At 63.5% G+C, this 54,377-nt stretch carries 55 protein-coding genes and 1 tRNA gene; 30 read left to right on the top strand and 26 right to left on the bottom strand.

Annotation, left to right across the window (positions count from 1 at the left end; genetic code table 11):
- Nucleotides 1-336 precede the first annotated feature (336 nt).
- Nucleotides 337-606 carry a 30S ribosomal protein S15 gene (gene rpsO / locus ACK4R0_RS15880; protein ID WP_054134136.1) on the bottom strand — a complete coding sequence of 90 codons (270 nt, stop codon included), beginning with the start codon at nt 604-606 and terminating at the stop codon, nt 337-339.
- Nucleotides 607-627: 21 nt separating this feature from the next.
- A complete protein-coding gene (truB, locus tag ACK4R0_RS15875) occupies nt 628-1,617 on the bottom strand; it encodes a tRNA pseudouridine(55) synthase TruB (RefSeq protein ID WP_409676211.1) in 990 nt (329 codons plus the stop codon).
- Between the two features lie 68 nt (nt 1,618-1,685).
- Between truB and ACK4R0_RS15870 the strand changes: the two genes are divergently transcribed.
- Nucleotides 1,686-3,104: a hypothetical protein gene (locus ACK4R0_RS15870; protein WP_409676208.1), complete on the top strand. Its 1,419-nt coding sequence runs from the start codon at nt 1,686-1,688 to the stop codon at nt 3,102-3,104.
- Here ACK4R0_RS15870 and ACK4R0_RS15865 read toward each other — a convergent pair.
- The 9 genes from ACK4R0_RS15865 to rimP all read right to left on the bottom strand — a co-directional run bounded on the left by ACK4R0_RS15865 (nt 3,101) and on the right by rimP (nt 11,002).
- On the bottom strand, nt 3,101-3,646 hold the full coding sequence (locus ACK4R0_RS15865) for a GNAT family N-acetyltransferase (RefSeq protein WP_409676205.1): 546 nt from the start codon (nt 3,644-3,646) through the stop codon (nt 3,101-3,103). The genes ACK4R0_RS15870 and ACK4R0_RS15865 overlap by 4 nt on opposite strands.
- Nucleotides 3,643-4,218 (bottom strand): thymidine kinase, encoded by a 576-nt coding sequence (locus ACK4R0_RS15860; protein ID WP_409676202.1) that lies wholly within the window; start codon nt 4,216-4,218, stop codon nt 3,643-3,645. The genes ACK4R0_RS15865 and ACK4R0_RS15860 overlap by 4 nt, the downstream gene beginning before the upstream one ends.
- On the bottom strand, nt 4,218-4,613 hold the full coding sequence (locus tag ACK4R0_RS15855) for a type II toxin-antitoxin system VapC family toxin (protein ID WP_409676199.1): 396 nt from the start codon (nt 4,611-4,613) through the stop codon (nt 4,218-4,220). Before ACK4R0_RS15855 ends, ACK4R0_RS15860 begins: the two co-directional genes overlap by 1 nt.
- Nucleotides 4,614-4,616: 3 nt before the next feature.
- Entirely contained in the window at nt 4,617-4,880 is a 264-nt protein-coding gene (locus ACK4R0_RS15850) for an AbrB/MazE/SpoVT family DNA-binding domain-containing protein (protein ID WP_409676196.1), read from the bottom strand.
- A gap of 31 nt (nt 4,881-4,911) precedes the next feature.
- Complete coding sequence (rbfA, locus tag ACK4R0_RS15845) at nt 4,912-5,322, bottom strand: 30S ribosome-binding factor RbfA (protein ID WP_409676193.1); 411 nt, start codon at nt 5,320-5,322, stop codon at nt 4,912-4,914.
- Nucleotides 5,323-5,388: 66 nt separating this feature from the next.
- The gene (infB, locus tag ACK4R0_RS15840; RefSeq protein ID WP_409676190.1) at nt 5,389-7,953 is read right to left on the bottom strand and encodes a translation initiation factor IF-2; all 2,565 of its coding nucleotides are present in this window, start codon (nt 7,951-7,953) and stop codon (nt 5,389-5,391) included.
- 94 nt (nt 7,954-8,047) lie between these two features.
- Nucleotides 8,048-8,755 carry a DUF448 domain-containing protein gene (locus ACK4R0_RS15835; RefSeq protein WP_409676187.1) on the bottom strand — a complete coding sequence of 236 codons (708 nt, stop codon included), beginning with the start codon at nt 8,753-8,755 and terminating at the stop codon, nt 8,048-8,050.
- Entirely contained in the window at nt 8,736-10,430 is a 1,695-nt protein-coding gene (nusA, locus tag ACK4R0_RS15830; RefSeq protein WP_409676184.1) for a transcription termination factor NusA, read from the bottom strand. The genes ACK4R0_RS15835 and nusA overlap by 20 nt, the downstream gene beginning before the upstream one ends.
- Before the next feature lie 2 nt (nt 10,431-10,432).
- Complete coding sequence (gene rimP / locus ACK4R0_RS15825) at nt 10,433-11,002, bottom strand: ribosome maturation protein RimP (RefSeq protein WP_409676181.1); 570 nt, start codon at nt 11,000-11,002, stop codon at nt 10,433-10,435.
- Between the two features lie 365 nt (nt 11,003-11,367).
- Between rimP and ACK4R0_RS15820 the strand changes: the two genes are divergently transcribed.
- The 3 genes from ACK4R0_RS15820 (at nt 11,368) to ACK4R0_RS15810 (ending at nt 13,706) form a co-directional block, all read left to right on the top strand.
- Nucleotides 11,368-12,024 carry a L,D-transpeptidase family protein gene (locus ACK4R0_RS15820; protein WP_409676178.1) on the top strand — a complete coding sequence of 219 codons (657 nt, stop codon included), beginning with the start codon at nt 11,368-11,370 and terminating at the stop codon, nt 12,022-12,024.
- Between the two features lie 64 nt (nt 12,025-12,088).
- On the top strand, nt 12,089-13,270 hold the full coding sequence (locus ACK4R0_RS15815) for an aspartyl/asparaginyl beta-hydroxylase domain-containing protein (RefSeq protein ID WP_409676175.1): 1,182 nt from the start codon (nt 12,089-12,091) through the stop codon (nt 13,268-13,270).
- An 88-nt stretch (nt 13,271-13,358) separates the two neighbouring features.
- Nucleotides 13,359-13,706: a GntR family transcriptional regulator gene (locus ACK4R0_RS15810; protein ID WP_409676172.1), complete on the top strand. Its 348-nt coding sequence runs from the start codon at nt 13,359-13,361 to the stop codon at nt 13,704-13,706.
- Here the strand turns inward: ACK4R0_RS15810 and ACK4R0_RS15805 are convergent.
- Entirely contained in the window at nt 13,703-15,043 is a 1,341-nt protein-coding gene (locus tag ACK4R0_RS15805) for a dicarboxylate/amino acid:cation symporter (protein ID WP_409676169.1), read from the bottom strand. The two genes, ACK4R0_RS15810 and ACK4R0_RS15805, sit on opposite strands and share 4 nt — an antisense overlap.
- A gap of 157 nt (nt 15,044-15,200) precedes the next feature.
- Here ACK4R0_RS15805 and ACK4R0_RS15800 point away from each other — a divergent pair, with 157 nt between their 5' ends.
- Nucleotides 15,201-15,764 (top strand): hypothetical protein, encoded by a 564-nt coding sequence (locus ACK4R0_RS15800; RefSeq protein ID WP_409676166.1) that lies wholly within the window; start codon nt 15,201-15,203, stop codon nt 15,762-15,764.
- A gap of 68 nt (nt 15,765-15,832) precedes the next feature.
- Here ACK4R0_RS15800 and ACK4R0_RS15795 read toward each other — a convergent pair whose 3' ends face one another.
- From ACK4R0_RS15795 to ACK4R0_RS15780, 4 genes are read right to left on the bottom strand one after another with little or no spacing between them, the layout of a single operon-like run.
- Nucleotides 15,833-16,123, bottom strand: coding sequence for an addiction module antidote protein (locus tag ACK4R0_RS15795; RefSeq protein ID WP_409676163.1), 291 nt, complete (start codon nt 16,121-16,123; stop codon nt 15,833-15,835).
- The gene (locus ACK4R0_RS15790; RefSeq protein WP_409676160.1) at nt 16,123-16,416 is read right to left on the bottom strand and encodes a type II toxin-antitoxin system RelE/ParE family toxin; all 294 of its coding nucleotides are present in this window, start codon (nt 16,414-16,416) and stop codon (nt 16,123-16,125) included. Before ACK4R0_RS15790 ends, ACK4R0_RS15795 begins: the two co-directional genes overlap by 1 nt.
- 57 nt (nt 16,417-16,473) lie before the next feature.
- Nucleotides 16,474-17,670, bottom strand: coding sequence for a M24 family metallopeptidase (locus ACK4R0_RS15785; protein ID WP_409676156.1), 1,197 nt, complete (start codon nt 17,668-17,670; stop codon nt 16,474-16,476).
- Nucleotides 17,667-18,935: an NAD(P)/FAD-dependent oxidoreductase gene (locus ACK4R0_RS15780; RefSeq protein WP_409676153.1), complete on the bottom strand. Its 1,269-nt coding sequence runs from the start codon at nt 18,933-18,935 to the stop codon at nt 17,667-17,669. The genes ACK4R0_RS15785 and ACK4R0_RS15780 overlap by 4 nt, the downstream gene beginning before the upstream one ends.
- Nucleotides 18,936-18,991: 56 nt before the next feature.
- Here ACK4R0_RS15780 and ACK4R0_RS15775 point away from each other — a divergent pair, with 56 nt between their 5' ends.
- The 8 genes from ACK4R0_RS15775 to ACK4R0_RS15740 all read left to right on the top strand — a co-directional run bounded on the left by ACK4R0_RS15775 (nt 18,992) and on the right by ACK4R0_RS15740 (nt 28,162).
- A complete protein-coding gene (locus tag ACK4R0_RS15775; protein WP_409676150.1) occupies nt 18,992-19,909 on the top strand; it encodes a dihydrodipicolinate synthase family protein in 918 nt (305 codons plus the stop codon).
- Nucleotides 19,909-20,907: a 4-hydroxyproline epimerase gene (locus tag ACK4R0_RS15770; protein WP_409676148.1), complete on the top strand. Its 999-nt coding sequence runs from the start codon at nt 19,909-19,911 to the stop codon at nt 20,905-20,907. The genes ACK4R0_RS15775 and ACK4R0_RS15770 overlap by 1 nt, the downstream gene beginning before the upstream one ends.
- 7 nt (nt 20,908-20,914) lie before the next feature.
- Nucleotides 20,915-21,568 (top strand): GntR family transcriptional regulator, encoded by a 654-nt coding sequence (locus ACK4R0_RS15765; protein ID WP_409676145.1) that lies wholly within the window; start codon nt 20,915-20,917, stop codon nt 21,566-21,568.
- Nucleotides 21,569-21,629: 61 nt separating this feature from the next.
- Nucleotides 21,630-23,057 (top strand): amino acid permease, encoded by a 1,428-nt coding sequence (locus ACK4R0_RS15760; RefSeq protein WP_409676142.1) that lies wholly within the window; start codon nt 21,630-21,632, stop codon nt 23,055-23,057.
- 34 nt (nt 23,058-23,091) lie between these two features.
- Nucleotides 23,092-24,741 (top strand): amidohydrolase family protein, encoded by a 1,650-nt coding sequence (locus ACK4R0_RS15755; protein WP_409676139.1) that lies wholly within the window; start codon nt 23,092-23,094, stop codon nt 24,739-24,741.
- Nucleotides 24,738-26,324 (top strand): aldehyde dehydrogenase (NADP(+)), encoded by a 1,587-nt coding sequence (locus tag ACK4R0_RS15750; RefSeq protein ID WP_409676136.1) that lies wholly within the window; start codon nt 24,738-24,740, stop codon nt 26,322-26,324. Before ACK4R0_RS15755 ends, ACK4R0_RS15750 begins: the two co-directional genes overlap by 4 nt.
- Entirely contained in the window at nt 26,312-26,509 is a 198-nt protein-coding gene (locus ACK4R0_RS15745; protein ID WP_409676133.1) for a hypothetical protein, read from the top strand. The genes ACK4R0_RS15750 and ACK4R0_RS15745 overlap by 13 nt, the downstream gene beginning before the upstream one ends.
- 123 nt (nt 26,510-26,632) lie before the next feature.
- Entirely contained in the window at nt 26,633-28,162 is a 1,530-nt protein-coding gene (locus tag ACK4R0_RS15740) for a flavin-containing monooxygenase (RefSeq protein WP_409676130.1), read from the top strand.
- 3 nt (nt 28,163-28,165) lie between these two features.
- Here the strand turns inward: ACK4R0_RS15740 and ACK4R0_RS15735 are convergent, their stop codons facing one another.
- Nucleotides 28,166-28,945: a DUF4163 domain-containing protein gene (locus ACK4R0_RS15735; RefSeq protein WP_409676127.1), complete on the bottom strand. Its 780-nt coding sequence runs from the start codon at nt 28,943-28,945 to the stop codon at nt 28,166-28,168.
- Nucleotides 28,946-29,016: 71 nt separating this feature from the next.
- Here ACK4R0_RS15735 and ACK4R0_RS15730 point away from each other — a divergent pair, with 71 nt between their 5' ends.
- From ACK4R0_RS15730 to argC, 3 genes are all read left to right on the top strand, one after another.
- Nucleotides 29,017-30,417 carry a leucyl aminopeptidase family protein gene (locus ACK4R0_RS15730; protein ID WP_409676124.1) on the top strand — a complete coding sequence of 467 codons (1,401 nt, stop codon included), beginning with the start codon at nt 29,017-29,019 and terminating at the stop codon, nt 30,415-30,417.
- Between the two features lie 169 nt (nt 30,418-30,586).
- Entirely contained in the window at nt 30,587-31,543 is a 957-nt protein-coding gene (locus tag ACK4R0_RS15725; protein ID WP_409676122.1) for an NlpC/P60 family protein, read from the top strand.
- On the top strand, nt 31,540-32,478 hold the full coding sequence (gene argC, locus ACK4R0_RS15720) for an N-acetyl-gamma-glutamyl-phosphate reductase (RefSeq protein ID WP_409676217.1): 939 nt from the start codon (nt 31,540-31,542) through the stop codon (nt 32,476-32,478). Before ACK4R0_RS15725 ends, argC begins: the two co-directional genes overlap by 4 nt.
- 36 nt (nt 32,479-32,514) lie before the next feature.
- On the opposite strand, the gene ACK4R0_RS15715 is transcribed toward argC, so the two are convergent.
- A complete protein-coding gene (locus ACK4R0_RS15715) occupies nt 32,515-33,444 on the bottom strand; it encodes a GGDEF domain-containing protein (protein ID WP_409676119.1) in 930 nt (309 codons plus the stop codon).
- A 97-nt stretch (nt 33,445-33,541) separates the two neighbouring features.
- Complete coding sequence (locus ACK4R0_RS15710; RefSeq protein WP_409676116.1) at nt 33,542-34,750, bottom strand: acyl-CoA dehydrogenase; 1,209 nt, start codon at nt 34,748-34,750, stop codon at nt 33,542-33,544.
- Between the two features lie 168 nt (nt 34,751-34,918).
- Here ACK4R0_RS15710 and ACK4R0_RS15705 point away from each other — a divergent pair, with 168 nt between their 5' ends.
- Entirely contained in the window at nt 34,919-35,122 is a 204-nt protein-coding gene (locus ACK4R0_RS15705) for a hypothetical protein (RefSeq protein ID WP_409676113.1), read from the top strand.
- On the opposite strand, the gene ACK4R0_RS15700 is transcribed toward ACK4R0_RS15705, so the two are convergent.
- Entirely contained in the window at nt 35,112-36,644 is a 1,533-nt protein-coding gene (locus tag ACK4R0_RS15700) for a cryptochrome/photolyase family protein (RefSeq protein ID WP_409676110.1), read from the bottom strand. The genes ACK4R0_RS15705 and ACK4R0_RS15700 overlap by 11 nt on opposite strands.
- 175 nt (nt 36,645-36,819) lie before the next feature.
- Here ACK4R0_RS15700 and ACK4R0_RS15695 point away from each other — a divergent pair, with 175 nt between their 5' ends.
- Nucleotides 36,820-37,251, top strand: a complete 432-nt coding sequence (locus tag ACK4R0_RS15695; protein WP_409676107.1) for a DUF983 domain-containing protein — start codon at nt 36,820-36,822, stop codon at nt 37,249-37,251.
- Nucleotides 37,252-37,254: 3 nt separating this feature from the next.
- Here the strand turns inward: ACK4R0_RS15695 and ACK4R0_RS15690 are convergent, their stop codons facing one another.
- On the bottom strand, nt 37,255-37,635 hold the full coding sequence (locus ACK4R0_RS15690) for a DUF2147 domain-containing protein (RefSeq protein WP_409676104.1): 381 nt from the start codon (nt 37,633-37,635) through the stop codon (nt 37,255-37,257).
- Nucleotides 37,636-37,886: 251 nt separating this feature from the next.
- Between ACK4R0_RS15690 and ACK4R0_RS15685 the strand changes: the two genes are divergently transcribed.
- The 5 genes from ACK4R0_RS15685 to ACK4R0_RS15665 all read left to right on the top strand — a co-directional run bounded on the left by ACK4R0_RS15685 (nt 37,887) and on the right by ACK4R0_RS15665 (nt 41,569).
- Complete coding sequence (locus ACK4R0_RS15685; protein ID WP_409676101.1) at nt 37,887-39,191, top strand: methyltransferase family protein; 1,305 nt, start codon at nt 37,887-37,889, stop codon at nt 39,189-39,191.
- Between the two features lie 89 nt (nt 39,192-39,280).
- The gene (locus ACK4R0_RS15680) at nt 39,281-39,685 is read left to right on the top strand and encodes a c-type cytochrome (protein ID WP_409676098.1); all 405 of its coding nucleotides are present in this window, start codon (nt 39,281-39,283) and stop codon (nt 39,683-39,685) included.
- 73 nt (nt 39,686-39,758) lie between these two features.
- Nucleotides 39,759-40,178 carry a Co2+/Mg2+ efflux protein ApaG gene (gene apaG, locus ACK4R0_RS15675; protein WP_409676096.1) on the top strand — a complete coding sequence of 140 codons (420 nt, stop codon included), beginning with the start codon at nt 39,759-39,761 and terminating at the stop codon, nt 40,176-40,178.
- A 12-nt stretch (nt 40,179-40,190) separates the two neighbouring features.
- Nucleotides 40,191-41,003 (top strand): LysR family transcriptional regulator, encoded by an 813-nt coding sequence (locus tag ACK4R0_RS15670; protein WP_409676093.1) that lies wholly within the window; start codon nt 40,191-40,193, stop codon nt 41,001-41,003.
- Entirely contained in the window at nt 41,000-41,569 is a 570-nt protein-coding gene (locus ACK4R0_RS15665) for a GNAT family N-acetyltransferase (RefSeq protein ID WP_409676090.1), read from the top strand. Before ACK4R0_RS15670 ends, ACK4R0_RS15665 begins: the two co-directional genes overlap by 4 nt.
- Here the strand turns inward: ACK4R0_RS15665 and ACK4R0_RS15660 are convergent.
- Both ACK4R0_RS15660 and parE read right to left on the bottom strand, forming a co-directional pair.
- A complete protein-coding gene (locus tag ACK4R0_RS15660; protein ID WP_409676087.1) occupies nt 41,505-42,743 on the bottom strand; it encodes a serine hydrolase in 1,239 nt (412 codons plus the stop codon). The genes ACK4R0_RS15665 and ACK4R0_RS15660 overlap by 65 nt on opposite strands.
- A 253-nt stretch (nt 42,744-42,996) precedes the next feature.
- Nucleotides 42,997-44,988, bottom strand: a complete 1,992-nt coding sequence (parE, locus tag ACK4R0_RS15655; RefSeq protein WP_409676084.1) for a DNA topoisomerase IV subunit B — start codon at nt 44,986-44,988, stop codon at nt 42,997-42,999.
- 213 nt (nt 44,989-45,201) lie between these two features.
- Between parE and ACK4R0_RS15650 the strand changes: the two genes are divergently transcribed.
- Nucleotides 45,202-45,822, top strand: a complete 621-nt coding sequence (locus tag ACK4R0_RS15650; RefSeq protein WP_409676081.1) for a hypothetical protein — start codon at nt 45,202-45,204, stop codon at nt 45,820-45,822.
- Nucleotides 45,823-45,828: 6 nt separating this feature from the next.
- On the opposite strand, the gene ACK4R0_RS15645 is transcribed toward ACK4R0_RS15650, so the two are convergent.
- Nucleotides 45,829-46,581: a GcrA family cell cycle regulator gene (locus ACK4R0_RS15645; protein ID WP_409676078.1), complete on the bottom strand. Its 753-nt coding sequence runs from the start codon at nt 46,579-46,581 to the stop codon at nt 45,829-45,831.
- Between the two features lie 68 nt (nt 46,582-46,649).
- On the opposite strand from ACK4R0_RS15645, the gene ACK4R0_RS15640 reads away from it, so the two are divergent.
- On the top strand, nt 46,650-47,528 hold the full coding sequence (locus ACK4R0_RS15640; protein ID WP_409676075.1) for an ABC transporter permease: 879 nt from the start codon (nt 46,650-46,652) through the stop codon (nt 47,526-47,528).
- Nucleotides 47,529-47,564: 36 nt separating this feature from the next.
- On the opposite strand, the gene hspQ is transcribed toward ACK4R0_RS15640, so the two are convergent.
- A complete protein-coding gene (hspQ, locus tag ACK4R0_RS15635) occupies nt 47,565-47,891 on the bottom strand; it encodes a heat shock protein HspQ (protein ID WP_409676214.1) in 327 nt (108 codons plus the stop codon).
- Between the two features lie 251 nt (nt 47,892-48,142).
- Here hspQ and ACK4R0_RS15630 point away from each other — a divergent pair.
- From ACK4R0_RS15630 to ACK4R0_RS15610, 5 genes are all read left to right on the top strand, one after another.
- Nucleotides 48,143-48,232 (top strand) — tRNA-Ser (locus ACK4R0_RS15630).
- Between the two features lie 143 nt (nt 48,233-48,375).
- A complete protein-coding gene (locus ACK4R0_RS15625; protein WP_409676072.1) occupies nt 48,376-49,527 on the top strand; it encodes a tyrosine-type recombinase/integrase in 1,152 nt (383 codons plus the stop codon).
- Nucleotides 49,528-50,127: 600 nt separating this feature from the next.
- A complete protein-coding gene (locus tag ACK4R0_RS15620; protein ID WP_409676069.1) occupies nt 50,128-50,271 on the top strand; it encodes a benenodin family lasso peptide in 144 nt (47 codons plus the stop codon).
- Between the two features lie 56 nt (nt 50,272-50,327).
- Entirely contained in the window at nt 50,328-50,972 is a 645-nt protein-coding gene (locus tag ACK4R0_RS15615; RefSeq protein WP_409676066.1) for a lasso peptide biosynthesis B2 protein, read from the top strand.
- Entirely contained in the window at nt 50,972-52,693 is a 1,722-nt protein-coding gene (locus ACK4R0_RS15610) for an asparagine synthase-related protein (RefSeq protein ID WP_409676063.1), read from the top strand. Before ACK4R0_RS15615 ends, ACK4R0_RS15610 begins: the two co-directional genes overlap by 1 nt.
- On the opposite strand, the gene ACK4R0_RS15605 is transcribed toward ACK4R0_RS15610, so the two are convergent.
- The gene (locus tag ACK4R0_RS15605; RefSeq protein WP_409676060.1) at nt 52,686-54,191 is read right to left on the bottom strand and encodes a prolyl oligopeptidase family serine peptidase; all 1,506 of its coding nucleotides are present in this window, start codon (nt 54,189-54,191) and stop codon (nt 52,686-52,688) included. The genes ACK4R0_RS15610 and ACK4R0_RS15605 overlap by 8 nt on opposite strands.
- Between the last annotated feature and the right edge of the window lie 186 nt (nt 54,192-54,377).

Genomic DNA, 54,377 nt, shown 5'->3' with positions numbered 1-54,377 from the left:
CGGGCAATACGGCCCGTTTCGAGCTTGAGGGTCTTTCCGCCCAACTCGATTTCTACAGTCTTTACGTCAAACATGGTATTTCCTTATCGAACCCGATGCGCCCTATTGCGGACCGGGGCCTATCTGGCGGGCTAAACCGGCCCGCAACGGTCTTGGAGCTTTCGTGCCCCACAGGTCCCTCGCCTTATTGCGAAGCAGCCTTGACGCTCCATTTGTTCTCCTGCGAAAGCAGGAGCCCAGGGCGGAACGGAATGCCCTAAACTCTGGTTCCCCGCCTTCGCGGGGATGGCCCAATACGTAAACGGCCCGCCGAAGCGGGCCGAACGATTGGGGCACTTACTTGCGAAGACCCAGCTTGGCGATCAGGTCGCTGTAGCGGGTGGCGTCCTTCTTCTTCAGATAGTCGAGCAGCGAGCGCCGCTTGTTCACCATCATCAGCAGGCCGCGACGCGAGTGGTTGTCCTTGTGGTGCGCCTTGAAGTGGTCGGTCAGGTTGTTGATGCGCTCGGTCAGGATCGCGACCTGTACCTCGGGCGAACCGGTATCACCGGCCTCGCGCGCATGTTCCTTGATAACTTCTTCTTTGCGTACTGCACTGATCGTCATGTTTCTTCGTCCTTCGAACATCTATCCAAGGTTGAAGCCGCGCACCACCCGGACCTCCTGGTCCTCAAGCGACACGAGTGCGAGTGGAGTGCCATCACTCCCCCGCGCCCAATATCGCCCATCGTGTGCGGCTATCCCAGTCACGACCTGCCCCATATGGAGCCGCCTTGCCTGATCGGGTGTGAGGTCAAGAGCCGGGATGTCGGCCAGCCCTGCCTCGAATGGCAAGATTACGTCTTCTACGGCCGCGCCATGGCGGATTTGGTCCAGATTGTCCAGCGAAATCGCCCCCGACAAGGTGAACGGCCCCGCCTGCGTGCGGCGCAGCATGGTGACGTGGCCGACGGTCCCCAGCGCCTGCGCGATGTCGCACGCGAGCGAGCGGATGTAGGTGCCTTTCGAGACGTGCGCGGTGAGGGTGATCTCATCAATCCACTCCTCACCTGGTCCCCCGCGAAGGCAGGGGTCCATCTCCTGACCGCTCGTGCCGGGTGCAAGGTTCGGAGATGGGCCCCCGCCTTCGCGGGGGAACGGGAACGGTTCGTGGATGGTGAGGCGATGCACCGTTACCGCCCTCGACGCCAACTCTACCTCTTCGCCCGCCCGCGCCAGATCATACGCGCGTTTGCCATCGACCTTGAGCGCCGAATACGCCGGCGGCACCTGCTCGATCGGACCGGTGAAACGCGCCAGTACCGCCTCGATCTGCTCCAGCGTCGGCCGCACATCGCTGTGCGCCACGGCCACGCCTTCGACATCAAGCGTGTCGGTCTGCACCCCAAAGCGAATCGTGAAGTCGTACGTCTTGTCGCCGTTGAGCATCTGCCCGGTGAGCTTGGTCGCCTCGCCGAGCGCGATCGGCAGCACACCGGTGGCGAGCGGGTCGAGCGTGCCGCCATGGCCGACCTTGACCTTGCCGTGTCCCCCGGCGCGAAACGCGCGCTTGACCGCGGTCACCGCGTCGGTCGATCCCATGCCATAAGGCTTGTCCAAGATGATCCATCCGTGCATCACCGGGCCGTTAGCAGCGTTGTGCGGCTTAACCAAATGCCAACAAGGCTTTGCTAATCCCCGATGCCATGACCAACCGTCCGATCCTGTCGCTCGAACTCAACGAACTGTGCGCGCCGCTGCTCGATCGCTGGATGGCGGACGGCTCGCTGCCCAATTTCCGCAGGCTGCACGGGCGCTCGCATGTGTTTGAGACGCTGGCGGATACCGAGAGCCCCGAACAGCTGGAGCCGTGGATCCAGTGGTATTCGATCCACACCGGGCTGGCGTTTGACCAGCACCGCGTCTTCCGGCTGACCGACGGTCGAGGGGCTGCGCATCGCGATATTTGGCAGACGGTGCGCGATACCGGTGCGCCGGTGATGAACTTCGCCAGCATGAACGCGCGGCCGTTCGCAACGCCGGGATCGCTCTATGTCGGCGATCCTTGGAGCGAGCAGGGCGATGCCTTTCCGCCCGAGCTCAACATCTACAACCGCTTCGTCGGCCACAATGTCCGCGAATATTCCAACGCCGCCAACAAGCTTTCGGCGGGCGACTATGCCGCATTCCTGCGCTTTGCGCTGACGCACGGGCTGTCTGCGGCCACGGTGCTGCGCATCACCTCGCAGCTTGCGGGCGAGAGACTGGGCAAGGCGGGCAGCCACGCCCGAGTCGCGATCCTCGATGCGCTGCAGTACGACGTGTTCGCGCATTATTACCGGCGCATCCGGCCCCGGTTCGCCAGCTTTTTCGCGAATTCGGTCGCGCATCTGCAGCACAGCTATTGGCGGCACATGGACCCGTCCGCCTTCACCGTGCAGCCGGACGCTGAGGAAACCGCGCGCTATGCCAGCGCGATCCGTGACGGCTATGTCGCGATGGATGCGATGGTCGGGCGGTTCCTCGACCTGGCGGCCAAGCACGATGCGCTGATCGTGTTCCAGACCGCGCTCAGCCAACAACCGTTTGCGCGGTATGAGAACCAGGGCGGCCAGCACTTCCTGCGGCTGCGTGATCACAAGGCGTTTCTGGCCAAGTGCGGCATCGTCTGCCGGTCGGCGGACCCGACGATGACACACCAGTACATGCTGCGCTTCGACAGAGAGGCGGACCGCGCCGCCGCCAAGGCGCGGCTCGAGGCGTTTACGCTCGCGGACGGCTATCAGGTCTTCGCCACCCGCGACGATGGCGATGCCGATGCGCTGTATTTCGGCTGCCAGATCAGCTGGCAAATCGATGCCGAGACGCAAATGACCGACACCACGACGGGCAGGGCGATGACGATCGGGTCACTGCTCTATGCGATGGAGGGCGTGAAAAGCGGCTGCCACAGCCCTTCGGGATCGCTGTGGATCGCGACCGGCGCGCACGTGAAGCACGCGGAGCCGGTGTCGATTCTCGATATCTATCCCACCATGCTCGAGCTGATGGGTCTTCCTGCGCCCGACACCGACCGGCGCGGACACAGCCTGGCCGGATTGCTCAGCTCCCGCGCCGCCGCTTAGCCCCGGGGGCTGGGCCATTCATCCTTGAGCAGCCCGAACACGTAAGTATCGCGGATATGCCCGGTCCATGTGATCCGGTTCTTGCGCAATATGCCCTCGTGCGTCGCGCCCAGCTTGAGCACCGCCGCGCGGCTGCGCAGGTTGCGCGCATCGACGCGAAACTCGATCCGGGTATAGCCACAGGCAAACGCATGATCGATCATCAGCCGCTTCATGCTGGTGTTGACCCCTGCAGGCCCGCGTGCCGAAGGCTGGATATAGGTTCCGCCGATCTCGACCGTGTGGTTGCGCTCGTCGGGGTGGATATAGCAGGTCATGCCGACCAGCTCGCCATGGTGCATCACCGCAAAGCGCACCCAGTCGGTGGTGCCGTGAAATTGCTCCATCGCGGTCTCGAAATGCTCGCCCAGCATCGAGAAAGGATAGATTTCCCAGATGTCAGCGTCGCGCGCGCACGCGGCGCGCAGCGGCTCGATATGGTGCGGTTCCAGCGGCTCGAGCCGGACATCGCCCTCGGTCAGCACCGTGCGCAACAGGCTCACGCCATCCTTGCCATGAAGTGCTTGCGGCACAGCGCGATATAGCGGTCGTTGCCGCCGATCTCGGTCTGCGCGCCGGTCTTGACCGCCTCGCCGGTTTCATCGACCCGCAGGTTCATCGTCGCCTTCGCCCCGCATTCGCACACCGCCTTGAGCTCGACGAGATGATCGGCAACCGCGAGCAATTGTGCGCTGCCTGGAAACAGCTCGGCCTGGAAGTCGGTACGCAAACCATAGCACAGCACCGGAATTCTGAGTTCGTCGCAGATGCGCGCGCACTGGAAGACTTGCGGCTTGGTGAGGAACTGTGCCTCGTCGATCAGCACGCAGTGCAGCGGCGCTTCGGCGAGATCAAGCGCGACGGCAGCGAAGATGTCGGTGTCGGCCTCAAACAGATGTGCAGGTGCGCTAAGGCCGATCCGCGAGGTGATCTGCCCGGTGCCGAACCGGTCATCATGCGCCGCGGTCCACAGCATGGCGCGCATCCCGCGCTCGGCGTAGTTGAACGCCGCCTGGAGCAGCGTCGAGGATTTCCCCGCGTTCATCGAGGCGTAGTAGAAATAGAGTTTGGCCATCAGGGAAGATCCATAACCTCGACCGGGCTGTCAGAGCCCGCAAGTCTCTTGAGGCGCGCATCGAACGTGGCAAAGCCCTGGCATTCTCTGCTCGCGACCACGTGCACGAAATCCGCAAACTCACCTGCTGCAGCATATCTGTCGATCGCCCAACCAATCTCCGACGCCTGTTCGACAAAGATGCCTTCCAGCATGATCAGCGCGGCAAAGGTGGTCGCAATGTCCGCCCGGCTCCATTGGAAGCGCGAGCGCAACACCCATTCGGTTTCGAGCAGCACCGTAAGGGGTACGAACAGCTCGTGCTCGCTCAGCAATTCGCCGATGCGGTCGAGCTGTTCGGCATCGTCTTCGACAACCAGCCGGATGATGATATTTGTATCGGCCCCCAGCAGCAACGATCAGACTTCCCAGTCTTTGAACAGGGTTCCGATCTTGCTGGTCATGTCATCAATCGCAACCGGCGGCCCGGCATAGCGCGGGATGCGGCGACGGAACTCGGCAAAGCTGATCTTGTCCTCGGCATGGGCAGCGGATTCAAGGATGATCTGCCGTCCCGAACGCCGCACCCGCATCGGTTCTCCCTCGTGCAAATCAAGCTCATCCCGAATGTCCTTCGGAATGACAATCTGCCCCTTGGACGAAAGCTTGACGATAGCGTTCATTGCGCCAACATACGTCTTACCCGGTAAGACGTCAATCTTGGGCGTCGTCCTTGCCCAGATCCTGCGCGACCTTGGGCGCGCTGAGCAGCTTGTCGATGTGGCTGCCGGTGTCGAAGCTGTCATCGGCGAGGAACTTGAGTTTTGCCGCATATTTGGTGCGGATGCGCGCGGCGACTTCCTTCTGGAAGAACGCGGTGTTGGTGCGCAGCGCTTTCAGCACCACTTCCTCGTCCTTGCCGAGCAGGGGCTTCACGAACACGGTCGCGTGGCGCAGGTCTGGCGACATGCGCACTTCGGTGATCGAGATCGTGGTCGCAGCCAGCACGTCATCGTGCACCTCGCCGCGCGCCAGCAGCTCGGAGAGCACGTGCCGCACCTGTTCGCCCACGCGCAGCACGCGGACGGAGCGCCCTTCGGGGCCGGTATCGTTATGCTTGGCCATAATGTCCTTTCACGACACCCCGCCGCCTGGTCCAATGCTGGGCCAATAAGCGGCGGGGGTCACGAATTACAAGGTCCGGTCGCGCATTTCGACGTCGAACGTCTCAAGGATATCGCCCGGCTTGATGTCGTTCGTATCCTGCAGCACGACGCCGCATTCCAGCCCGGTGCGGACCTCGGCGACATCGTCCTTGAACCGGCGCAGCGAGGCGATGACCGTCTTGCTGACGATGACATCGTCGCGCGTGATACGGGCATGCAGCCCCTTGCGCATGATGCCGTCGGTGACGAGCAGACCTGCTGCCTTGTCCTTCTTGCCCGCGGGGAAGATCTCCTTGATCTCGGCGCGGCCAACGACGGTTTCGATGCGCTCGGGGCCAAGAACCCCTGCCATCTCGCCGCGGATGTCGTCGAGCAGATCGTAGATGATGTCGAAGTACTTGAACCGCACGCCATCACGCGTCGCAAGCGCCCGTGCCTGCGCGTTGGCGCGGACATTGAAGCCGATGATCGGCGCGTTCGAGGCCTTGGCCAGCGTCACGTCTGACTCGGTGATGGCACCCACGCCAGCGTGCAGCACGCGGGCCTTGATGTCATCGGTCGAGATCTTGTTGAGCGCGGTGACGATCGCTTCGACCGAACCCTGCACATCGCCCTTGACCAGCACCGGATATTCCTTGGCGCGGTTGGCGGCGAGCGACGAGAACATCGTGTCGATGTTGGTCGGTGCCATCGTCGTGCGCTTTTCGAGCGCCTTCTGGCGGCGATAATCGGCGACTTCACGCGCCCGCTGCTCGTTCTCGACCACGGTCAGCTTGTCGCCCGCAGACGGCACGCCGGTGAGGCCGAGCACTTCGACGGGCTCGGACGGTCCCGCGCTTGGGACCTGCTTGCCCTTGTCGTTGATCAGCGCGCGGACCTTGCCCGACTGCTCGCCCACGACGAAGATGTCGCCCTTCTTGAGCGTGCCGCGTTGCACCAGAACGGTGGCAACGGGGCCACGGCCCTTGTCGAGCTTGGCCTCGATCACGACGGCTTCTGCTGCGCGATCGGGGTTGGCCTTGAGCTCGAGCAGTTCGGCCTGAAGCATGATCTTCTCGATCAGGCCATCAAGGTTGATCTTCTTGAGCGCCGAGACTTCCACGTCCTGCACGTCACCCGACATCGCTTCCACGATGACCTCGTGCTCGAGCAGGCGTTCGCGGATCTTCTGCGGGTTGGCGCCTTCCTTGTCGACCTTGTTGATCGCCACGATCATCGGCACGCCGGCCGCCTTGGTGTGGTTGATCGCCTCGATCGTCTGCGGCATCAGGCCGTCATCGGCCGCCACCACCAGGATGACGATGTCGGTGACATTGGCACCGCGTGCGCGCATCTCAGTAAAGGCCGAGTGGCCCGGGGTGTCGAGGAAGGTGATCTTGTCGCCCGAGGGGACCTGCACCTGATAGGCGCCGATATGCTGGGTGATGCCACCGGCCTCGCCAGCGACGACATCGGTGCCGCGCAGGGCATCGAGCAGGCTGGTCTTGCCGTGATCGACATGGCCCATGATCGTCACCACCGGCGCGCGGGGCGACTGGGTTTCGTCGGCATCGACATCGGCATCGTGATCGATTTCGATATCGGAATCAGAGACGCGCTTGATCCTGTGGCCGAACTCTTCGACCAGCAGTTCGGCGGTGTCCTGATCGATCGCTTCGTTGATGGTGACCATCATGCCCAGCTTGAACAGCGACTTGACGAGGTCCGAGCCCTTTTCCGCCATGCGGTTGGCCAGTTCCTGGATCGTGATGACCTCAGGGACGACGACGTCGCGGACCTGCTTGGGCTGAGCTTCGCGGCTCTGGCCCGACATGTGCGAGCGGCGTTCCTTGTCGCGAGCACGCTTCAATGCGGCGAGGCTGCGCGCACGCGCACCGCCATCACCTTCGTTCAGCGCCTTGCTGACGGTCAGCTTGCCCGACTGGCGACGATTGTCGACAACCTTGGCGCCGGTCGCCTTCTTGGGCTTGATCTCGGGACGCGGGGGCGATGCGACGGGCGTGAACCGGCGCGGGGGAGGGACCACCGCAGGCTTGGCTTCTTCGGGCGCAGCCGCTTCAGTCGCAGCCGGCTCGGCCTTGGCTTCGGCAGGCGCAGCTTCCGGCGGGGTGCTGGCAGCGGCGGGCGTAGCATCGGCTGCCGGGGCAGGCGCGGGGGCTGCAGCAGGCTCGCTCTCGGCCTTCTTGGCATCCTCTGCACGGCGGCGTGCTTCTTCGGCGGCGCGCTGCTTCTCTTCGGTTTCGCGGCGACGCGCTTCCTCGAGCGACGACAGGCGCGCTTCTTCGGCTTCGCGCAGCAGCTTTTCCTGCAGCTCGCGACGGCTCAGCATCGAAGACTGGGTGGGGCGCGGCGGCGGCGGCGGTGCAACCGGAGCGGGCGCAGGGGCAGGGGCGGGCGCAGGTGCGGCAGCGGGGGCGGCGGCAGGCGCTTCGCCCGGCTTGCCGACCAGCTTGCGCCGCTTCACTTCGACCACGACCTTGTTGGTGCGACCGTGGCTGAACGTCTGTTTGACTTCGCCAGCCTCGACAGAACGCTTCAGCCCCAAAGGCTTGCGACCCAGTGTCGGCTTGTTTTCGGTATCTTCACTCATCGAACAGACTCAATCCTCAATAAATACGTCACGTCGGGCGATGCGTGGGAACATCGCCGGTTCGCGTGGGGCGATCCACGCACGCCAATGCGCGCTAGATCGTCATTCCGGGGGCAGGTTCGGCCCCCTCCCCTTTGAAATGCAGCAATCGGCCAAGAAACTGGTCAATGCGCGCGGCGGCGCGATGATCGGTCAGCGCAACATGTACCGCGTTGTCGCGCCCCAATGCCACAGACAGGCGGGTGCGGTCTACAGGCAATACTATGCCGCGATCACCGCTTCCCTCGGTGTCACTGCCGACGCGCCAGGCCTGGTCGAGCTTGCCGTTGCCATCGGCGGATGCGTCGCTGGCGTGCAGCAGCATCGCCACTTTTCCGCGGCGGGCGGTCTCTCCGATGCGGTCCGAACCGGTGAGCAACGTGCCCGACCTGGCCTCCAGCCCCAGCCGGTCGAGCAGCGCGCGGGTCAGCGCCTCCTCGATGGCATCAGGCAGGTCTTCGGGAATGGTGATCGGCCCGGTCTTAAACGCGCGGGCGAGGGCGCCTTTGAGCTTGCCCTTGGCGATCGCCTCTTCAAGGCCGGCGCGATCCACGCCGATCCACGCGCCGCGTCCGGGCGCTTTGGCGCGGACATCGGGCGCGACGACGCCATCGGGGCTGATCGCCAGGCGAATCAGATGCGCGCGCTCGTCCCGCTCGCCGCTGAGGATACAGCGGCGAATGGGACCTTCTGCGGTGTCGGCAGAGGGGGTAGGCGCGTCGGCTGCTAGATCAGCAACCGTGTCATTGGGAGGTTTCCGCATTCGCGTCCTCCCCAGTTTCAGCCGTGGCTTCGGCTGCGACTTCTGGCTCAGCTTCGGCTGCCGGAGCAGCTTCTGCCTTGGCTTCAACCGAAGTATCTTCGTCTTCGAACCAGTGCGCACGCGCCGCCATGATGATCTCGTTGCCCTGCTCTTCGTTCAGGCCATAGGTCGCCAGCACGCCGCCCTTGTCTTCGGGACGCTTGTTGGTCGGCGCCGAATTGTCGCGGCGACGCTGCTCGACGCGCTTCTTGGCGATCAGCTCGTCGGTGGCGAGATCGGCCAGATCGTCGAGCGTCTTGATGCCCGCCTTGCCCAGAGTCACCAGCATGGCTTCGGTGAGGTGCGGCAGCTCGGCCAGCGCATCTTCGACGCCCAGAGCGCGACGCTCTTCGCGCGATGCTTCTTCGCGGCGATCGAGTGCTTCCTGCGCGCGGTTCTGCAGCTCGGCTGCCAGTTCCTCGTCAAAGCCTTCGATGCCCGAAAGCTCGTCGGGCGAGACATAAGCGACTTCCTCGAGCTCGCTGAAGCCTTCGGCGACCAGCAGCTGCGAGAGCGTCTCGTCGACGTCGAGTTCGTTCTGGAACAGCTCGGAGCGCTCGGTGAATTCCTTCTGGCGCTTCTCGCTCGATTCGGCCTCGGTCATGATGTCGATCGCCGAACCGGTGAGCTGGCTGGCCAGACGCACGTTCTGGCCGCGACGACCGATGGCGAGCGACAGCTGATCGTCGGGGACGACGACTTCGATGCGGCTTTCTTCCTCGTCGATCACCACGCGGCTGACGGTGGCGGGCTGGAGCGCGTTGACCACGAAGGTCGCGGTGTCTTCGGACCAGGGGATGATGTCGATCTTTTCGCCCTGCATTTCCTGCACGACGGCCTGAACGCGGCTGCCCTTCATGCCGACGCAGGCGCCGACGGGATCGATCGAGCTGTCATAGCTGATCACGCCGATCTTGGCGCGGCTGCCCGGATCGCGCGCAGCTGCCTTGATCTGGATGATGCCGTCGTAGATTTCGGGCACTTCGAGTTCGAACAGCTTGCGCATGAAATCGGGGTGCGCGCGGCTGAGGAAAATCTGCGGTCCGCGGTTTTCGCGGCGGACGTTGAGGATGATCGCGCGGATGCGATCGCCGACGCGCGCCACTTCGCGCGGGATCTGCTGTTCGCGGCGGATCACGCCTTCGGCGCGGCCCAGGTTGACGATGACATGGCCGAATTCGACCGACTTGACGACACCGGTGATGATTTCGCCGACGCGGTCCTTGAACTCTTCATGCTGGCGCTCGCGCTCGGCGTCGCGGACCTTCTGGAAGATCACCTGCTTGGCGGCCTGCGCATCGATGCGGCCCAGGTCCACGGCAGGAAGCGGATCGACGATGAAATCGCCGACGACCGCGCCGTCCTGAAGCTTCTGCGCGGCCTTGACGTCGACCTGCTTGAAATAATCCTCGACGGTCTCGACCACCTCGACGACGCGCCAGATGCGCAGATCGCCGGTGTTGCCGTCGAGCTTGGCGCGGATGTCGTTCTCGGCGCCATAACGGGCCCGGGCAGCGCGCTGGATCGCCTCTTCCATCGCTTCGAGCACGATGGATTTGTCGATCATCTTTTCGGTTGCCACCGAATTGGCGATGGCGAGAAGTTCAGCCTTGTTGGCGGAAATGGCGCTGGCCATGATCAGTCTTCCTGTTCTTCGAGTTCGTCGGAATCGTGTGCGTCTTCAATTTCGTCGGCGCCGCTGGTGTCGAGCGGGCGGGTCGCGGCGATCAGCTTGTTGGTCAGCATCAATTTGGCGCTGATAACATTCGCATGCGGCACGGTGACCGTGCCGGTCTTCTTGTCCTGTACGGTGATCTGATCGCCTTCGAGGCTCAGCAGATCGCCGGTGAGCTGCTTGCGGCCCTGCGCGGGTTCATGCAGCACCAGCCGGGCTTCGTGCCCCAGCCAGTTGCCGAAATCCTTGAGCCGGGTCAGCGGACGGTCGATGCCGGGCGAGCTGACCTCGAGCCGGTACGATCCGGGGACCGGGTCCTTGCCAGCTTCCTCGAGCGCATCGAACACGTCCGAGATGCGCCGCGACAGGCTGGCGCAATCGTCGATGTTGAGCTGTCCGGTGTCGGGCCGCTCGGCCATGATCTGCAGCGTCCGCTCGTCGCCCGCACCGAACAGGTGCACGCGCACGAGATCAAAGCCGAGCGCGTTGGCTTCGGGCTCGATCAGGGCAGACACGGCAGAAAGGTCGGTCAAAGGCGGGCTCTCACATAGAATACTGGCGTTGATATCTGTCGATCAGGCGGCAAAAGCGTTTTCGTGCCGGCCCCAGTGGCGCCAGCCCGTCAAGCTTCAACAACCATGTCGGGATGGATCGCCATATAGGCGTGCGACCACGCAATGGCAAGAATTATGTCGGCGTACAGATGCCCGGCGCGGCGGCGTACCGCTGCGTTAACCCGGGCACGCGGCACCGTCCCGCAGGGGGACGGCCGCAACCGGGCGCTGGCGATTCGGGCACGTCGGGCGTAACATGACGACCATGCCGCACCTGTGCGGTCGATCGTGGTAGACGAACGGAGCTTTTTGATATGGCGGCACACTGGCCCGGAAGACGGCAAATGGCAGGCGCAGGCATGCTGGCCGCTGCGGCATTGCTGGTGACCGCCGTCGTCACCAGCGCGCCGGGGGATGCCGCGATCAAGTCCGCTTCCGTTGTCGCGGCCGATGGCGCCGACGCCGCAGCGGGCACAGCTCCTGCTATGCGCACGCTGACCAAGGCAGAGGCGGCTGCGACCAGTCCCGAGCAGATCGGCTATGCGATCAAGAGCGTGATGACCATCGACGGGCCGTTGGGCCATGGCAATTATTACTGGGACGAAAGCCGCGCTCCGGCGACCGGGCCGATGCTGATCACGGTCGATCTGGAGGCGCAGACCATGTCGGTCTTCCGCGACGGGCACGAGATCGGGGTGGCGGTGATCCTGTACGGCACGCCGGAAAAGCCGACCCCGCTGGGTGCGTTCCCGATCACCCAGAAGCACGCCGACCACGTATCGAACCTCTATGACGCGCCGATGCCCTATATGCTGCGGCTGACCAATGATGGCGTGGCGGTTCACGGCAGCGAGGTGGAGTGGGGCTATGGCACGCGCGGCTGCATCGGCGTGCCCACCGCGTTCGCCAAGAAGCTGTTCGATCAGGTCAAGCTTGGCGACATCGTCATCATCACCAACGGCCAGCGCATCAACGTCGGCGATGCGGTTGCGGGCGTCTGACGCTCCGCATCTGCTCGCTAAGCATCTGCTGGATAAGCGGTCCACCGCGCGCTAGACACGGTTCATGGACCGTCAACAGGCCGATCTGCTGACCCGCCAGGGGATAACCGCGCTGCGCCAGGGGGATGCTGCGCAGGCCCGATTCTGCTTTGCGTCCGTTGCCAGCACGCCGCCGCCGGGTGAGGACGCGCCATGGTTCTTGCTGGCGCAGGCCTGCCAGGCGCTGGGCGATATCGAAGGCCAGGATCAGGCGCTGACCGCATTGCTCGCTTCCGATCCGCGCCATCTGGGTGGTCTGCTGCTGATGGCGGGGTGCAAGGCCGCGCAAGGCGATTCGCGCGCCGCCTCCTCGTTCTATACCACCGCGCTGGCGGTCGCCGATCATGCAGGTGCTGCGCAGGTGCCGCAGGGACTGGTGCCGCTGCTGCATCAGGCGCAGCATTATCTGCAACAGGCCCAGGGCGAATATGGCCGGTTTCTCGCCGAGAGACTGGCGGCCGAGGGCATCCAGCCCGGCGCGGTCTCGCCGCGCGTTGATCTGGCGCTCGACCTGCTGCTGGGCCGCAAGCAACTCTACGTGCAGGAGCCGACGAGCTTTTATTTCCCCGGTCTACCGCAGCGCCAGTTCTATGAAGGCCACGAGTTCGACTGGGCCGAGGCGTTTGAGGCAGCCGCACCCGACATGGTCGCCGAGCTGGAAGACTTGCTCGGCCGCCAACCGGGCGATTTCGCACCTTATGTGCAGACCCGGCCCGACCGCCCCGCCGCCGCCAATCCGTTGCGCGACGATCCCAGCTGGGGCGCGCATTATCTGTGGGAGCAGGGGGCGATCGTCGCCGATCACGCCGCATTGGCCCCCGTGACGATGCGTGCGCTGGAACTGCCGCCGATGCCGGTGATCACCGAACGCTCGCCGATGGCGCTGTACTCGCTGCTGCGTCCGGGCACGCATATCAAGCCGCACAACGGCATGCTCAACACCCGGCTGATCTGCCACCTGCCGCTGATCACCAACCCGGACTGCGCCATCCGGGTGGGCAACGAGACGCGCAGCTGGCAGCGGGGCAAGCTGCTGATCTTCGACGACAGCATCGAGCACGAAGCGTGGAACCGCGGCGGGGACACGCGAATCATCCTGCTGTTCGAGATCTGGCGGCCCGAAATCTCGGACGACGAACGCCGCGCGCTTACGGTGGTGTTCGAGGCGATCAGCGCTTATGGCGGCCTTTCGCGCGACCAGGGTTGAGGGTGCTAGGGCGCACTGTTTGTGCGCAACATGGCCTCGCGGCGAATGCGCTTGACCTGACACGCTGTATTATGGCAGTGAAGCAGTGATGGCAGACAACAGCAAACCCGTTTATCTCAAGCTGCGCGATATCATCGCAGCGTCGATCCTTGATGGCGTTTATGCCGAAGGTGACATGCTCCCGTCCGTCCGCGCCTTCGCCGCCGAGCAGCAGGCCAATCCGCTGACCGTCGCCAAGGCCTATCAGATGTTCCAGGATCAGGGTCTGGTCGAGGTGCAGCGCGGGGTTGGCATGTATGTCGCCAGCGGAGCGACCGAAAAGCTGCGCAACATGGAACGCGACGATTTTCTCAAGCACATCTGGCCGCCGGTGCTGCGCCAGATGCAGCGCATCGGCCTGTCGCCCGCAACTCTGCTCGCCGACGAAAAGGCTTAAGGCTCTACCTCACCTTCGGGCAGATCCTCGACGCGGGGTAGCAGGCCTGCCAGCGCGGCATCGAACTGTTCCTTGTCGAGCCGCCCTTCCCATTTCGACACCACCACCGTGGCCACCGCATTGCCGATGAAGTTGGTCAGGCTGCGGCATTCGGACATGAAGCGGTCGATCCCCAGGATCAGCGCCATCCCCGCCACGGGCACCGATGGCACGATCGACAGCGTCGCCACCAGCGTGATGAAGCCCGCGCCGGTCACGCCTGCCGCCCCCTTGGACGAGATCATCGCCACACCCAGCAGCAACAACTGCTCGCCGAGCGACAGATCGACGTTGCACGCCTGCGCGATGAACAGCGCCGCCAGCGTCATATAGATGTTGGTGCCGTCAAGGTTGAAGCTGTAACCGGTGGGGACGACCAGGCCGACCACGGTCTTGGGGCAGCCGGCGCGCTCCATCTTCTCGATCAGCGAGGGCAATGCGCTTTCCGAGGACGAGGTGCCCAGCACCAGCAGCAGTTCGGCCTTGAGGTAGCTGATCAGCTTGAGGATCGAAAACCCGCAGAACCGCGCGACGGCGCCCAGCACGACCAGCACGAACAGCAAGGACGTCGCATAGAAGGTCGCCACCAGCGCCGCGAGATTGGCGAGCGTTCCGATGCCGTATTCGCCGATGGTGAATGCCATCGCGCCGAAAGCGCCGATGGGCGCTGCCTTCATCACGATACCGACCAGCTTGAAGAACGCGATCGAGGCATCCTCGAGCAGATCGAGCAGCCTGGCCCCCTTGTCGCCGATCATCGCCAGCGAGACGCCGAACAGGATCGAGACGAACAGCACCTGCAGCAGGTTGCCCTCGCTGAGCGAAGACAAGAAGGTGTCGGGAACGATCGATGTCAGAAACCCGGTGATACTGGTGTCCTGTGCCTTGGCGGCGAACTCGCTGACCTTGCTGGTGTCGAGCGTTGCCGGATCGATGTTCAGCCCGTCGCCCGGGCGCACGACATTGGCGACGATCATCCCGATGAACAGGGCGAGTGTCGAAAAGAACAGGAAATAGGCAAACGCCTTGCCCGCGACGCGCCCCACGCTCGCCAGATCGCGCATCCCGGCGATGCCGGTGACGATGGTGAGGAAGATGACCGGCGCGATCACCATCTTGACCAGCTTGATGAAGACATCGCCCAAGGGCTTCATCGCCGCGCCGGTCTCGGGCACGAAATGCCCGAGCGTGACGCCCGCGACGATCGCGACCAGCACCTGCAGGTAAAGCTGGGCGTACCATGGCTTGCGCGGCAGGGAGTGTGAGCCGGCGGTCGCAGCCGAAGTTTGGGGGAGCATCGCTTTTGCCTATCACCGTCGGGGCGCTGGGCCAACTGCGCTGTAACCTTTTGTGGCCTCGCGGCGCATCAGTACCCAGCGGGCATTTTACCAGCCGTGCGATCCGACACCTGCGGGGATATGACAGACCATGACCAGACCTGCGCGCGCAGTCCCCTTGCTCCTGCTGATCCTGGTGACGACGCAGCTTTCGTACGTTGTGTTGTCGGATGCCGGCTTCCAGATGCACCGAACCGCGATCTGGGCGACCGAAGCGGTCGTGTTCCTGGCAATCGCCGTCCTGTCGTTGGCGGCGCTGGCAAATAGCGGGCGATTGGCATCTGCCTGGGCGGCGATGGCGGTCAGCGCGGTATTGAACGTCGTGCAGGTCGGCATGGGGCTCGCCATGTTCGCGCCGCTCAAGGACGCGGGGCCCGCGATGGCACCCGCCTACCTAGCGACCGTCGCCGGCGCGTTCTTCCTCTATTTCGCAGGCAAGCTGCTGTTCGGCTTCGCTGCGATCGTGGTGGGTGCATATCTTGTGCGCAGCACGGGGCTTGCGAAAGTCACGGGCGCGCTGGCCATACTCGGCGGATTGGCCGCGATGGCAGCCAATCTCGGCGGGATCATTGCGGGAATGGCCATGGTCTACCCGGCAGGTGCAACCGGGACGGTCGCCACCCTGCTGTTGGCTGCGGCACTGGCGATGAACCTGCGCACCGCCCTGGCACCGGATCAATAAGGCCTCATCGCAGCCCTTCAGAAGCCTTGCAGGATTTTTCTGGTTCGGAGCGGACGTCCGGGTCTGGGTTAAGCCGCTTTTGGCAACACAGCCAACCGTACGCCCATCGCATCGAGCAGCGCAGCGACCGTCGCGAACGAAGGGTTACCGTTCTCGCCCAGAGCCTTGTAGAGCCCGCCACGGGTGATCCCAGCAGCCTGCGCAAGATCGCTCATACCCTTGGCGCGGGCGACATGGGCTAGCGCATCGCGCATCTCATCGGGGTCGCCATCGGCGAATACCTCGTCCAGATAAGCAGCGATTGTCGCGTCATCGCTCAGAAAATCGGTGATGTCCCAAGGGATGGTTTCGATAGTCATCAGTCCAGTTCCTTCGCCATCTTCTTCGCGTTCTCGATGTCGCGGGTCTGGGATCCCTTGTCGCCACCGCACAGCAGGATAACGATTTCGGTCTCTCGCCTGACGAAATAGATCCGGTACCCGGGCCCGTAATGCACACGCATTTCGCTTACACCGTCGCCCACCGGCGCAACGTCGCCAAGATTGCCGTTCTGGGCGCGTTCGATCCGTCGGGCTATCTTCGCCTTTGCGCGGATATCCCGAAGCGCGTCAAACCAGTCCTTGAAATAGCGTGTGCGGCGCACATCCAGCATGCGTGCCGGATAGCAAACACCTGCCATTGTGTCAACTATAGGAGACAGGCTGGAGCATCACTCGAACGGTGCATCGATCGCGACCTGCGGCTCAGTGAACCAGCGCGGGCCGTCTTCGGTCATGTAGAAGTGGTCCTCCAGCCGGATGCCGAAGCGCTCGGGGATGACGATCATCGGTTCGTTGGAAAAGCACATTCCGGTGGCGAGCGGGGTCTTGTCGCCGCGTACAAGATAGGCGGGTTCGTGGATCGACAGGCCGATGCCGTGCCCGGTGCGGTGGGGCAGGCCGGGCAGCGCGTAATCGGGGCCGAGCCCTGCGGCCTCGAGCACATCGCGCGCGGCCTGGTCGACGCTCTCGCAGGGACGGCCGGGCTGCGCGGCGGCGAAGGCGGCCGCTTGCGCTGCTTTCTCGAGGTCCCAGATGCGGCGCTGCTCGTCATTGGGCGTGCCGAAGACATAGCTGCGGGTGATGTCCGAATGATAGCCCTGCACCGTGGTGCCGGTGTCGATCAGCACCATGTCGCCCTCGCGCAGTTCGGGGTCGCCGGGCAGGCCATGCGGGAAGGCGGTGCCGCGCCCGAACTGGACGATGCAGAAGGTGCTGCCCACCCCGCCGATCGCCCTGTGCGCCTCGTCGATGAAACGCGTGACTTCGCTGGCGCGGATGCCTTCGCGCAGGGTCAAAGCGGCGCGGCGGTGGATCTCGAGCGTCATCGATTTGGCCTGCTGCATCAGCGCGATCTCGGCAGGCGACTTGTGCATCCGGCAGCCATCGATCGCCGCCGCGCCGCTGATGAGGATCAGGGCGGGTGCGTCATGGGCGATGCGGTCGACGAACAGGAAGGGCAGTGCCGGGTCGATCGCGAGCGTGTTCACGCCCCATGCCCGGCAGGCTTCGGCGACCAGCGCGGTGGGTGATTGATCCTCCTGCCACAGCCGGAATTCGGCATCGATCTGCAACTCGGCTTCGAGCGAGCCCAGCTCGAAATACGGCGCGATCAGGACGGGTTCGCCCGCGACCGGGATCAGCATCGCGATCAACCGCTCGCTGCCTCCCCAGGGGATGCCTGCGAAATAGCGCAACGATGTGCCTGCACCGACCAGCAACGCATCGGCACCGCTGTCGCGGGTCAGCGCGCGTGCCTGTTCGATCCGCGCCATCCGCTCGTCAACGCTGATCGGTGCGGCTTTGTCGGTCCAGGGGGTGATCGTAGCGAGCTGCGCTGTCGCACTCGATCCGCCAATACCTGTCATGTCGTGTCTCCAAATCGTGCCGGGTCGAAGGGGGCAAGGTCGATGGCTGCGGCCTTGCCGGTGGCGAGCGCGGCGATCGCCTCGCCGGTGACGGCGGCCAGCGTCATCCCCAGATGCTGGTGCCCGAAGGCATATAACAGATTGGCCGCGCGTCTGCTGCGTCCGATCGCGGGCAGATAATCGGGCAGGGTCGGCCGCGCGCCGATCCATTCGCTTGCCGGAGCTTCGAACGGCAGGCCAAGCGCGGCGACGTGGTCGCGAAGCTTGCGCCATTTGCCCGGATCGGGCAGCGCATTGCGCGCAGAAAACTCGATAAAGCTCGCCGCGCGCAGGCCGCCTGCAAAGCGGGTGACGATCATCGAGCGATCCTCGAACGCGACCGGGGGCATGTCGGCGGGCCAGCGGCTTTGCGGTGACTGGATATGATAGCCGCGCTCGGCGATCAGCGGAATGCGCAGCCCCATCGGGCGAAGCAGATCGGCCGAGGCTGCGCCCGCGCTCAGCACGAGATGGTCTGCAGTCAGGCGTTCGCCGCTGATCATGACACAAGCCTTGCCGTCATCGACCTCGATGCCAGCGACCTGCGCATGCCGGATCGTCCCGCCCGCAGCGATCAGCGCGCCGCGCATCGCGTCGGCAAGCGCGCCGAGATCGGTCATCTGGCCGGAGCCTGCAAACCGCACCGCTCCTGCGATCTCGCCTTTGGGCGCCAGCGTACGGATCGCCGCGAGCTCGTCAGGTGTTGCATCGCGGACGCTCGCTGATCCGATGTCGGTCGCCAACCAGTGCGCACGGCCATTCTTCGCAGTGGCCTCGCTTTCCCAGGCGACGAAATGCCCGTCCTGCCGCAACAGGTGCGCCGTGCCGGTCAGCGCACACATCCGCTGCCATGCGGGCATCGCCTCGGCGAGCAGCTTGGACAGCGCTAGGGTCCCGGTAGCGAAGCGGCTGGGGGTGCTGGCGCGCAGCAGCCTGAGCGCGAAAGGACCCCAGGCGCCGATCTGACGCGCGGGCAGAGACAGCGCGCCACGCGGGTACAGCCGCGCAAACGCGCCCGAGATCATCGTCGGAGACGCGAGCGGCTGGACCTGTTCGACCGCGATATGCCCGGCATTGCCCCAGGATGCACCTTGCGGCTTTTCCTGCGGCTCCAACACTGTCACAGTTATTCCGGAACGCTGCAGGTGCAGTGCGCACGCAAGGCCGATCAGGCCTCCGCCGATGACGAAACCGGTTGCCCGGGCAGGAGAAGAGCCATTTGCCATCTTGAGCACCAAATCATATACTGTATACGATTTTGTCTGCAACCGGAGAATCCAGCGTGACCGTCACCGCATCCAAGACACTGTGGCAGGGTGTCTATCCCGCCGCCACCACCCAGTTCACCGACAGTCTCGCCATCGATCACGACGCCACCCAGCGGGTGCAGACGGCTCTGGTCGATGACGGCGTCGATGGCCTGATCGTGCTGGGCACCTGCGGCGAGAACAATTCGCTCGAGGCTGACGAAAAGCTTGTGGTGCTCAAAGGCGCGGTCGAGGCGGTGGGCAGCCGGGTGCCTTTGGTCGCGGGCGTGTCCGAATTCACCACCGCGCGCGCGGTGAAGTACGCGCAGGCCGCCGAGGCGATCGGCATCGACGCGCTGATGCTGCTGCCCGCGATGGTCTACGTACCCAACGTTGAAGAGCTCTACACCCATTTCCGCACGGTGGCAGAGGCAACCAGCCTGCCGATCATGCTCTACAACAACCCGCCGGCCTATCGCGTCAACGTCGATTTCGACACGCTCGCGCGGCTCGAGGAGGTGCCCAACATCGTCGCGATCAAGGAAAGCGCGCCCGATCCGCGCCGTTTCACCGATCTGTATAACCAGTTCGGTGATCGTTACACGCTGATGGCGGGGCTCGATGATGTCGCGCTCGAAGGCCTGATGCTGGGCGCTTCGGGATGGGTCTCGGGGCTGACCAGTGCGTTCCCGCAGGAATCGGTGGCGCTGGTCGCGGCGCAGCGGCGCGGCGATTATGCCGAAGCGCTGCGCATCTATCGCTGGTTCATGCCGCTGCTGCATCTCGATGCCGAACACGACCTCGTCCAGTCGATCAAGCTGGCCGAACAGATCATGGGGCGCGGATCGGAGCGGGTGCGGATGCCGCGCATGCCGCTGTCGGGCCAGCGCCGCGCCGACGTCACCCGATGGGTCGAGCAGTGCGCTGCCACCCGGCCTTTGTCGGGCACCTGATGCGGCACACGTTCTTCTGCATCGACGGTCATACCGCGGGCAACCCGGTGCGGCTGGTGGTCGGCGGAGCGCCCTTGGTGCGCGGGTCTTCGATGGCCGAGCGGCGGATGGATTTCATCGAGCGGTTCGACTGGATCCGCACCGGCCTGTGCCTGGAGCCGCGCGGGCACGACATGATGTCGGGCGGGTTCCTCTATCCGCCGACCCGGCCCGAAAACGACATCGGGATATTGTTCATCGAAACATCGGGATGCCTGCCGATGTGCGGGCATGGCACGATCGGCATGATCACCTTCGGGCTCGAGCACGGCCTGATCCAGCCGCAGGTGCCCGGTCACCTCAAGGTCGAGGTGCCCGCAGGCGATATCGCGATCGACTATGAACGCGACGGCGACAAGGTGACATCGGTGCGCATCCGTAACGTGGCGTCGTTTGTCGCGGCAGAGGGCGTGAAGATTGATGTGCCCGATCTGGGGCCGCTCAGCATCGATATCGCGTATGGCGGCAATTTCTACGCGATCATCGAGCCGCAGCCGGGCTATCCCGGGCTCGATGCGCTCGGCGCGGCGCGGCTGGTCGATCTGTCGCGCACGATCCGCGCGCTGCTCCAGAAGACGATCGAGCCGGTGCATCCGCTCGATGATCGCATTCGCGGCGTGAGCCACGTCTTGTGGGCCGATGTTCCCAAAGGCGACGGCGCAGACGGGCGCAACGCGGTGTTCTACGGCGAGCGCGCGATCGACCGCTCGCCCTGCGGCACCGGCACATCGGCGCGGCTCGCACATCTGGCACACACCGGACGGCTGCAAGTCGGCGAGAGCTTCGTCCATGAAAGCTATATCGGCAGCCGCTTTGTCGGGCGGGTCGAGGAACGGATCGATCTGGCCGGGAGTCCGGCGATCATCCCCTCGATCGAGGGTTCGGCGATTGCCACCGGGTTCAACACGCTGTGGCTCGACGACAAAGACCCCTTCTGGCGTGGCTTCTGTGTGATATGACCCACAGATGAGCATCATTGTCCGCAATCTCTCCGAACAGCTGGTTGATCTGGTGCGCGAACGCATCCTGACAGGCGACGTCTCCCCCGACCGCCCGATCCGGCAGGATGCGCTGGCCGCCGAATTCGGGGTCAGCAAGATCCCGCTGCGCGAGGCGCTGGCCCGGCTCGAGCAGGAAGGGTTGCTCGCATCGCAGGCCAATCGCGGTTTCACCGTCCGACCGCTCAATGCGCGCGAGGCCGAAGAGGTCTATGCGCTGCGGCTCAAGCTCGAGCCGGAGATGATCGCGCTAGCGGCCCGGACCGCAACTCCAGCAGATCAGCAGGCAGCCATCGAGATGTTCGACAGATTGCACCCGGCGACCGATTCGCGCGGTGACGGTGTCGGTGCATTCAACCGCGCGTTTCACCTCGCGATGCTGCGGCCCGCCGCGCAGCCCGTGACGCTGACGATTCTGGAGCGATTGCATGTGCTGTCCGAGCGCTATGTCCGCAAGCACCTGGAACCTCTGGGCCGCGATGCGCGCGCCAAGGAAGAGCATCGCGAGATACTCGATGTCTGGATGGCGCGGGACGAACGCAGGATCGCGGCGCTGACAGTCGTGCATATCGGCAAGACGCTCGATGATCTGCGCCTGCAGCTCAAATCGGACATCAATTGAAGGCTGACGACAGGGGATCACCCGGCTAAGCGCTTGAGGTGAAAAAAAGGGGCGCGAGAAAATGGGGATATTCGGGCCGATCAAGCCCATCATTCAGCTGGGCGATGCCCCTGAAGGCAGCCGGTTGAAGCCGACCTTGTCGTGGCCGCACCTGATCGCGCTGGGTGTCGGCGCGATCGTCGGCACCGGTATCTACACGCTGACCGGGGTCGGCGCCGAGCGCGCCGGGCCTGCGGTCATCCTGGCGTTCGCAATCGCAGGTGCGGTGTGCGCCTGCGCGGCGCTGGCTTATGCGGAACTTGCAACGATGATCCCGACGGCCGGGTCGGCTTATACCTACACCTATTCGGTGGTGGGCGAGACCTTGGCCTGGGTGGTCGGGTGGAGCCTGATCCTCGAATATTCGCTTGCGTGCTCGACCGTGGCGGTGGGCTGGTCGGGCTATCTGGTCGGCTGGCTGCAATCGGCGGGGGTTTCCTTGCCCGAGATGCTGCTGTCAGGGCCGCACGCGGGCGGGATCATCAACCTGCCTGCGGTGATCGTCTCGCTGGCGATCGCCGGAATGCTGATGGCGGGCACGCGTGAAAGCGCGACGATCAACATCATCCTCGTCGTCATCAAGCTCGCGGCGCTGACCGCGTTCATCGCGCTGGCCGCGCCTGCGTTCGATGCCAACAATCTCACCCCGTTCATGCCCTATGGCTTCGGCAGCACGGTGCAGGACGGCTCGACTCGCGGGGTGATGGCGGCAGCGGCGATCGTGTTCTTTGCCTTCTATGGCTTCGATGCGGTGGCGACCTCGGCGGAAGAGGCACGCAACCCGGGGCGCGATCTGACCATCGGCATCCTTGGATCGATGGCGGTGTGCACGCTGATCTACATGGCGGTCGCGCTGTCGGCGATCGGCGCGATGTCGTATCTCGATCTTGGCAACTCGCCCGAGCCGCTGGCGCTGGTGCTGCGCACCCTCGGACACCCGACCGCATCGTATCTGGTCGCGCTGGCGGCGCTGATCGCGCTGCCTTCGGTGATCCTGGTGATGATGTACGGCCAGAGCCGCGTATTCTTCGTGATGGCGCGCGATGGCCTGCTGCCGCCGATATTGTCACGGGTGTCGCCCAGGACCGGCGCGCCGGTGCTGGTCACCGGCATCACCGGGGTGTTCGTAGCTGGCGTCGCCGGGTTCTTCCGGCTCGACGAGATTGCAGAACTCGCCAATGCAGGGACCCTGCTGGCGTTCATCGCCGTCGGCGGGTGTCTGATGATCCTGCGCAAGCGCGCACCCGAGCTCAAGCGCGTGTTCAGGTGCCCGCAGCCCTATCTGGTGGGCACGCTCGCGATCCTGGGCTGCCTGTATCTGATGATCAGCCTGCCCTCGCAGACTTTGGTGCGCTTTGCTTTGTGGAACGTCGTGGGCCTCGCCTTCTACTTCCTCTACAGCCGCTCGCGCAGCCAGGCGCTTCAGGACCAGACGGCGGCAGGGGTCTGACACCATCATTCGAAGCATCAGGGGAGCAGGAAACATGCGGATCGGGCGCACATTACTGGCGGTGGCATCGATGCTGGCGCTGGCCGCCAGTGCATCGGTCCCGGTGCAGGGCCAGGCACTGGGGCAGGCGCAGCAGCGCGAGGTCGCCGATCCCATTCCGGCGCGTACGCTGGGCGAGGGGCCATGGCCGCGCACCGTGCTGCGCAACGCGATCTATGTCGATGGCACCGGCGCACCCGCGCAGGGCCCGGTCGACATTGTCATCGAGAACGACCGAATCATGCGGATCGTCTCGATCGGCTCGCCCGGAGCGATCGAGGAACCGCGGCGCCCGCCGCGCGGCGATCACGAGATCGACCTGACCGGGCATTATGTGCTGCCCGGCTTCGTCGACGCGCATGTCCATCTGCACACTTTGAGCGACGGGCAGGGCGTGCCTTCGGATTATGTGCTCAAGCTCTGGCTCGCGCACGGCATCACCACCGCGCGCAATGTCGGCTCGTCGGAAATGTCGATCGAGCAGCAGGTCGCGATCAAGCAGCGGCTGGCGCGCAACGAGATCACCGGCCCAAGGCTCGATGTCTATCCGATGTTCCACCAGATCGGGCTGCCGATCCGCACCGCCGAGGAAGGGCGGCTGGCGATCCGCGATGCCAAGAGGCGCGGCGCGGACGGCATCAAGTTCATCGGCGGCAGCGAAGCCGCCCTGATCGCGGGTATCGAAGAGACCAAAAAGCTCGGCATGCATTCGACGATGCACCACGCGCAGGGCGTCGTCGCTTATGCCAACGTGCTGCGCACCACCGAGGCCGGGCTTGAATCGATGGAGCACTGGTACGGCCTGCCCGAGGCGATGTTCACTGGGCAGAAGCTGCAGGACTGGCCGACAGACTTCGTGAACACCGACGAGCAGATGCGCTTTGGCGAAGCGGGCCGGTTGTGGAAGCAGACCGCCAAGCCGGGTTCGGACAAATGGAACGAGGTGATGGAGACGCTGCTCGAGCGCGGCTTCAGGCTCGACCCTACCTTCACCGCCTATCTTGCCAGCCGCGACCTGATGCGGATGAACCGTGCTTTCTGGCACAATGAATACACCATGCCCGCTTTGTGGGACTGGTACCGCCCCAGCCGGATCAACCATGGATCCTACTGGTTCGATTGGACTACCGAGCGCGAGATGGACTGGAAGGAAAACTACCGGCTGTGGATGACGTTCGTCAATGAATACAAGAACCGCGGCGGTCGAGTCACCGTGGGTTCAGACGCGGGCTATATCTATAACACCTACGGTTTCGGCTATATCCAGGAGATGGAACTGCTGCGCGAGGCCGGGTTCAGCCCGCTCGAGGTGATCAATTCGGCAACGCAGCAGGGCGCGCGGCTTTTGGGCCATGATGCCGATATCGGCACGATCGAGCCGGGCAAGAAGGCCGATCTGGTGATCGTGAAGGGCAATCCGATCGCCAACCTCAAGCTGCTTTTCGCCACCGGAACGCTCAAGCTCGACGATGCGACGGGCAAGGCCCAGCGCGTCGGCGGCATCGCCTGGACGGTGAAGGACGGCATCTTCTACGAGGGCAAGGCGTTGAGAGCAGACATCCGCGCCATCGTGGCGCGATCGAAGGCCGAGCGCGGACTGCCGCCGGGCTATATGACAATCGAACAGGAAGATCTGACGCAATGACCAATCCCGCAGGACTGACCGGTGAATTCTTCATCGCAGGCGAACGGCGCGGAAGCGGCGAAGTTTTCCGTGCTTATGATCCCGCCGCCGGCGCGACCATCGACGACATCGGGTTCTTCATCTCGACCGAGCAGCACGTGGCCGAGGCCTGCGCTGCGGGCCATGATGCAGCGATACCCTATGCCGATCTGCCTATCGAGATCCGCGCCGCGTTTCTCGACGCGATCGCGTCGAACATCGAAGCGCTGGGCGATGCGCTGATCGAACGCGCATGCCGCGAAACCGGGCTGCCTGTCGCGCGCATCACCGGCGAGCGCGGGCGCACCTGCGGTCAGTTGCGGCTGTTCGCCCGCGAAGTGCGCGATGGCCAGTGGATGAAACTGCGCATCGACCATGCCGATCCTGATCGCTCCCCGCCGAAGCCCGACCTGCGCCTGCGCATGGTGCCGCTGGGCCCGGTCGCGGTGTTTGGCGCCTCCAATTTCCCGCTCGCGTTCTCGACCGCCGGCGGCGACACCGCCTCGGCGCTGGCTGCGGGCTGCCCGGTGGTGGTCAAGGGCCACCCCGCGCACCCCGGCACCTCGGAACTGATCGCGGGCGCCATCGTCCAGGCAGCGGCTGACACCGGTGTGCCCGCAGGCGTGTTCAGCCTTTTGAGCGGCACCGGCAATGCCATCGGCGCAAGCCTGGTGGCCGATCCGCGCATCCAGGCGGTCGGTTTTACCGGATCGCGCGGCGGCGGCGAGGCGTTGATGAAGATCGCTGCGGCCCGCACCCAGCCGATCCCTGTCTTTGCCGAGATGTCGGCGATCAACCCCGTGATCCTGCTGCCTGCAGCGCTGGCGGCGCGTGGCAAGGCGCTGGCGGCAGGCTATATCGGGTCGCTGACTTTGGGGTCGGGGCAGTTCTGCACCAATCCTGGGCTGCTGCTGGCCATCGAAGGGCCAGAGCTCGACGCATTCCTGGCGGAGGCCGGTCAGCTTGTCGAAGCGCAGGCGCCGCAGACCATGCTCACCGCAGGCATCCATTCCGCCTATGAAAAAGGCAGCGCGGCGCTTGCCGCCACGGCCGAGGTGCAAACCATCGCGCGCGGCGTGCACCCCACGGGCCCGCACGAAGGCCGCACCGCTTTGTTCAGCGTCAGCGCTGCAGACTGGCTCGTCAATGCCGAGCTTCGCCACGAAGTGTTCGGCGCGTCGTCGATCGTGGTGCGCTGTGCGGACCGCGACGAATTGCTCACCGTGCTGGCCGATCTGGAAGGTCAGCTGACCGCGACGCTGCACATGGACGCTGGCGACCATGACGATGCCCGCGCGCTGCTGCCGGTGCTCGAGCGCCGGGTGGGTCGCATCCTCGCCAATGGCTGGCCGACCGGGGTCGAGGTGGGCCACGCGATCAACCATGGCGGGCCGTACCCTGCGACCTCGGATGGGCGCACCACCTCGGTGGGCACGCTCGCCATCGACCGGTTCCTGCGCCCGGTCAGCTATCAGGACCTGCCGTCCGATCTGCTGCCCCCGATGCTGCGCGAAGGCGGACAGACCGGCATGGTGTCGCGCATCGACGGAGTGTGGTCGTTTTGATTCCCTTGCCGCCGGATATTGCCGACTACGTCCTGCAAGGCTGCGCAGTGCGCACCGAGCAAGCCGTGATGGACCGCTTTGGCATCAGCTACAACACGCTGCGCAAGATCGAGCGCGGCGAGCCGATTCGCGCGTCGGTGGCGCAGCGCCTGCTCGCCAGGATCGAGGAGGAGCAGGTTTCCTGATCGCAGAAAAGGCCGGTTCGGGCCGATACCGGTTGCAATTTACAACCATGTCAGCATGGTATAGCTTGCCCTTAACGTAAAAGAGCCGCGCCAAACGCGGTCTGCCAATGGAGAGCCTGAGCCATGAAGCACGAAAAGCCGTCCGACCTCAAAGCTGCGACCCATCTCGACGTGCTGATCATCGGCGCGGGGATTTCCGGGATCGGCATGGCGGTGCATCTCAAGGAAAAATGCCCCGGGCGCAGCTTCGCGATTCTCGACCAGCGCAGCGATATCGGCGGGACATGGAACCTGTTCCAGTACCCTGGCATTCGCTCGGACAGCGACATGCACACTTTGGGCTTCGAGTTCGAGCCCTGGCGCGAGCAGAAGGCGATCGCCGATGGTCCCTCGATCCTCAGCTATCTGCGCCGGATCAAGGACGAACGCGGCCTGAACGATCATGTCCGGCTGGGCCACAAGGTGCTCTCGGCCAGCTGGTCGAGCAGCGAGGCGCGCTGGACGATCGCCGCCGAGGTCGAAGGGCAGGGCGTATGCCATCTCACCGCCAACTACCTGTTCATGGGAACCGGCTATTACGATTACGATCAGGGCTATGACCCCGCGTTCGAAGGCCGCGAGAGCTTTGGCGGAGAGATCATCCACCCGCAATTCTGGCCCAAGGATTTCGACTACGCCGGCAAGCGTGTCGTCGTGATCGGGTCGGGCGCGACCGCAGTGACGATCGTTCCGTCGATGACCGACAAGGCGGCGCACGTCACCATGCTGCAGCGCACGCCGACCTGGTACTGGAGCCGTCCGGCCAAGGACTGGCTGGCCAATTCGCTGCGCGCCATCATGCCCGATACATGGGCGTATCGCTTCATCCGCTTCAAGAACGTGCGGATGCAGCAGATCTCATTCAAGCGCGCGCGCGAAAACCCCAAAAAGGTCGGCGACTATCTGCTCAAGCGGATTCGCAAGATCATGGGTCCGGCGATGAACGAACCCGATTTTCAGCCACCCTATGGCCCATGGGATCAGCGGCTGTGCCTCGTCCCCGATGGCGACATGTTCAAGGCCATCCGCGATGGAAAGGCCGATATCGTCACCGATCATATCGACAGGTTCACGCCCACCGGCATCCAGCTCAAATCGGGCAGGGAACTCGACGCCGATGTCATCATCACCGCCACCGGACTCAAGCTTGCGATGGCGGGCAAGGTCGCGTTCTCGGTCGATGGCGCGCCGGTCGATTTCACCAAGCACTTCTATTACAAGGGCTGCATGTTCAGCGACGTGCCGAACATGGCGATCGTCTTCGGCTATCTCAACGCCTCGTGGACGCTCAAGGTCGATATTGTTGCCGATTACGTCTGTCGCACGCTCAACCACATGGCGGCCACCGGTACGCAGATTGCCGTCCCGGTGCTGGGCAGCGATGGCCCGATCAACGAGGAGGAGATCTTCGATTTCTCCTCGGGCTATGTCCAGCGCGCGCTCGATATTCTGCCCAAGCAGGGCGATCGCATGCCCTGGCGGCTCAACCAGGATTATCTGTTCGACCGCAAGGTGCTGCGCGAGGAGGCCGTCGACGATGGCGTGCTCGCCTTCCGCAAGGCCGACCCCGGCGCTTCGGTGGCCGCCAGCGAGACGGCCATCGCTGCCGAGTGACCGTCAGCGCGCGGTGGCGACGAAGGCCTTGCGGTATTCGGGCTTGATCCGCTCGAGCAAGGGTCCGGGCAGCGCGACGCTGATGTCGTACGCGCCCTCGGCATAGGGTCCGGCCACATAAGGCGCAGCGATGATCATCATCCGGTTGAAGCCGCCGTCGCCGCCGGCATAGGGCACCAGAACCAGCTCAGAGAACGGGGGGCATGTGTTGAACATGTCATCTGGCTCGCCGGCATATTCTCCGCGCCGTTCCCTGCGGTCGGCATTGAGCGCATCGCAATAAGGCTGGCGGATCGGCTCGAGCGCCGATGCCATATCGGTGAACACGGCGTCGAGCGCGATGCGGCGGTTGGCCGCCTTGTCCCAGATCAGCGCCTCATAGCCGGTGTTGCCATGCGCTCCGCCCGAAAAGCTGCTGATTTCTCCGACCATCGCCAGCAATTCCGCGCTTTCGCCGGTCACTTTCCAGCTGATGCCCAGCATGTGCGGGTTGAAGGGATAGTCGTTTTCGGCCGCGTCCTTTTTCGCCTCTGCGGACTGTGTCTGCAGCTCGGCCAATGCCTTCTCGCGGTCGGCTTCAAGCACCCTGGCAAGTCCGGAAAGCGCCGCTGCCTCAGCGGGATAGTCGTAGCTGAAGGCGAAGGATTCGGTTTCGCGCTCGAAGGCGACCGGAACGGCCTTGTCTGTTCCGGTGGCGGGCGATTGCGCTTTCTCGGCGACGTCGGTTGCCTGCTGGCACGCGGCCATTCCGGGCAGCGCCAGCAGCGCGAGGGCGAGAGACAACGCCCGTACAGGATTTCGAACTATCATAATCTCACTCGCGTCCCGGCTTGAAAATGCTCTATGCACCGACAATGATAGATTTGTCCCACCTCGTCCAGCCGGACCTTGGCCAGCCCGCACGCATGCTTCATCTCGTCGACAAGACGGGGCTTGCCGGGTGGCTGGCATCGGCGCCGCCGCGCATCCGCAATCACCTGGGCGCGATGCGCTTTTCCGCCAGGCCGAATGAGCTGGTCCTTGTGCCCGGCGAGAACGCCGATGACTGGGCGGTGGTGCTGGGCGTTGGCGATGCCGCCAATCTGCGCCCCTGGTGCCTGGCCAAGGCGCCCGAGGTGCTCGCAGGCGGAACCTACCGGCTGGCAGGCGAAGCCCGGCCCGGTGACGCGGTCATCGGCTGGGCCTTGGCGCAGCATCGGCTGACCCGGTACAAGAAGCCGGATGAAAACCCGCAGGGGCCGCGCGTCCTTCTGACCGGCGAACCTGCAAGGCTGAACGACCGTATCGCCGAGGCAGAGGCGACCGCATGGGTGCGCGACCTGGTCAACACCCCTGCTGAGGACATGGGCCCCGCCGAGCTGGAAGCTGCGGCCGAGGCGCTGGCAAAACGCTATGGCGCATCGCTTGAAGTGACCCGTGGCGATGCGCTCGCCACCGGCTATCCGATGATCCACGCGGTCGGCCGGGCTGCGGCGCGCAGCCATGCGCCGCGGCTGATCGAACTGCACTGGGGGCGCGAGGAGCACCCCCGCCTGGCGATCGTCGGCAAGGGCGTGTGCTTCGACAGCGGCGGGCTGGATATCAAGTCTTCGACCGGCATGCTGCTGATGAAGAAGGACATGGGCGGCGCGGCGCATGCATTGGCGCTGGCGCAGCTGATCATGCGTCTGGGCCTGCCGGTACGCTTGCACATGCTGGTCGGCGCGGTCGAGAACGCGATTTCCGGCAACGCTTTCCGTCCCGGCGACGTGCTCAAGAGCCGCAACGGCATCACCGTCGAGATCGGCAACACCGATGCCGAAGGGCGGCTGGTGCTGGGCGACTGCCTGGCCCGCGCCTGCGAGACTCCGCCCGACGTGCTGATCGATTTCGCGACGCTGACCGGCGCTGCGCGGGTTGCGCTGGGCCCCGATCTGCCTGCGCTGTTCGCCAACAGCGACCCGCTCGCCGATGGCCTCGTCGCCAGTGGCAATGCGGTGAACGATCCATGCTGGCGGCTGCCCCTGTGGGCGGGTTATGAGGACATGTACGTCAGCGATATCGCCGACATCGGCAACAGCGGCGGCGCATTTGCAGGCGCGGTCACGGCGGCGTTGTTCCTGCAGCGCTTCGTCGGCGAAGGCGTGCCCTGGGCGCATTTCGATACCTTTGCCTGGCGCCCCACCGCGCGCCCCGGCCAGCCCAAGGGCGGCGAAGCCCTGGGGCTACGCGCATCCTGGCACTATCTGCGCGGCCGCTATGGCGCTCCGGCGTGAAGACGATGCGGATCTGAAAGCATTTTTTCATCGCATTTCGGCGTGATAATCGGCAGTTTGGACAAACGGCTGCAACTCGTCTATCTGCGCCGCCAGCCCGAAGCCATGGACGGGCGCATTCTGGTATTGTGGCGATGCTTTGCGCGAGGGACCTGTTTTCTTGATACACATGACACGTTCTTCGGCTGATGTGCTGGCGGGCGAATTGGCATCGCACCAGCCGGGCGGGACAGACGATGCGCCAGCACCGGTGCGCCAGTTTGCGCTGGCCGGGCCGGTCGCCGATTATGATCCGCGCACGACCCCGATCCGCGGCGACCTTGCCGATATCGCGCTGGCCGGCCGGTTCTTCGCGCCGCATTATGTAGAGCCGCAGCTGCATCGCGTATCTGCGGGCGGAACCATGCTGCGCAAGGCCGCATCGCGCGATTCGGAGGCTGTCAGCCAGCTGCTGCCGGGTGAGGCCTTTGCGCTGCTCGACAGCACCGGCGAATGGGGCTGGGGCTATGGCCTGCACGATGGCTATTGCGGCTATGCGCTGCTCACCGACATCGCGCTGGACGCACCCGATCCAACGCATATCGTCCATGTCCGCAGCGCGCTGGTGTTTGCAGAACCCTCGATCAAGACGCAGATGATCGCCGCCTATCCGATGGGCGCACAGGTCGCGGTCGAAGCGACCAGCGAGTGCGGCAAGTTTCTCGGCGTCGCGGGTGGCTGGATGTCGCTTCGCCATGCGGTGCCGCTGGACCAGCGCCATTGCGACCCCGTCGACCGGGCGATGCAGCTGATCGGCGCGCCGTATCTGTGGGGCGGTCGCGGCGGGGATGCGCTCGATTGCTCGGGGCTGGTGCAACTGGTGCTGGGGCTTGCAGGCGTTTCTGCGCCCCGCGACAGCGACCAGCAGATGGCCGATCTTGGCCGCGCGCTGGCCGAAGACGAGCCGCTGCAGCGCGGCGACCTGGTGTTCTTCCCTGGCCATGTCGGGATCATGATGGACGCAGATACGCTTGTTCACGCCAACGCGACCTGGATGCAGACGGTGGCCGAGCCGCTCGCCGATGTCATCGCCCGCTTCCCAGAAACGACGCCCCAGCCGGTGCTGGCGCGCAAACGGATATCCTGATGCCAACAGTCTTCATCGATGGTGCCGTCGGCACCACGGGCCTGGAAATTGCCGACCGGATGGCCGGCCGCAGCGATTTTCGTCTGATTGGCCTGTCCGATGCCGATCGCAAGAACGTGGCGGCGCGTGCGGCCATCATCCGCGATGCCGATTTCGTCATCCTGTGCCTGCCCGACGATGCCGCGCGCGAAGCCGTGGCGCTTGGCGAGGGCGCACCGACCCGGTTCATCGATTGTTCGACCGCGCACCGGGTCGCGGACGGCTGGGTCTACGGCTTTGCCGAGTTCAGGGCCGGCCAGCGCGATGCGATCCGCACTGCTGCACGGGTGAGCAACCCCGGCTGCTATTCGACCGCCTTTATCGCGTTGGTTGCGCCGCTGGTCGAACAGGGGCTGTTGCCATCGGACCATGGGTTCATCGTCAATGCTGTCAGCGGCTATTCGGGGGGCGGCAAGGATCTTATCGCCCGGATGCAGAACGATGCACCTGAGATCGGCTATCGGGCCTATGCGCTCGGTCTTGAGCACAAACATCTGCCTGAAATGCAGGTGCTGTGCGGGCTCAGCCGCTCGCCGTTGTTTGCGCCTGCGGTCGTCCGCGCGTTTCGCGGAATGCTGGTGGACGTGCCGCTGTTTCTCGATCCCGAACTCGGGTTTGCAGATGCGCGGACGCTGCACCAGGCGCTGGCCGATCATTATGCGCACGAGCCGCTGGTGGCGGTCGCGCCTGTAGGTACCGCGCCGGCCGAGCTGCTGGTGTCCGAAGGCGATGCGGCGAGCGACTGCCTGAAGCTTTACGTGCTGCCAAGCGCGGACGGATCGCAGGTGCGGCTGATCGCGATGCTCGATAATCTGGGCAAGGGGGCAAGCGGCGCTGCCGTGCAGAACCTCAACATCATGGCCGGGATGGATGAACTGGCGGGTCTGAGAACCTGAGTTCCTGATCGCCTGAGGACGATGGGCCGGTAGCAATCAGCCCGACCGCTTGGCGACGTACAGCGCCTGGTCGGCACGCAGGAACATATCCTCCGCGTCATAGGTGATGGCGTTTTGCGCCAGTGCAGCGCCATGGCTTGCGCCCGCTTCCAGCAGATGGCCGTTCCATGCCATCGGCATCCGCAACAGCGCGGTGGCGGCGGTGATCCGGGCTTGCAGACGCCGCAGGTTGCGATTGCTGGGCACCAGCACGGCAAATTCATCGCCGCCGATCCTGGCGACCATCAGCGCGTCAGGGAAGGACTGGCGAATCCGCTGGCCGATCTGGACCAGACAGGCATCGCCCGCCGCATGGCCATAGCGGTCGTTGATCTGCTTGAACCCATCGACATCGAAAAGCACCAGCGCGCCAAGCGGGCGAACGCCTTGCGCCGAGCGCGAAGCGTCGAGAAAGCGCTGCTGGAACACGGCGCGGTTGGAGAGCCCGGTCAGGCCATCCTGCTGGGCAGACTGCTTCAATGCTTCGAATTCGGCCCGCTGGCGGGTGATGTCGAGCTTGGTCCCGACAAGCACGGCGGGGCGACCGCGCTCGCTTTCCACCTTCGCGACAATCTGCACCCATCGCTCGGCGCCATCGGGCCGGGTGATCCGTGCGTCCATCGTGAAACCGGTTCGGCGCGCAATCGCGCGGCTGCGCAACCTGCCGAGCATTTCGCGCGATGGCTCGTCGTATAAAGCGACAATCTCTTCGCGATGGGGGATCTTGCAGCGGTCTATGCCGAAAATGTCGTAGACGCTGCGGGTCCACAGCAGGCTGTCGTTGCGCAGGTCGCATTCGAACACACCGATGCCTGCATGGGCGAGGCTGCGCGCAATCCGCGTCGGATCGGGCCTGGGCCGCGAGCGGACAAGTTCGGGCCGCATGTCGGGACCAGCCCGATCGAAATCATGCGCCAAACCACCCATGCTGTATGATATGCTCCCCACAAAGCGCTTGAAGAAACACGCTAGGCGGCGCCGGTTAACGACGCGTTACATTGCGTCATGCCGGGTGCCAAATGGTTCAGAAAAAAGCCTGAATGCCGGTTTGTGCCCGGCCCAGGATCAGCGCGTGGACATCGTGCGCGCCCTCATAGGTGTTCACCGTCTCCAGGTTCACCATGTGGCGCATCACCTGGTATTCCTCGCTGATGCCGTTGCCGCCGTGCATATCGCGCGCCTGACGGGCGATATCGAGCGCCTTGCCGCAGTTGTTGCGCTTGACGATCGAGATCATCTCGGGCGCGAACCGGCCCTCGTCCATCAGCCGCCCGACGCGCAAGCTCGCCTGCAGCCCCAGCGCGATTTCGGTCTGCATGTCGGCCAGCTTCTTCTGGAACAGCTGGGTTGCAGCGAGCGGCTTGCCGAACTGCACCCGGTCGAGCCCATATTGCCGCGCGGCATGCCAGCAGAACTCCGCCGCGCCCATCGCGCCCCAGCTAATGCCGTAACGCGCGCGGTTGAGGCAGCCGAACGGACCTTTGAGACCCTCGACATTGGGCAGCAGATTCTCTTCGGGGACCTCGACCTCGTCCATCTGGATCATGCCGGTGGTCGAGGCGCGTAACGACAGTTTGCCCTTGATCTTGGGGGCGTCGAGCCCCTTCATCCCCTTTTCGAGGATGAAGCCACGGATCGCGCCGCCGTGCGCGTCGGATTTCGCCCAGATCACGAAGACATCGGCAAACGGGCTGTTCGAGATCCAGGTCTTTGCGCCCGAGATGACATAGCCGCCGTCGACCTTCTTCGCCCGCGTCTTCATGCCGGCTGGGTCCGATCCCGCATCGGGTTCGGTGAGGCCGAAACAGCCGATCAGCGTGCCTGCGCACAGGCCGGGGAGGTATTTGCGGCGCTGCTCGTCGCTGCCATAGGAGTTGATCGGATGGATCACGAGTGAGCTTTGCACCGACATCATCGAGCGATAGCCGCTGTCGACCCGCTCGACCTCGCGCGCGATCAGGCCATAGGCGACATAGCTTGCTTCGGCGCCGCCGAAGTCCTCGGGCAGCGTCGCGCCGAGCAGCCCGGCTTCGCCCATCATCGGGAACAGTTCGGGCGCGTCGATCTCCTCGCGGAAGGCGTCGATCACGCGCGGTTGCAGCACGTCCTGCGCAAACCCGCGCGCGCTCGCCTGGACCAGCCGTTCCTCTTCGGTCAGCTGCTCGTTGATCAGAAAGGGATCGTCCCAGGTGAAGGGAATGGTCTCGGCCTTGCGGATGGTGTCATGCTTCATGGGAGAAGGGTCTAGCGCAGCTTGGGACGGGATTAAACATCAATTTCCGTGGGCAGATTGACGTTTGCGTAAAGCTGCGCCGCTGCATGCCTGTCCGGTTCTGGCACACGGGTGTCTTAACCAAGTTTAGCATTGGGCAATGGTTAAAAAAGCGTTAACACTCTCAACATGCAGCGTTTGACCGTTCTTTCCGCCCCCGCCCGTCCGCACAGTTTTCGCGAAAGCCTGGCGCCGCGCATTCTGGCCGCGACCCCGGTCGACGAACCCGAGGTCCTGGCCAAGCGCAAAAAGGCGCAGCGCAACGAGGAGGTCCGGCTGTTCCTGCTGAGCTTCTCGGCATTCTTCGTGGCGATCACCTCTTTTATCTGGTGAGCGAACCTAAGAAGCGGGCAGCGTCCGATCGGATCGCGGCCTTGTCCTTTTCGGGCCGCTTGGACCAGTTGCGATAGGGCATGCCAAGCCGCGGGTTGTTGCCCAGCACCGCCGCGTTGCGGTCGAGAAAATCCCAGTAGAGCAGGTTGAACGGGCACGCCTTCGGTCCCGTCTTGGCCTTGACGTCGTACCGGCAGCGCCCGCAATAATCGGACATAGTGTTGATGTAGTTGCCGCCCGAGGCATAGGGCTTGCTGGCGAGCAGCCCGCCATCGGCAAACTGGCTCATCCCCAGCGTGTTGGGCAGTTCGACCCACTCATAGGCATCGGCATAGACCTCGAGATACCAGGTATGCACCGCATGCGGATCGATCCCCGCGATCAGCGCGAAATTGCCGGTGATCATCAGCCGCTGGATGTGATGCGCATAGGCATGGTCCAGCGTCTGGCCGATCGCCTGCGCCATGCAGTGCATGTCGGTCTTGCCGTCGTAATAGAACGAGGGGAGGGGGCGGTTCGCCTGCAGCACGTTGCGCTGCGCGTAATCCGGCCCCTCGCGCCAATAGATGCCGCGGACATATTCGCGCCAGCCGATGATCTGGCGGATGAAGCCTTCTGCTGCGTTGATCGGCACCTTGCCGCGCCGGTACTCGGCCTCGACCGCCTGGCACAGCGCCAGCGGATAGAGCAGTCCGCAGTTGAGATAGGGCGAGAGGATCGAGTGCCACAGGAACGGCTGATCGGTCAGCATCGCGTCCTGATAATCGCCAAAGCGGGCAAGCGCGTGTTTTATGAAGTGCGCCTGCTGGGCAAGCGCATCGTCGCGGGTGGTGGCGAAGGCGAAGTGCTCCAGGCTGCCGGGATGGTCGGCAAAGCGGGCGGCGACCAGCTCGAGCACGTCGCGGGTGATCGCGTCGGGCGCATACCGCAGCGGCTGCGGGATCAGCAGCGGTTCGTTCGGCGGGGGCTTGCGGTTCTCGCTGTCGAAGTTCCACTCGCCGCCTTCGGGCTTGCCATGCTCGTCGAGCAGCAGCCCGGTCTTGCGGCGCATGTCGCGATAGAAGAACTCCATCCGCAACTGCTTGCGTGCGGCAGCCCAGGTGTCGAACTCGGCATGGGTGCACACGAAGCGGCTGTCCTCGCGCAGATCGACCGGGACATCGAAGCGGTCGGACCATTCGTTCATCGCGGCGAGCACCCGCCATTCGCCCGGTTCGGTCGCGATGATGCGATCCGGTTTGTGCCGTTCGATCGCTCTTGCGACCTCGCCGGTAAACGAGCCGCTGTTGTCGGGGTCGTCGAGCCGGACATAATCGACCGTCCAGCCTTTCGCGCGCAGATCCTCGGCATGGTGGCGCATCGCCGAGAGGATGAAGGCGATCTTGGCCTTGTGGTGGCGGACGTATCGGGTTTCGTCGTCCACCTCCATCATCAGCACAACCGTCTGTGCAGGATCGGCGCCGTCGAGCGCTGAAAGATCATGACTGAGCTGGTCGCCCAGGATCGGAATGAGGGTTTTCATGAAGGTGCAGGTGTCCTGAACGGTGCTGCCTATAATGATGGGGTGCGGCCCGGCGTGTTCAATGCACGTCTTCAATGCACGTCGGGCAACTGCGGCATTAAGCTATGACATTGCCGACCCGAGACCCTATCTTGGACAAGCCAGGACTACCGCCCTCGCTTTTGAAAGACCGTTCATGCCCGATTCCACTCGCCCCGCCCCGATCGCCCCTAACAGCGCCAGCCTGAGCGCGCTGCAGATGGCGGTGCGCGGGATGCGCAACCATTGCCCGGCTTGCGACCACAAGCCGCTGTTCCGCCGCTATCTCAAGCCGGTCGAACGGTGCGCGTGCTGCGGGCAGGACTGGACGCTGCACCAGGCGGACGATTTTCCCGCCTACATCGCGATCTTCATCAGCGGACACATTCTTGCCCCGGTGCTGATCGCCGCCGGCAGCCGCGAACTGCTGCCGATGGGCGTGCTGGCGCTGATCGCCATCATCGGCGCGCTGGTGCTGACGATCGCGCTGCTGCAACCTGCCAAGGGCGCCGTGATCGCGCTGCAATATCACTGGAAGATGCACGGATTTGGCGAGCCTGATGCGGTGAAGCCCGCCAGGCCCGACTGACCGTCAGAGCTTGCGCCATATCTGCGACTTGCACAGCAGCCCGCCCAGGATGCAACCGCTGATCTTGATGCGGTTGGCATCGAGCTGCCGGATCGTCGAATAATAGGTTTCCCCCAGATCGGGAACGAACACGTTGCCTTTCCAGTGCCCGGGCTTGGTCTCGCGATAGTTCCGCAGCAGGCTGGTGCCGATGAGTTGCGGCGTGCCGCCATTGGCAGCGTCCTTCTTGGCGAGGTCGCTCGCCCAGCTGACCTTGCCGCACAGTTCGGTGCCGCATGGCTGGGTCACGACGCGCACGTCTCCGGTGGGGTTCTCCCACGTGCCATGGATGGGTTCACTCCCGGCCGCTGCCACGGCCGTCCCTGCCTGCCCGGTAACGGCCATGGCAAGGCCCAGCCCTGCCCACGCGAATGCCTTATGCTGCAACCGCACCCGATACATATGTCGACCCTTTGCAACCCGTGACACGGCGATGCCCGCTTATGCCATGCCGAAGCTACGGTTAGGCCATGAACGTGTTCCCGTGTCGAGCAGCTTTGCCGTTGTCGCCTCAATTTGCGACGAAATGCCGACCTGTGCCCGCCGGGATTTTCTTTCATCCAATCCTTACCAATCTGGGCTAGGCAGGCGGCACGATGTCCAGCGCGATCCCTTCCGCTCCCGATCCGTGTCCGCCCAGCGCCGTCAGCCATGGCGCGGGGCTCATCGGGCTTGTCGGGCTCTTCGGCTGGGTGCTGCTGGCGCGGCATTACGCCTGGAACGGCCCCAATGCGGCATTGGTCTGCTGCGTGGCGACCGGCCTTCCCATGGTCCTTTGGTCGCTGCTGGTCGACAAGGTGCACCTGCGCGCCAGCACGGGGCTCGACTGGGCCAATCCGCGCGCGGTCCGGGACGTGATCGATACCAGCCTGATCAAGCTGACCGGGCTGTGGATGACCTGGGCGGCTATCGCTGCGATCTATGCGGTCGCGCGCTGGTACTGGACGGGCAATTATCAGTTCTCGATGAACGTGTTCATCTACGCCTCGCCGTTCCTGTTCTTCCTCTCGATCCCTTATGTGATCTGGATCGATCGGTATCTGAAGGACCAGCACGACGGGGCCTGGCATTTCGGCGCGATGATTTCCGGCCAGCCCGGCTGGGAGCGTGAGGCGATCTTCCACCACCTGCGTGCTTGGGCGGTGAAGGGCTTCTTCCTCGCCTTCATGCTCTCGATCGTGCCGGGCGGCTATGCCGACATCATCAACGCCAATGTCGCCGAGATCGCGACCAACCCGGTGTGGATCGCCAACTGGCTGATCGTTGCGATGTTCCTGGTCGATGTCCAGTTCGCCACCGTCGGCTATGTGCTGACCTTCAAGCCGCTCGATTCGCACATCCGCACCGCCAATCCCTACATGGCGGGCTGGGCGGCGGCGCTGATCTGCTATCCGCCGTTCATCATGATGGGCGACAACGGACCGCTCAATTATCATGTCAACACCGCAGACTGGGCATACTGGTTCGAAGGCAACACACCGCTGCTGGTCGTATGGGGCGCTTGGCTCGTTGTCCTGACCGGCATCTATGCCTGGGCGACAGTCGCGTTCGGCATCCGCTTTTCCAACCTTACCCATCGCGGCATCCTGACGCATGGGCCTTATCGCTGGACCAAGCATCCGGCCTACCTCTCCAAGAACGCCTATTGGTGGTTTGCCACCATGCCGTTTTTGGTGACCAGCGGGTCCTGGGCCGACGGCGTACGCAATGCTGCGCTGCTCGCCTGTGTCTCTGCCGTCTATTACTGGCGTGCGCGAACCGAGGAGCGGCATCTGATGGCCGACCCCGATTACGCCGCCTATGCCGCGTGGATGGACCGCCACGGTCCTGTGCCGCGCCTGATCGCCCGGATCACGGGCCGCCGCGCGAACTCCGAGGCGATACCCGCTCCGGCGGAGTAAACAGGGCAGGCCGCTTGGAACCGCGCTGCGCCGCCCCCATATCCTGCGCTTCCTTAAGAATGCGCGGAGCAATGCAGTTGACGATATCCTTGAAGTCGCTTTCGATCACACTTCCGGCAGCATCGCTGGCGCTGGCGCTGCTGGTGGCCGCCAACCCGGTTGCGCGGGCCAATGCCCAGGCACCGATCACAGGCGACGCAGCGCGCGGCGCCAAGGTCTATCAGGCCAACTGCTCGGGCTGCCATTCGCTCGATGCCAATATCGTCGGCCCGGCGCATCGCGGCGTGTTCGGTCGCAAGGCCGGCAGCGTCAAGGATTTCGCCTATTCGCCCGCGCTCAAGAAGGCCGCGTTCGCCTGGGATGCCGCCAAGCTCGATTCGTGGCTGACCAATCCGCAAGCTTTCGTACCCGGCGCAACAATGGGTTTCCGCCTCTCCGATCCGCAGCGCCGTGCCGATGTCATCGCCTATCTCAAAAAGGAAAGCGGGCAATAATTTGCGCGCGGCGGTCGCCAAATAATCCTTCAAACCCCTTTCGCCCCGCAGCATTAAGAGGCATATTGTGGCCATGGACCGATTTTCAGACAGCATGGACAGGTTCTTCTCGCACAGTGCCACCACCCAGGGCGTCACCGTTCGGGTCGCCGTCAGCTATCTGCCGGACCGCTCGCGCGCCGACAGTGCCCGCTGGTTCTGGTCGTATCATATTCGCATCGAAAACCATTCGGACAGCGCGGTGCAGTTGCTCACCCGTCACTGGATGATCACCGACGGTCGCGGCAACGTGCACCAGGTCGATGGCGAAGGCGTAGTCGGCGAGCAGCCGGTGATCCTGCCGGGCAAGACGCACGATTATGTCTCGGGCTGCCCGCTCGATACGCCGACCGGGCGGATGGAGGGGATTTACCGGATGATGCGCGATGACGATCAGCTGATCGCGGTGGAAATTCCGCGTTTTCCGCTGGTCGCGCCCGCCGTTGCCGATTAACCGACGTTTCGCATGAAACGTACCCATCTACCCCTCAACGGCTTGCGCGTGCTCGATGCCGCCGCCCGTCACCTGAGCTTCACCCGCGCTGCCGATGAGCTGGCGGTGACGCCTGCGGCCGTCGGTCAGCAGATCCGCGCGCTCGAGGACATGCTGGGCGTCGTATTGTTCCGGCGCACGCCCAAGGGGCTTGAGCTGACCGATGAGGCCGGCGCCGGACTCGATGCGCTGCGCGGGGGCTTTCTGCAGTTCGAAGAAGCGGTGCGCGCGATGCAGCAGGGCCAGTCGAGCTTCCGCCTGACGATTGCAGTGCCGCGCGATTTCGCCGCCAAATGGCTGCACCACCGGTTGATTGGCTATGCCGCTGCCAACCCTGAAATTCGCTACACCCTGGTCTCCGGCGACAGCGATATCGACTTCACCGAAGCCAATCTCGATTGTGCAATCCGGCTGGCCGATGGCCCGGGCGAGCTCGAAGGCGCCGTCATCGGTCCGGCGCAGTTCGTCACCGTCGCCGCGCCGGGATATGAAGGCGACCGCCGGATCGAATGGCCCGGCTGCGCGCGCGACCAGGGCGAACCCGATGCCGAAGGCAGCACCGTGATGCAGGTGGCCGATGCAGGCCTGGGACTGGATGCGGCGATCGCGGGCTTCGGCAGCGTGACCGTGCCCTATCTGCTCGCCGAACGTGACCTGACCGAAGGGCGACTGGTCGCGGTGGGCGAAGCCCGCCCCTCGCGCCGCGCCTATTGGGTGGTCGCACCGACCCCGCAATGGCGACAGAAGAAGGTCAAGGCACTGGTCGAGGCGCTGACGGCGCCATGAGCGCGCTTCCGGTGCTGGCGAGCGAGCGGCTGGTGCTGCGCCAGGTGCGGGTGACCGATGCCGAAGCGCTGTTTTCGGTTCTCTCCGACGCAGAGCTTATGACCTGGTGGTCCTCCGGCCCGCACTCCACGGTCGCGGAAACCCGCACTTATCTCGAGCCCGCAGCAGCCGGCGACTGGCGCAGCTGGGCGATCACGCGCATAGGCAACGACACTGCGCTGGGCTGGGTCAACGCGCATGACCGGCGCGAGAATGTGTGCGAACTGGGCTATATCCTTGCGCGCTCCGCCTGGGGGCAGGGGATCGCGCGCGAGGCGGTGACTTTGGTGCTCGATCAGGTGCTGATCACAGAAGGCCAGCGCCGCGTCTTTGCCGATGCCGACCCCGAAAACGCGGCCTCGATTCGCCTGCTGACCTCGATGGGGTTCGTCCAGGAAGGCCATCTGCGCGCCGAATGGGAAACCCATATCGGCGTGCGCGACAGCCTGATCTTCGGGCTGCTCAGGGACGAGTGGCTGCCGCGCCGCCCGCAGCCAGCTGATCGAGCAGGCGCGTCATCAGCGTGACGAATCCGGGCTGGTCGATATCCGCCGCGGAATCGTTGACCACGGCAGAAATGATATAGCGCTCGTTCTGCGCGTTGCGCGCGACAAAGCTCATCGCCATCACCCCCGGCTCCGAGCCGCCCTTGTAGCCCAGATAGGCCCAGCGCCCGGCGTTAACCGGCGGTATCCCCGCATTGACCTTCAGGATCGCGCGGGTGACCGGATCGCTGTCGCGCTCGAGCATGGCCAGCAGCCTGGCGACATCCTGCGGGCTGGCGAACCATTCGACCGTATCGATCTGGTTGGGGCCACCGGTGTAGACCGACAGGTCGAGCCGGGGCAGCCTCAAAACGTCGCCTGACTCTGCCAGAATGCGCGTCTGCCCGGTATCGTCGGCGGCGAGGAAGCGGTCGCGCAAGGCCGCATTGGCGGGCATTTTCAGGCCGGTCACCTGCTGCGTCGAGAGCAAGGGCACCATGTCCGAAGGGCGCGCATGGCCGCTGGCGCGGATGATGGCTGCCAGCTTCTCCTGGCCGATCGCCGCGATCAGCGTGTCGGTGGCGCTGTTGTCGCTGATCGAGATCATCAATGTCGCCAGCGTCTGCAGCGTCATCGGCGCATTGTCGGGCCAGTCCTGGGTGATGCCCGAGGGGTGCGATTTCTGGCTGAGCGGCAGCACCTCGTCCCACCGCCGCTCGCCCGCGCGCACCGCACGGTCGATCTCGGCGAGGACATAGAGCTTGAACACCGAGGCGATAGCGAAGCGCTGGTCGGCGTTGCGGCCGGCGATCGTCTCGGCGCCGCTGTCGGACAGCTTCTGGACGACAAAGCCGCTGCGCCCGGGCAGCGCAGCGATATCGGCGGTGATCTGTTCCAGCGTATCACCCTGCGTGCGCGACCCGGTGACGAACAGACCCGCCAGCTTGCCGTCCTGAACGCCGATGGTGAAGGTGACGATCGCCTTGTCGAAGCGGATATCGACTTTCGCCGACCGGACATCCATCGGCTGGATCGCCTCGACCGCGATCGGCGCACCGAACTGCGTCTTGAGCTGGGCCAGCACTTGGGCGAGCTGGTCGACAGGCACGGCGGTCAGGAAGGAGGGGGTGAAGATGGCCGCAGGCTCGGCGGTGCCTTGCAGCAGCGCCAGGACATCGCGGGCGGGTTGGTCGAAAGTGGTTTGGGTTGCGGGCATGGGGGGAGACGCCTGAGCGAATGCGACGGGTGTGCCCATCGCTAGCGCCAGACCGGCTGTAACTGCCTGAAGCCACCGAGTTGTGCCGAGGTCGCGACTACGTCCCTCGACTTCGCTCGGGACAGACGGAAGGGGGGTGTCTGGAAGAGGGAAAGTGTGAGCTACCCCACCAAAGGCCGGATCACGCTCCCCTCCCGAGTTCCCGAGCGAAGTCGAGGGACGTCGCGCGTCCGACTGGTCCGGGCATCTCCCCCTAAGCGTCGATCGCTTCACGGTCCACCTGCGCGGCGTGGTTCTGGATGAAGTTGAAGCGGTGCTCGGGGTTCTTGCCCATCAGCTCGCCGACCAGCTCCTTGACCGCGGAAAACTGCTCGTAATTCGGCGGCAATGTAACGCGCAGCAGCGAGCGGCTCTGGCGGCTCATCGTCGTTTCCCGCAGCTGGCCGGGGTTCATCTCGCCCAGCCCCTTGAAGCGGCTGACCTCGACCTTCTTGCCCTTGAGGATCGTCCGCTCGAGTTCGGCGCGGTGCGCGTCGTCGCGCGCGTACCAGCTCTTGGCACCGACCACGAGCCGGTAGAGTGGCGGCTGGGCGAGGTACAGGTGCCCAGCCTTCACCAGCTCGGGCATTTCCTGAAAGAAGAAGGTCATCAGCAAGGTCGCGATATGCGCGCCGTCGACATCGGCGTCGGTCATGATGATGATGCGGTCATAGCGCAACTGCCCAGGGTCGCAGTGCTTGCCGGTGCCGCAACCCAGCGCCAGCGCGAGATCGGCGATTTCCTGGTTGGCGCCGATCTTGGCGCTGTTGGCCGAGGCGACGTTCAAAATCTTGCCGCGGATCGGCAGGATCGCCTGCGTCTTGCGGTCGCGTGCCTGCTTGGCCGAGCCGCCCGCGCTGTCGCCCTCGACGATGAAGATTTCGGTCTCGGCGCCCTCGACTCCGGTGCCGTCGTTGCTGCAATCGGTGAGCTTGCCCGGCAGCCGCAGCTTGCGCGCGCTGGTCGCGGTCTTGCGCTTGACCTCGCGCTCGGCCTTGCGCTTCAATCGCTCGTCCATCCGCTCGAGCACCAGCCCGAGCAGCGCCTTGCCGCGCTCCATGTTGTCGGTCAGGAAATGATCGACATGATCGCGCACCGCATTCTCGACCAATCGCGCCGCCTCGGGCGAGGTCAGCCGGTCCTTGGTCTGGCTCTGGAACTGCGGATCGCGGATGAACACCGAGAGCATCAGTTCGCTGCCGGTCATCACGTCCTCAGCAGTGAGCTGCGTCGCTTTCTTGTTGCCGATCAGCTCGCCAAAGCCGCGCAGGCCCTTGAGGATCGCCGCGCGCAGGCCCGCCTCATGCGTGCCGCCGTCGGGGGTGGGGATGGTGTTGCAATAGTAGCTATAGCTGCCATCGCTCCACAGCGGCCAGGCGACCGCCCATTCGACCCGGCCCTTGCCATCGGGAAAGTCCTGCCGCCCGGCGAAGAAATCGGAAGTCGCGCATTCGCGCCCGCCCAATTGCTCGCGCAGATGATCGGCAAGCCCGCCGGGGAACTGGAACACCGCCTCTTGCGGCACCTTGTCGTCGGAAAGCTCGGCATCGCACTTCCAGCGGATCTCGACCCCGGCGTAAAGATACGCCTTGGACCGCGCGAGGGCGAACAACCGCGCCGACTTGAACTTCGCGCCAGCACCGAAGATCTCGTCGTCGGGCACAAAGCTGATCGTGGTGCCGCGCCGGTTGGGCGCAGCGCCAACTTTCTCCAGCGGACCCAGCGGAGCGCCGCGCGAATAATGCTGCGCGTACAATTCCTTGTTGCGCGCCACTTCGACCAGCAGTTCGCTCGACAGCGCATTGACCACAGAGACGCCGACGCCGTGCAGGCCGCCGCTGGTGGCATAGGCCTTGTCGGAGAACTTGCCGCCCGAGTGCAGCGTGGTGAGGATCACCTCGAGCGCCGACTTGCCGGGGAACTTGGGGTGCGGATCGACCGGGATGCCGCGGCCGTTGTCGCTGATCGACAGATGGTTGCCGGGACGCAAGCTGACCTCGATCCGGCTGGCATGGCCCGCCACCGCCTCGTCCATGGAGTTGTCGAGCACTTCGGCCGCCAGATGGTGCAGCGCCCGCTCGTCGGTTCCCCCGATATACATGCCGGGCCTGCGCCGCACCGGTTCGAGCCCCTCCAGCACCTCGATCGCCGAGGCGTCATAGGTTTCGGCAGGGGCTTGCGATTTCGCGAACAGATCGTCTGACATGCTCACAGCTATAGGGCGCAAGCGCCGTAGCGAGCAAGCACGGCATCGCGATTATCCAGAGCTTTCGGGAGACGTCTCGCCGCCGTCCCAGCAGTCACGCCAAATCCGTCCTGAAGGCATGTCCAATTCATCATATACTGCAAGAACGCTCCAAGTTAATCTCAAATATGGGAAGAACCGAGTCGTAGTGTTTGTCTGTAGAGGGAGGGGCATATGTCGAAGATCATTCCACCAGCACGCCCACGCTTAAGTGCGGGGCAATTAATTGAAATGATTGAAAAACGGGGCATAGAGTTTTCCAAGCATCCACTGATCATCGCGGGAGTGCGAGGGTATTATACGAAGACCATGGGCGATCCGACCAAAGACGACATCGGCATATATGATGATGCCATTTTCCTGCTCACCGAAAACATGATGGCTGCGTTCAACGGCAACACTGATCCGTCGAAACGCCGACCAGGGCAAGGGTTTGGAAGTCTAAAGGGAATGGCGCGGCTGCAGCCGGGAGCATGGCTATCCTACAAGTTCGCACAGCATTCTGGCCCGTCAACCCCGCCCTATGATGCAATCTGTCAGCGCGCAGGCCCGGTAACGGTGATGCGCGACGGGATTACCCAAGATTACGAGCATACCGGCAATTTCGGCATCAACATCCACCGGGGGTCGATGAATTCAACGTCTAGCGAAGGTTGCCAGACCATCTATCCGACGCAGTGGCTCGAATTCATCGTTTCAGCCCAAAGTCAGGCCAAGCGGATATTCGGTACCCAGTGGAAATCGGTGACGCTGCCCTACGTGCTGATGACGCACGCCGAACTGCCCGCAGGCTGAGCGCGCTCAGCGCACCCTTGGTCCGCCGAACGGCATCGGCGGGGGAGGGCGGCGTGTGCCGCGCGGCAGCTGGGCCTGATAGGCGCGGCCGCAATGCTCCACGCAATACGGGAAGCCCGGATTGACGGCCTGGCCGCAAAAGTGGAAATCGGGCTCGCCCGGGTGACCCATCGGCCAGCGGCAGATGCGGTCGGTCAGGTCGAGCAATGTGGTCTTGTCGGCGATGTCCGCGCTGGGGCGGGCAGGGACAAGGCGGCGCGGCGGGGCAGGCGGAATCGGCGCCTGCTGGTCGCCAGGCCCCTGACGCAGGAATCCGCCGGGGCCGACCGAAACGATGCGCGGCTGCGGCTTGGGGGCAACGACGGCGTCGGTGCCTGCGTCTGCATCGTCATCCTCGTCGTCTGCCGGATCGGCAGCCACGACGGGGCGCGGGGCAGGCGTGGGTGCAGGCGTCGGCGCCGGTGCGGCCCGCGCGGGCTGTGCCGGGGCGTCGACCTTGAACGGCGGCGCATCGCTCGCGGCCTCTGGCTCGGCTTCGGGCTTCTTTGCGGGTTTGGGCGCATCGGCCTTTTTCAGGACCTTGGGCTTGGCTTCGCCGGCCTTGACCGGCGAGGGACGCGATTTCAGGCCAAGACGGTGCGCCTTGCCGATCACCGCATTGCGGCTCACCCCGCCCAGCTCTTCGGCGATCTGGCTGGCGGTGAGGCCCTTTTCCCACATGGTTTTGAGCTGATCTATGCGCTCGTCGGTCCATGACATGAACAGCAATTCCTTCTTGACCAATTGGGGCTTGCCCGGTCTGGTGTCCGCCGATAGGCGCAACCACCATGAACGATCAAGCACCAAATCCCCCCGCAGGCGTCGCTTCGCCGGGCGATCGACCTCAAATCGGCACCGGCCCTGCCTTTGCAGAGCCCGGCACCGTCAGGATCGGCGCAATCAACTGGGGAGGGTTGAAAGCCCTCTATATGAAAGAGGTGCGCCGGTTCTTCAAGGTCCAGTTGCAAACCATCTGGGCGCCGGCGATCACAACGATGCTGTATCTGGTGATTTTCACCGTTGCCCTGGGGCGCAGCGGACGGACGGTCCTTGGCGTGCCCTTCGCCGATTTCCTCGCGCCGGGTCTGATCGTGATGGCAATGATGCAGAACAGCTTTGCCAATTCCAGCTTCTCGCTGCTGGTCGGCAAGATCCAGGGCACGATCATCGATTATCTGATGCCGCCTTTGTCCGAGCTCGAGGTGCTGGTCTCGCTGACGATCGCGGCGGTCACCCGCGCGGTTCTGGTCGGCGGCGCGGTGTGGCTGGCGATGGTGTTGTGGCCGGGCATCGACGTCACGCCGCGCCATCCGTGGGCGATCGTATGGTTCGGCCTGATGGGCGCGATGATGCTGGCGTTCATGGGCGTGCTGACATCGGTCTGGGCAGAAAAGTTCGATCATGCCGCCGCGATCACCAACTTCGTGGTCGCCCCGCTCGCATTGCTGTCGGGCACCTTCTATTCGGTCGAGGCGATGGCGCCCGCGTTCCGCACGCTCAGCCACGCCAACCCGTTCTTCTACGTGATCTCGGGCTTCCGCTACGGGTTCATCGGCTCGGCCGATTCGCCGCTGCTGCTGGGCGCAAGTCTGCTGGTGGCGATCAACGTCGCGCTCGGCTTTGCCTGCTACGCATTGTTGCGCTCGGGCTGGAAGCTGCGCTCCTGATTCACCACTGGCCGCGCCGAGCCCCCGGCGCAGCGCTTAATGCATCGTGCGCAGGCGGTAACGCCCGTCGCTGAACGGCCCGAACAGCTGTGGCACTGCGGGATGATCAACCGGCTCGCCGCTGTCGTCGGTGACCAGATTCTGCTGGCTGACATAGGCGATGTAGCTGTTCTCCGCGTTCTCGGCGAACAGGTGATAGAATGGCTGGTCCTTGGCGGGACGCAGTTCCTCGGGGATCGATTCGTACCAGTCGTCGCTGTTGGCGAAGACGGGATCGATATCGAACACCACGCCGCGGAAATCGAAGATGCGATGCCGCACGACATCACCAATGGTATAACGCGCGCGCGAGACGCGCGGCATGATCACGCCACCGGGCGTTTCGGTGATCCCCGACGCATCGTCATTGCCGGATCGGAAGGAATTGTTGCTCATCCTTTCAATCTAGGGTGTTGCAACGCAGCATACAAGCTTTGTGCGGCCAACCCGCAGCTTTACGCTTGGCAAGCTCCCACGGCTGCGCTAATGGCCCGCCTTCCCGCAGATCGACCACATCTTTCTGCACTGCGGGAACCAGTTTGGGTCGCCAGGCATCGCCATGGCCCCGCCAGGCCGGAGAGGTGGCAGAGTGGTCGAATGTACCGCACTCGAAATGCGGCGTGGGCGCGAGCTCACCGTGGGTTCGAATCCCACCCTCTCCGCCAGGTACTAATCCCACAAAATCCCTGACTGGCTCCAGACGTCCAGCTTTCCTGCGGGTTACGCTGGTGATTCGGATCCAAATGTGTCCCACGTCGTCCAGACCGACATTTTTGCAAATGTGGGAACAAATTTTATGATCACCTCCATGAAAACCACTTCGAAGACAGGCTCTGAAATCAAGAGCCAGACCACCCGCCGAGTAGGGTTTGGTGATGGCCTTTATCGCTACGAGAGGCCGGGAGGGAGTAGCAGCTGGGTTTGCCGGGTGCAGCACAAGGGCGACCGGAGAGATTTCGGCCTGGGCAGCTGCAGCAAGGTGAGCCTGGTCGATGCCCGCGAACGGGCGCGCGAGGTTCGAAGCCAGGTCGAGATGGGTCTCGACCCGCAGTTCGAGCGGCGAAAGGTCGATGCCGTGCCGACCTTCAAGGACGCTGCGCAGCGGGTCTATGAGGTTCACTCGAAGACCTGGCGCAATGGCAAGCACCACGGCCAATGGATGCGAACTCTGGAAGCCTATGCCTTTCCTTTCATCGGGAAAATGAAGGTTGACCGGATCACGGGGCCCATGATCCGTGACCTTCTGGCCGAGATCTGGCTGACCAAGCCAGAAACGGCACGCAGGGTCCGGCAGCGGGTCGGCGTGGTGCTCGATTGGGCCTATGCATCCGGTTATCGCGATACCGAGGCGCCGATGCGGGCTATCACCAAAGGCTTGCCGCGCCAGCCTCGCCGTGATGGCCACTTTCCTGCCATGCCCTATGAGAAGGTGCCCAAATTCGTCCAGAAGTTGCGTTCACGAGAATCGTTCAGCCGTCTGGCGCTGGAGTTTGCCATCTTCACGGCTGCCCGGTCGGGCGAAGTGCGCGGCATGACCTGGGATGAGGTCGACCTCGAAGACGGCCTCTGGACCCTCCCCAAGGAACGGATGAAGGCATTTCGTGAGCATGTTGTCCCTCTGGCCTCCCGGCCAATGCGTATTCTGCGCCGCTGCAAGCAACTGCGCCTTCGGGAGTCGCCGTATGTATTTCCGGGCTTCAAGAATATGCAGCCACTGTCCGACATGACCCTGTCCAAGCTGATGAAGGAGATGGGCCAGCCGTACACACCGCACGGGTTTCGCTCGTCGTTTCGCGATTGGGTGAGCGAGGAAACGGATCATCCCAGTGATGTTGCCGAAGCGGCGTTGGCGCACGTGGTGGCAAATAAGACTGAGGCAGCTTACCGGCGCGGGAACCTGCTGGAGAAGAGGCGCGTCATGATGGCGGGATGGGCCGCCTACTGCGATAAGGAAAGCTGAAGGAACTTGCATCACGCTGATCTGCAGGTTCGTAATCGCGGTCAAGCTGCTTGCTCGGCTTGACCGCGAAGCTTCTTTGGACGCATCGTTCGATGATATCACTTGTTATCCTCGCGCCAGCAAAACGGTAGGCGAACCTGCCGCACTAATTGGGCTGCGTTTTTCGCCTCTGGGATGCGCGATGAATCCATCCGGTTATTGGAAAAAGTGATGTTCCCAGAAAGATGATTTTAGTGCCGTGATGCGCGCTTAGCAGTTTTTCGAGCGGCAGTGGGTGCCGCTAGTGAAAAGGCTCAACCCACCAAGATTGAATTGATGCATCCGGATCCGGTTCTAATTTTGCTTGCGACCGCAACCGAATGAGTCAGTATCGACACACGCTGATGTAATATCAGCGTGTGACCGGGTTCTGACACGCATGTCCAGGCGTACAGCTAAAGGTGTCAGTACGTGCATCCGACGTGCGTTTCCTATTGCTCGGTCACGTTTTAGATCAGCCAGTCTCAATTATAATCGGATTATAAAATGGAGATGACGTTCAACCGGGCATAGCCTTTCTCTGCGACTATCCTGGTCGCATATTACGGAAAGGAACTGAGCATGAACTCGTTTGAACCTCAGCATGACGACGTCATCGATCTGGGCGCTGTGCAGGACGAAACCCGCGGCGCCTCGATTCTGGGCGAAGACGATGTCCAGACGGGGCAGCGTATCTTCGTTGGCGGTATCGAGTCCGACGACTGAACAGCCAGTGGCGTGCAGCCTGATGGTTGCACGCCATTGCTGATCGCAAGCCTGTCATGATGGGATATCGGCTCTCTCCGCACCTGCACTTCTGCACATTGGGATCATGCTCGGTGTTTCTCGACCTCGATTCTGATCGCTACTTTCTGTTGCACAAGGATGCCGACGCTCGGTTCCAGCGCTTCGTGTCCGGTTGCGCAGATGTCTCGGACCTTGCCTGGCTGCAGTCGCGAAGCATCATACAAGCCGGCCCGGCAGACTCGGCAGAGCGAAAGCTCCAGGTTGAAACGCCTCTCTTCAGTGTCATCGAGAATGATATCCAGCCTGCGCCTCTCAGGCTCACAGCGAAGGCCATTTTATATCAGGTCTGTGCGGAACTGATGCTCAAGCGACGCCCTCTTGCAAAGGTTTTCAGCCGAATTGCATCAACCAGCTTGCCCGCCAGGCCGGAAGAATTTCTGGTTGCCGCTCGCGCGGCAGCAGCTTTCCAGCGGGCAGGCCGCTTTACCTCTGGTATCGACAAGTGTCTGGTTCGGGGGATCGCAATGAAATGCATGCTCGCCCGTCAGGGTTGCCATGTTGACCTCATAATCGGGGTAGCATTGCCATTCTCAGCCCATTGCTGGGTCCAGTTCGGTTCCACAGTCCTGACAGACCCGCTTGACCTCGTCACCACCTACAAACCCATTCTGGTCGTATAATGGCCGGACATTTTCGTATTGAACTGTCATCGGGCAGCGAAGCTGGGGCCGGAACTGATCCAACCAACGGTTGCCCCGCATTTGTTGATCCTGCAGTGCGCGTCTGGAGCGATACTCCCGTGATCCGGATCGGTGATCACGGCTGCATCATCGGTCACCTGTTTGAACGCGTCGAGCCAAGCCGACGAATAACAACACTTGATGACGTAACTGTACAGGCAATTCTGGCGAGCGAAGGCCGATCGCTGCTCACAGATTTCTGGGGGGCCTATGTTGCCGTTCTTGTTGGAGATGGCGGCACAGTGTCCGTACTGCGCGATCCGTCCGGGCAGCTGCCATGCTATTATCAGTCCAAATCCGACAGTCTAACCCTTGGCAGTGATGTCGAGGACCTCGCAACTCGCGGGTCGGGAGCTGTCAACTTCGAACAGGTCGGACGGCTTCTGATCAGCCTCGATGCAATCGGGCGCGACACCTGCCTTGTAGGCATTTCGGAACTTCTGGCTGGAGAATGCATTACGAGGTCGACTGCAGGAACTTCCCTGAGAGCGTGGTGGACGCCATGGCGTTGGACAGATGCAGGCCAACAGATACATTTTGATGCTGCAGCCGCAAAGCTTCGCCGCGTCACAATCAACTGTGTTCGTTCCTGGGGAGGCTGCTTCGAGTCGATTCTGCTCGGCGTCTCCGGCGGGCTCGATTCTTCCATCGTCGCTTGCGCAGTGCAGCTGCACACCATGTTGCACTGCCTCAATCTGGTCAGCAATGATCCGCACGGGGATGAAAGAAGCTACGCTGCCAGGCTGGCAACAGTGCTGGATCGTCCGTTGCATGAACGACATTACGCCTTGTCATCAGTGGATGTCGAAGAGCCGGTTGCTCCGCACCATCCATGGCCGGTTGCGCCCTATTTAATGCAGTCCATCGCAGCCATACATTCGCAATTTCGTGACAACCATTACATCGAGGCACATTTCTCAGGCAATGGCGGTGACAATGTGTTCTGCAGCTTGCACACGGCTGCACCGTTCGTGGACCGGTTCCTGTCTCAAGGATCCCGCTCCGGCATCATGACTACCTTGCGGGATCTCAGTGTCCTGACGGGTGCCGACGGCATGACAATCCTGCGCCATGCGTGGGACATTTACAGGCGGGCCGGCCATACACCGCGTATCGCCAGCGACACGTCTGGCCTGTCGAGATCATTTATCGAAACACTTGTGCCTGATCGGTCGCTCCATCCTTGGCTTGACGCTCCTAAGGATGCGCTTCCGGGCAAAATTGGTCACGTCAAGCAGCTCATCCGCGCGCAACGCAGCATTGAACTGTATCCGCGCAAGACTCACCCAATCCACATTGCTCCATTGCTGTCTCAGCCGATTATCGAGTTGTGCCTCGCAATCCCGACATGGCTATGGGTTAATGAGGGCAAAAACAGGGCAGTTGCCCGAGCAGCCTTTGAAGGTATCGTTCCAAAAGAGCTGCTGCAGCGAACTTCAAAGGGTGGACCATCCGGCTTCATGCGGGAGATCTACCAATCGCAAGGCCGTAAAGCAGAGGACATGCTGCGTGGCGGCATGCTTGCAAAAACCGGGATGTTGGACCTTTCTATCTTTGATGGAGCCGGACAACCAACCCCAGATGGATCAAACAGGGCGAGACGAATACTCACATTATGCGCAGCCGAGACGTGGGCACGATGGTGGAACAGTGCTATTTGATGACCGATGCATCCCCGGCGGTGCCTAGAGGCTGGGATTGGCACCTTTCCGGCAGATCCTCCGCCATTCGCGCCCATCGGTCAAAATCATCCGGGAATTCAAAATCGCGGTCACGCTCGCCGCGTAGCCAGAAATCGAACCAGGCAAGGTTTTCGCGCATAGCCTGAAGGCGGTTGGAGGGAATGTGAAACAGATGCGTTTCATCGGTTGCAACAGTCTCGCCAGGATAAAGGCCGATCTGGGCCGGAACGCGCGCAGATCGCAGCGCCAAATGGAAATCTATTGCCCCTGCAAAGGGGGCCGCCATCTGGTGGAGCACTGGCGCGCACACGCGATCTGCGCGTAGCGATGGTGAAAGGCGGCGGTAATTTTGCAGATTTTCACCCGCAGGCGGCCCCCCGAAAATGGCGGTATAGGAGCGGATCGCTTCAGGATAGGCTGCAGGCTCGAGGAAACTGCCATCGCCACTGGATGCGGCTTTGAACAGACCGGATTGCGTCACTGCAACATTCGCAATTTGAGAACCGCGGCTATAGCCTGCGATGCCAACCCGCGTGACATCCAACGCGCCCTCTTTTGCCATCTGGCCAACAACATCTTCCAGGGTATCGATAACGTTCAGCCAGACATGGCGCTGAAGTTCTTCAGGTGTCAGTTGGCCACGCCCAGCCCGCCACTGGGCATAAGCCGCCATCAAGGCCGGATCTTGCCTCGGGGATGGTTCATTTACGAGAACGACCATGTATCCGCGCTCTGCCCAAAGCTGAACGGGATAGTCCCATTGAAAGTCCTGTTCGGCAAAACGCTCGTCGGCATCGCTTCCGTGCGTAACGACAATGGCAGGATATTTCTGACCCTTTTCAAACCCGCGCGGCCAGACAATGAACCCTGTGGTATTGAGTCCATGTCGATTGGTCCATGTATGTGCCGTTGTCCGCAAGGGTGTTTTAGCTTGGTGTCGCGCGGAAAGTTCGATGATGTTGTCGACCTTGCCGGTGCCGGGCTCAACCCTGACCAGCCGAGGTGATTGTGTCATCGACTCTTCGACACAAACGCCCCAGTCCACGTCCGCACGAAAATCGCACCGGGTCAGACTTCCATTGGTCAAGATCGGTCGCACGCTGTGTAAGGTCACAAGCGCCAATCCGTAGCGCGGATGCTTGGTCGTCCGCATTCCAAGAACTGTTCTCTGACCATCGGTCGAGCGCCAGCTTGCCGCGGCCCGTGGATCACCCACATAGAAAGGATACTTGCCGTAACTGTGTTGCGGTGCGCCGGCCTGAGTCTCGACCAGTTCGAACGACGTTCCCAATCCGCTGCTGGCGAGAAGGCCCCCGCGAGGCCCCATGACAAAACCAACCGAAGGTAGACCTTGCTGCTTTCCAACCGACACGCTGGTTGTTGATCCGAACTTCAGCTCAAAGGTTTCAGACTCATCGCTTTGTGTGCCCGATGTGGTTTCGACGTAATAGCGCAAGCCATCTTTGGTCCATTTCACGGTGCCGGCCAAATAGAAGGCAAGACGGTCTTTCGTAGGACGTGTTGCAACAAGTATGTCTTCACCGGGACTGTCATGATTTTCGTGTGTGGGCGGGCGGTTGACCATCAGGCCGACATGGCCCTGATGAAACGTTCGCCGAAGATCACGGCAAATTGTGCCTTTGCCATAGTCCATTCACGTGGC

The sequence above is a fragment of the Blastomonas sp. genome (genome assembly GCF_046294995.1).
Classification (GTDB): Bacteria; Pseudomonadota; Alphaproteobacteria; order Sphingomonadales; family Sphingomonadaceae; genus Blastomonas.
Note: the sequence above shows the minus strand (reverse complement) of the source record. Positions and strands in the feature narration are given on the sequence as shown.

Coding starts and splice junctions, on each gene's coding strand:
- rpsO (WP_054134136.1), bottom strand. CDS start 606: ATGACGATCAGTGCAGTACGCAAAGAAGAAGTTATCAAGGAACATGCG.
- truB (WP_409676211.1), bottom strand. CDS start 1,617: ATGCACGGATGGATCATCTTGGACAAGCCTTATGGCATGGGATCGACC.
- ACK4R0_RS15870 (WP_409676208.1), top strand. CDS start 1,686: ATGACCAACCGTCCGATCCTGTCGCTCGAACTCAACGAACTGTGCGCG.
- ACK4R0_RS15860 (WP_409676202.1), bottom strand. CDS start 4,218: ATGGCCAAACTCTATTTCTACTACGCCTCGATGAACGCGGGGAAATCC.
- ACK4R0_RS15850 (WP_409676196.1), bottom strand. CDS start 4,880: ATGAACGCTATCGTCAAGCTTTCGTCCAAGGGGCAGATTGTCATTCCG.
- rbfA (WP_409676193.1), bottom strand. CDS start 5,322: ATGGCCAAGCATAACGATACCGGCCCCGAAGGGCGCTCCGTCCGCGTG.
- infB (WP_409676190.1), bottom strand. CDS start 7,953: ATGAGTGAAGATACCGAAAACAAGCCGACACTGGGTCGCAAGCCTTTG.
- ACK4R0_RS15835 (WP_409676187.1), bottom strand. CDS start 8,755: ATGCGGAAACCTCCCAATGACACGGTTGCTGATCTAGCAGCCGACGCG.
- nusA (WP_409676184.1), bottom strand. CDS start 10,430: ATGGCCAGCGCCATTTCCGCCAACAAGGCTGAACTTCTCGCCATCGCC.
- ACK4R0_RS15820 (WP_409676178.1), top strand. CDS start 11,368: ATGGCAGGCGCAGGCATGCTGGCCGCTGCGGCATTGCTGGTGACCGCC.
- ACK4R0_RS15815 (WP_409676175.1), top strand. CDS start 12,089: ATGGACCGTCAACAGGCCGATCTGCTGACCCGCCAGGGGATAACCGCG.
- ACK4R0_RS15810 (WP_409676172.1), top strand. CDS start 13,359: ATGGCAGACAACAGCAAACCCGTTTATCTCAAGCTGCGCGATATCATC.
- ACK4R0_RS15805 (WP_409676169.1), bottom strand. CDS start 15,043: ATGCTCCCCCAAACTTCGGCTGCGACCGCCGGCTCACACTCCCTGCCG.
- ACK4R0_RS15795 (WP_409676163.1), bottom strand. CDS start 16,123: ATGACTATCGAAACCATCCCTTGGGACATCACCGATTTTCTGAGCGAT.
- ACK4R0_RS15790 (WP_409676160.1), bottom strand. CDS start 16,416: ATGCTGGATGTGCGCCGCACACGCTATTTCAAGGACTGGTTTGACGCG.
- ACK4R0_RS15785 (WP_409676156.1), bottom strand. CDS start 17,670: ATGACAGGTATTGGCGGATCGAGTGCGACAGCGCAGCTCGCTACGATC.
- ACK4R0_RS15780 (WP_409676153.1), bottom strand. CDS start 18,935: ATGGCAAATGGCTCTTCTCCTGCCCGGGCAACCGGTTTCGTCATCGGC.
- ACK4R0_RS15770 (WP_409676148.1), top strand. CDS start 19,909: ATGCGGCACACGTTCTTCTGCATCGACGGTCATACCGCGGGCAACCCG.
- ACK4R0_RS15765 (WP_409676145.1), top strand. CDS start 20,915: ATGAGCATCATTGTCCGCAATCTCTCCGAACAGCTGGTTGATCTGGTG.
- ACK4R0_RS15760 (WP_409676142.1), top strand. CDS start 21,630: ATGGGGATATTCGGGCCGATCAAGCCCATCATTCAGCTGGGCGATGCC.
- ACK4R0_RS15755 (WP_409676139.1), top strand. CDS start 23,092: ATGCGGATCGGGCGCACATTACTGGCGGTGGCATCGATGCTGGCGCTG.
- ACK4R0_RS15750 (WP_409676136.1), top strand. CDS start 24,738: ATGACCAATCCCGCAGGACTGACCGGTGAATTCTTCATCGCAGGCGAA.
- ACK4R0_RS15740 (WP_409676130.1), top strand. CDS start 26,633: ATGAAGCACGAAAAGCCGTCCGACCTCAAAGCTGCGACCCATCTCGAC.
- ACK4R0_RS15730 (WP_409676124.1), top strand. CDS start 29,017: ATGATAGATTTGTCCCACCTCGTCCAGCCGGACCTTGGCCAGCCCGCA.
- ACK4R0_RS15725 (WP_409676122.1), top strand. CDS start 30,587: ATGACACGTTCTTCGGCTGATGTGCTGGCGGGCGAATTGGCATCGCAC.
- ACK4R0_RS15715 (WP_409676119.1), bottom strand. CDS start 33,444: ATGGGTGGTTTGGCGCATGATTTCGATCGGGCTGGTCCCGACATGCGG.
- ACK4R0_RS15710 (WP_409676116.1), bottom strand. CDS start 34,750: ATGAAGCATGACACCATCCGCAAGGCCGAGACCATTCCCTTCACCTGG.
- ACK4R0_RS15705 (WP_409676113.1), top strand. CDS start 34,919: ATGCAGCGTTTGACCGTTCTTTCCGCCCCCGCCCGTCCGCACAGTTTT.
- ACK4R0_RS15700 (WP_409676110.1), bottom strand. CDS start 36,644: ATGAAAACCCTCATTCCGATCCTGGGCGACCAGCTCAGTCATGATCTT.
- ACK4R0_RS15695 (WP_409676107.1), top strand. CDS start 36,820: ATGCCCGATTCCACTCGCCCCGCCCCGATCGCCCCTAACAGCGCCAGC.
- ACK4R0_RS15690 (WP_409676104.1), bottom strand. CDS start 37,635: ATGGCCGTTACCGGGCAGGCAGGGACGGCCGTGGCAGCGGCCGGGAGT.
- ACK4R0_RS15685 (WP_409676101.1), top strand. CDS start 37,887: ATGTCCAGCGCGATCCCTTCCGCTCCCGATCCGTGTCCGCCCAGCGCC.
- apaG (WP_409676096.1), top strand. CDS start 39,759: ATGGACCGATTTTCAGACAGCATGGACAGGTTCTTCTCGCACAGTGCC.
- ACK4R0_RS15670 (WP_409676093.1), top strand. CDS start 40,191: ATGAAACGTACCCATCTACCCCTCAACGGCTTGCGCGTGCTCGATGCC.
- ACK4R0_RS15665 (WP_409676090.1), top strand. CDS start 41,000: ATGAGCGCGCTTCCGGTGCTGGCGAGCGAGCGGCTGGTGCTGCGCCAG.
- ACK4R0_RS15660 (WP_409676087.1), bottom strand. CDS start 42,743: ATGCCCGCAACCCAAACCACTTTCGACCAACCCGCCCGCGATGTCCTG.
- parE (WP_409676084.1), bottom strand. CDS start 44,988: ATGTCAGACGATCTGTTCGCGAAATCGCAAGCCCCTGCCGAAACCTAT.
- ACK4R0_RS15650 (WP_409676081.1), top strand. CDS start 45,202: ATGTCGAAGATCATTCCACCAGCACGCCCACGCTTAAGTGCGGGGCAA.
- ACK4R0_RS15645 (WP_409676078.1), bottom strand. CDS start 46,581: ATGTCATGGACCGACGAGCGCATAGATCAGCTCAAAACCATGTGGGAA.
- ACK4R0_RS15640 (WP_409676075.1), top strand. CDS start 46,650: ATGAACGATCAAGCACCAAATCCCCCCGCAGGCGTCGCTTCGCCGGGC.
- hspQ (WP_409676214.1), bottom strand. CDS start 47,891: ATGCCGCGCGTCTCGCGCGCGCGTTATACCATTGGTGATGTCGTGCGG.
- ACK4R0_RS15625 (WP_409676072.1), top strand. CDS start 48,376: ATGAAAACCACTTCGAAGACAGGCTCTGAAATCAAGAGCCAGACCACC.
- ACK4R0_RS15620 (WP_409676069.1), top strand. CDS start 50,128: ATGAACTCGTTTGAACCTCAGCATGACGACGTCATCGATCTGGGCGCT.
- ACK4R0_RS15615 (WP_409676066.1), top strand. CDS start 50,328: ATGATGGGATATCGGCTCTCTCCGCACCTGCACTTCTGCACATTGGGA.
- ACK4R0_RS15610 (WP_409676063.1), top strand. CDS start 50,972: ATGGCCGGACATTTTCGTATTGAACTGTCATCGGGCAGCGAAGCTGGG.